This window comes from Mycobacterium tilburgii (assembly GCF_902168065.1).
Taxonomy (GTDB): Bacteria; Actinomycetota; Actinomycetes; order Mycobacteriales; family Mycobacteriaceae; genus Mycobacterium; species Mycobacterium tilburgii.
The window spans coordinates 1-50,684 of record NZ_LR655710.1; the positions used below are offsets into that span (position 1 = coordinate 1).

At 67.7% G+C, this 50,684-nt stretch carries 44 protein-coding genes, 1 other RNA gene and 11 pseudogenes; 25 read left to right on the plus strand and 31 right to left on the minus strand.

Annotation, left to right across the window (positions count from 1 at the left end; translation table 11 throughout):
• The 3 genes and pseudogenes from FQ389_RS09975 to ctaC all read right to left on the minus strand — a co-directional run.
• Positions 1-525: pseudogene (locus tag FQ389_RS09975) on the minus strand (MmpS family transport accessory protein); the annotation flags it as partial.
• Positions 526-705: 180 nt separating this feature from the next.
• Positions 706-1,125, minus strand: a complete 420-nt coding sequence (locus FQ389_RS09980) for a cytochrome c oxidase subunit 4 (RefSeq protein WP_144207216.1) — start codon at positions 1,123-1,125, stop codon at positions 706-708.
• A gap of 8 nt (positions 1,126-1,133) precedes the next feature.
• Positions 1,134-2,189: an aa3-type cytochrome oxidase subunit II gene (gene ctaC, locus FQ389_RS09985; protein WP_144207218.1), complete on the minus strand. Its 1,056-nt coding sequence runs from the start codon at positions 2,187-2,189 to the stop codon at positions 1,134-1,136.
• Between the two features lie 166 nt (positions 2,190-2,355).
• Here ctaC and asnB point away from each other — a divergent pair, with 166 nt between their 5' ends.
• Positions 2,356-4,350 carry an asparagine synthase (glutamine-hydrolyzing) gene (gene asnB / locus FQ389_RS09990; protein WP_260860649.1) on the plus strand — a complete coding sequence of 665 codons (1,995 nt, stop codon included), beginning with the start codon at positions 2,356-2,358 and terminating at the stop codon, positions 4,348-4,350.
• A gap of 109 nt (positions 4,351-4,459) precedes the next feature.
• Here the strand turns inward: asnB and FQ389_RS09995 are convergent, their stop codons facing one another.
• On the minus strand, positions 4,460-5,434 hold the full coding sequence (locus FQ389_RS09995) for a carbohydrate kinase family protein (RefSeq protein ID WP_144207294.1): 975 nt from the start codon (positions 5,432-5,434) through the stop codon (positions 4,460-4,462).
• Between the two features lie 200 nt (positions 5,435-5,634).
• On the opposite strand from FQ389_RS09995, the gene FQ389_RS10000 reads away from it, so the two are divergent.
• A complete protein-coding gene (locus FQ389_RS10000; RefSeq protein ID WP_144207222.1) occupies positions 5,635-6,294 on the plus strand; it encodes an Rv0361 family membrane protein in 660 nt (219 codons plus the stop codon).
• A gap of 18 nt (positions 6,295-6,312) precedes the next feature.
• Here the strand turns inward: FQ389_RS10000 and FQ389_RS10005 are convergent, their stop codons facing one another.
• Together FQ389_RS10005 and FQ389_RS10010 are read right to left on the minus strand one after the other, a co-directional pair.
• Positions 6,313-6,669, minus strand: coding sequence for an iron-sulfur cluster assembly accessory protein (locus FQ389_RS10005; RefSeq protein ID WP_061556061.1), 357 nt, complete (start codon positions 6,667-6,669; stop codon positions 6,313-6,315).
• 70 nt (positions 6,670-6,739) lie between these two features.
• Positions 6,740-7,816 (minus strand): glycerate kinase family protein, encoded by a 1,077-nt coding sequence (locus tag FQ389_RS10010; RefSeq protein ID WP_186296352.1) that lies wholly within the window; start codon positions 7,814-7,816, stop codon positions 6,740-6,742.
• A 241-nt stretch (positions 7,817-8,057) separates the two neighbouring features.
• Between FQ389_RS10010 and FQ389_RS10015 the strand changes: the two genes are divergently transcribed.
• The 5 genes and pseudogenes from FQ389_RS10015 to FQ389_RS22395 all read left to right on the plus strand — a co-directional run.
• Positions 8,058-8,693 carry a DUF3043 domain-containing protein gene (locus FQ389_RS10015; RefSeq protein WP_260860659.1) on the plus strand — a complete coding sequence of 212 codons (636 nt, stop codon included), beginning with the start codon at positions 8,058-8,060 and terminating at the stop codon, positions 8,691-8,693.
• Positions 8,683-9,258 (plus strand): annotated as a pseudogene (locus FQ389_RS10020) (bifunctional adenosylcobinamide kinase/adenosylcobinamide-phosphate guanylyltransferase). Before FQ389_RS10015 ends, FQ389_RS10020 begins: the two are co-directional and overlap by 11 nt.
• Positions 9,258-10,319: a nicotinate-nucleotide--dimethylbenzimidazole phosphoribosyltransferase gene (gene cobT / locus FQ389_RS10025; RefSeq protein ID WP_144207302.1), complete on the plus strand. Its 1,062-nt coding sequence runs from the start codon at positions 9,258-9,260 to the stop codon at positions 10,317-10,319. The pseudogene FQ389_RS10020 and the gene cobT overlap by 1 nt, the downstream one beginning before the upstream one ends.
• Complete coding sequence (locus tag FQ389_RS22390) at positions 10,316-10,672, plus strand: adenosylcobinamide-GDP ribazoletransferase (RefSeq protein WP_407662839.1); 357 nt, start codon at positions 10,316-10,318, stop codon at positions 10,670-10,672. Before cobT ends, FQ389_RS22390 begins: the two co-directional genes overlap by 4 nt.
• Positions 10,669-10,953, plus strand: a pseudogene (locus tag FQ389_RS22395) (hypothetical protein); the annotation flags it as partial. The gene FQ389_RS22390 and the pseudogene FQ389_RS22395, both read left to right, overlap by 4 nt.
• Before the next feature lie 117 nt (positions 10,954-11,070).
• Here FQ389_RS22395 and FQ389_RS10035 read toward each other — a convergent pair.
• Positions 11,071-12,177, minus strand: coding sequence for a branched-chain amino acid aminotransferase (locus tag FQ389_RS10035; protein ID WP_144207225.1), 1,107 nt, complete (start codon positions 12,175-12,177; stop codon positions 11,071-11,073).
• A 55-nt stretch (positions 12,178-12,232) separates the two neighbouring features.
• Positions 12,233-13,336, minus strand: coding sequence for a glycine cleavage system aminomethyltransferase GcvT (gene gcvT / locus FQ389_RS10040; RefSeq protein WP_144207228.1), 1,104 nt, complete (start codon positions 13,334-13,336; stop codon positions 12,233-12,235).
• A gap of 75 nt (positions 13,337-13,411) precedes the next feature.
• On the opposite strand from gcvT, the pseudogene FQ389_RS10045 reads away from it, so the two are divergent.
• Both FQ389_RS10045 and FQ389_RS10050 read left to right on the plus strand, forming a co-directional pair.
• Positions 13,412-14,481 (plus strand): annotated as a pseudogene (locus tag FQ389_RS10045) (adenylate/guanylate cyclase domain-containing protein).
• A gap of 30 nt (positions 14,482-14,511) precedes the next feature.
• Positions 14,512-16,068, plus strand: coding sequence for a leucyl aminopeptidase (locus tag FQ389_RS10050; protein ID WP_144207231.1), 1,557 nt, complete (start codon positions 14,512-14,514; stop codon positions 16,066-16,068).
• A 3-nt stretch (positions 16,069-16,071) separates the two neighbouring features.
• On the opposite strand, the pseudogene FQ389_RS22400 reads toward FQ389_RS10050, so the two are convergent.
• Positions 16,072-17,590, minus strand: a pseudogene (locus FQ389_RS22400) (phytoene desaturase family protein).
• On the opposite strand from FQ389_RS22400, the gene FQ389_RS22405 reads away from it, so the two are divergent.
• Entirely contained in the window at positions 17,546-17,704 is a 159-nt protein-coding gene (locus FQ389_RS22405) for a hypothetical protein (RefSeq protein ID WP_407662841.1), read from the plus strand. The pseudogene FQ389_RS22400 and the gene FQ389_RS22405 overlap by 45 nt on opposite strands.
• Here FQ389_RS22405 and FQ389_RS19790 read toward each other — a convergent pair.
• A pseudogene (locus tag FQ389_RS19790) lies at positions 17,660-18,010 on the minus strand (SRPBCC family protein); the annotation flags it as partial. The gene FQ389_RS22405 and the pseudogene FQ389_RS19790 sit on opposite strands and share 45 nt — an antisense overlap.
• Positions 18,011-18,094: 84 nt before the next feature.
• On the opposite strand from FQ389_RS19790, the gene FQ389_RS10065 reads away from it, so the two are divergent.
• Entirely contained in the window at positions 18,095-18,433 is a 339-nt protein-coding gene (locus FQ389_RS10065) for an aminopeptidase (RefSeq protein WP_144207234.1), read from the plus strand.
• A 6-nt stretch (positions 18,434-18,439) separates the two neighbouring features.
• Here the strand turns inward: FQ389_RS10065 and FQ389_RS10070 are convergent.
• Positions 18,440-19,914 (minus strand): annotated as a pseudogene (locus FQ389_RS10070) (SDR family NAD(P)-dependent oxidoreductase).
• A gap of 152 nt (positions 19,915-20,066) precedes the next feature.
• On the opposite strand from FQ389_RS10070, the gene sucB reads away from it, so the two are divergent.
• Both sucB and FQ389_RS10080 read left to right on the plus strand, forming a co-directional pair.
• Positions 20,067-21,731 (plus strand): 2-oxoglutarate dehydrogenase, E2 component, dihydrolipoamide succinyltransferase, encoded by a 1,665-nt coding sequence (gene sucB, locus FQ389_RS10075; protein ID WP_144207237.1) that lies wholly within the window; start codon positions 20,067-20,069, stop codon positions 21,729-21,731.
• Between the two features lie 14 nt (positions 21,732-21,745).
• Positions 21,746-22,657, plus strand: coding sequence for a TIGR01777 family oxidoreductase (locus tag FQ389_RS10080; protein WP_144207240.1), 912 nt, complete (start codon positions 21,746-21,748; stop codon positions 22,655-22,657).
• Between the two features lie 101 nt (positions 22,658-22,758).
• On the opposite strand, the pseudogene FQ389_RS10085 reads toward FQ389_RS10080, so the two are convergent.
• Positions 22,759-23,030, minus strand: a pseudogene (locus FQ389_RS10085) (HNH endonuclease signature motif containing protein); the annotation flags it as partial.
• Positions 23,031-23,095: 65 nt separating this feature from the next.
• On the opposite strand from FQ389_RS10085, the gene lipB reads away from it, so the two are divergent.
• Genes lipB through FQ389_RS10100 form a run of 3 tightly spaced genes read left to right on the plus strand, consistent with a single transcriptional unit; the run spans position 23,096 to position 25,532 of the window.
• Positions 23,096-23,803 (plus strand): lipoyl(octanoyl) transferase LipB, encoded by a 708-nt coding sequence (gene lipB, locus FQ389_RS10090; protein WP_144207243.1) that lies wholly within the window; start codon positions 23,096-23,098, stop codon positions 23,801-23,803.
• On the plus strand, positions 23,800-24,780 hold the full coding sequence (gene lipA / locus FQ389_RS10095) for a lipoyl synthase (RefSeq protein WP_260860651.1): 981 nt from the start codon (positions 23,800-23,802) through the stop codon (positions 24,778-24,780). The genes lipB and lipA overlap by 4 nt, the downstream gene beginning before the upstream one ends.
• A 2-nt stretch (positions 24,781-24,782) precedes the next feature.
• Positions 24,783-25,532, plus strand: a complete 750-nt coding sequence (locus FQ389_RS10100; protein ID WP_144207246.1) for a DUF4191 domain-containing protein — start codon at positions 24,783-24,785, stop codon at positions 25,530-25,532.
• 14 nt (positions 25,533-25,546) lie between these two features.
• Here the strand turns inward: FQ389_RS10100 and FQ389_RS10105 are convergent, their stop codons facing one another.
• Entirely contained in the window at positions 25,547-25,963 is a 417-nt protein-coding gene (locus tag FQ389_RS10105) for an RDD family protein (RefSeq protein WP_144207305.1), read from the minus strand.
• Positions 25,964-26,178: 215 nt separating this feature from the next.
• Between FQ389_RS10105 and glnA (FQ389_RS10110) the strand changes: the two genes are divergently transcribed.
• Both glnA (FQ389_RS10110) and FQ389_RS10115 read left to right on the plus strand, forming a co-directional pair.
• Positions 26,179-27,615, plus strand: a complete 1,437-nt coding sequence (gene glnA / locus FQ389_RS10110) for a type I glutamate--ammonia ligase (RefSeq protein ID WP_144207249.1) — start codon at positions 26,179-26,181, stop codon at positions 27,613-27,615.
• 365 nt (positions 27,616-27,980) lie between these two features.
• A complete protein-coding gene (locus FQ389_RS10115; protein WP_186296350.1) occupies positions 27,981-28,718 on the plus strand; it encodes a hypothetical protein in 738 nt (245 codons plus the stop codon).
• A gap of 230 nt (positions 28,719-28,948) precedes the next feature.
• Here the strand turns inward: FQ389_RS10115 and FQ389_RS17940 are convergent, their stop codons facing one another.
• From FQ389_RS17940 to FQ389_RS10145, 8 genes and pseudogenes are all read right to left on the minus strand, one after another.
• On the minus strand, positions 28,949-29,098 hold the full coding sequence (locus FQ389_RS17940) for a hypothetical protein (RefSeq protein WP_186296353.1): 150 nt from the start codon (positions 29,096-29,098) through the stop codon (positions 28,949-28,951).
• Positions 29,099-29,105: 7 nt separating this feature from the next.
• Positions 29,106-29,739: pseudogene (locus FQ389_RS10120) on the minus strand (PaaI family thioesterase); the annotation flags it as partial.
• Positions 29,736-32,720: a bifunctional [glutamine synthetase] adenylyltransferase/[glutamine synthetase]-adenylyl-L-tyrosine phosphorylase gene (locus FQ389_RS10125; protein WP_144207255.1), complete on the minus strand. Its 2,985-nt coding sequence runs from the start codon at positions 32,718-32,720 to the stop codon at positions 29,736-29,738. The gene FQ389_RS10125 and the pseudogene FQ389_RS10120, both read right to left, overlap by 4 nt.
• Positions 32,721-32,770: 50 nt before the next feature.
• The gene (gene glnA, locus FQ389_RS10130) at positions 32,771-34,111 is read right to left on the minus strand and encodes a type I glutamate--ammonia ligase (protein ID WP_144207258.1); all 1,341 of its coding nucleotides are present in this window, start codon (positions 34,109-34,111) and stop codon (positions 32,771-32,773) included.
• Between the two features lie 426 nt (positions 34,112-34,537).
• On the minus strand, positions 34,538-36,115 hold the full coding sequence (locus tag FQ389_RS10135; RefSeq protein WP_186296351.1) for an alpha/beta hydrolase: 1,578 nt from the start codon (positions 36,113-36,115) through the stop codon (positions 34,538-34,540).
• Between the two features lie 85 nt (positions 36,116-36,200).
• Positions 36,201-37,757 carry an alpha/beta hydrolase gene (locus FQ389_RS10140; protein ID WP_144207307.1) on the minus strand — a complete coding sequence of 519 codons (1,557 nt, stop codon included), beginning with the start codon at positions 37,755-37,757 and terminating at the stop codon, positions 36,201-36,203.
• Positions 37,758-37,815: 58 nt separating this feature from the next.
• The gene (locus FQ389_RS19795; protein WP_260860652.1) at positions 37,816-37,908 is read right to left on the minus strand and encodes a WSD1 family O-acyltransferase; all 93 of its coding nucleotides are present in this window, start codon (positions 37,906-37,908) and stop codon (positions 37,816-37,818) included.
• A gap of 104 nt (positions 37,909-38,012) precedes the next feature.
• Positions 38,013-38,621 carry a WS/DGAT domain-containing protein gene (locus FQ389_RS10145; RefSeq protein WP_260860653.1) on the minus strand — a complete coding sequence of 203 codons (609 nt, stop codon included), beginning with the start codon at positions 38,619-38,621 and terminating at the stop codon, positions 38,013-38,015.
• Between the two features lie 194 nt (positions 38,622-38,815).
• Between FQ389_RS10145 and panB the strand changes: the two genes are divergently transcribed.
• The gene (gene panB / locus FQ389_RS10150) at positions 38,816-39,667 is read left to right on the plus strand and encodes a 3-methyl-2-oxobutanoate hydroxymethyltransferase (RefSeq protein ID WP_144207264.1); all 852 of its coding nucleotides are present in this window, start codon (positions 38,816-38,818) and stop codon (positions 39,665-39,667) included.
• Position 39,668: 1 nt separating this feature from the next.
• Here panB and FQ389_RS10155 read toward each other — a convergent pair whose 3' ends face one another.
• Positions 39,669-40,013 carry a heme-binding protein gene (locus tag FQ389_RS10155; RefSeq protein ID WP_144207267.1) on the minus strand — a complete coding sequence of 115 codons (345 nt, stop codon included), beginning with the start codon at positions 40,011-40,013 and terminating at the stop codon, positions 39,669-39,671.
• 137 nt (positions 40,014-40,150) lie between these two features.
• Between FQ389_RS10155 and FQ389_RS10160 the strand changes: the two genes are divergently transcribed.
• On the plus strand, positions 40,151-40,462 hold the full coding sequence (locus tag FQ389_RS10160; protein WP_260860660.1) for a hypothetical protein: 312 nt from the start codon (positions 40,151-40,153) through the stop codon (positions 40,460-40,462).
• A gap of 11 nt (positions 40,463-40,473) precedes the next feature.
• The gene (locus FQ389_RS10165; protein ID WP_144207270.1) at positions 40,474-42,057 is read left to right on the plus strand and encodes a CYTH and CHAD domain-containing protein; all 1,584 of its coding nucleotides are present in this window, start codon (positions 40,474-40,476) and stop codon (positions 42,055-42,057) included.
• A gap of 9 nt (positions 42,058-42,066) precedes the next feature.
• On the opposite strand, the gene rnpB is transcribed toward FQ389_RS10165, so the two are convergent.
• An RNA gene (gene rnpB, locus FQ389_RS10170) (RNase P RNA component class A) lies at positions 42,067-42,477 on the minus strand.
• A gap of 301 nt (positions 42,478-42,778) precedes the next feature.
• Here rnpB and FQ389_RS19800 point away from each other — a divergent pair.
• Complete coding sequence (locus tag FQ389_RS19800; protein WP_260860654.1) at positions 42,779-42,892, plus strand: ferredoxin; 114 nt, start codon at positions 42,779-42,781, stop codon at positions 42,890-42,892.
• 69 nt (positions 42,893-42,961) lie between these two features.
• Here FQ389_RS19800 and FQ389_RS19805 read toward each other — a convergent pair whose 3' ends face one another.
• The 8 genes and pseudogenes from FQ389_RS19805 to FQ389_RS10205 form a co-directional block, all read right to left on the minus strand.
• On the minus strand, positions 42,962-43,108 hold the full coding sequence (locus FQ389_RS19805) for a hypothetical protein (RefSeq protein WP_260860655.1): 147 nt from the start codon (positions 43,106-43,108) through the stop codon (positions 42,962-42,964).
• A gap of 64 nt (positions 43,109-43,172) precedes the next feature.
• Entirely contained in the window at positions 43,173-43,361 is a 189-nt protein-coding gene (locus FQ389_RS19810; protein ID WP_260860656.1) for a hypothetical protein, read from the minus strand.
• A pseudogene (locus FQ389_RS21600) lies at positions 43,362-43,484 on the minus strand (hypothetical protein); the annotation flags it as partial.
• 36 nt (positions 43,485-43,520) lie between these two features.
• Positions 43,521-44,639, minus strand: coding sequence for a bifunctional RNase H/acid phosphatase (locus FQ389_RS10185; protein ID WP_144207273.1), 1,119 nt, complete (start codon positions 44,637-44,639; stop codon positions 43,521-43,523).
• Positions 44,636-45,373 carry a zinc ribbon domain-containing protein gene (locus tag FQ389_RS10190; protein WP_144207276.1) on the minus strand — a complete coding sequence of 246 codons (738 nt, stop codon included), beginning with the start codon at positions 45,371-45,373 and terminating at the stop codon, positions 44,636-44,638. The genes FQ389_RS10185 and FQ389_RS10190 overlap by 4 nt, the downstream gene beginning before the upstream one ends.
• A complete protein-coding gene (locus FQ389_RS10195; protein ID WP_144207279.1) occupies positions 45,370-46,518 on the minus strand; it encodes a Nif3-like dinuclear metal center hexameric protein in 1,149 nt (382 codons plus the stop codon). The genes FQ389_RS10190 and FQ389_RS10195 overlap by 4 nt, the downstream gene beginning before the upstream one ends.
• Positions 46,515-47,483, minus strand: a complete 969-nt coding sequence (cobC, locus tag FQ389_RS10200; protein ID WP_260860657.1) for an Rv2231c family pyridoxal phosphate-dependent protein CobC — start codon at positions 47,481-47,483, stop codon at positions 46,515-46,517. Before cobC ends, FQ389_RS10195 begins: the two co-directional genes overlap by 4 nt.
• Positions 47,393-48,433, minus strand: a complete 1,041-nt coding sequence (locus FQ389_RS10205; protein WP_260860658.1) for an esterase/lipase family protein — start codon at positions 48,431-48,433, stop codon at positions 47,393-47,395. Before FQ389_RS10205 ends, cobC begins: the two co-directional genes overlap by 91 nt.
• Before the next feature lie 163 nt (positions 48,434-48,596).
• On the opposite strand from FQ389_RS10205, the pseudogene FQ389_RS10210 reads away from it, so the two are divergent.
• The 3 genes and pseudogenes from FQ389_RS10210 to FQ389_RS10220 all read left to right on the plus strand — a co-directional run bounded on the left by FQ389_RS10210 (position 48,597) and on the right by FQ389_RS10220 (position 50,561).
• Positions 48,597-49,260 (plus strand): annotated as a pseudogene (locus FQ389_RS10210) (HAD hydrolase-like protein).
• Positions 49,253-49,750 carry a low molecular weight protein-tyrosine-phosphatase gene (locus FQ389_RS10215; RefSeq protein WP_144207285.1) on the plus strand — a complete coding sequence of 166 codons (498 nt, stop codon included), beginning with the start codon at positions 49,253-49,255 and terminating at the stop codon, positions 49,748-49,750. Before FQ389_RS10210 ends, FQ389_RS10215 begins: the two are co-directional and overlap by 8 nt.
• Positions 49,743-50,561: an SURF1 family cytochrome oxidase biogenesis protein gene (locus tag FQ389_RS10220; protein WP_144207288.1), complete on the plus strand. Its 819-nt coding sequence runs from the start codon at positions 49,743-49,745 to the stop codon at positions 50,559-50,561. Before FQ389_RS10215 ends, FQ389_RS10220 begins: the two co-directional genes overlap by 8 nt.
• Positions 50,562-50,684: the final 123 nt, after the last annotated feature.

Here is a 50,684-nt window from a genome sequence, read left to right on the forward strand (position 1 = left end):
CGTCACGGTCTGGGTCTCCGTAGCTGTCGGGGGCGGCGGTGGCGGTTCGGTCGTGGTGGTCGGCGGTGTGGTCGTGGTGATCTGGTCCTGCACCGGCGGTAAGGACGGGGTGGTGGTGGCGGGATTGGCGAGCTTTCTGGTGTCGGTGCGGGCGAACAGCAGTGACACCGACAACACCAGCGCGATCGCGGCGACGATGGCGGCCACGCCGACCACCCACGGCCAGCGCGGGGTGGCGTCCTCGTCGTCGGGCGGGTCCTCGAAGGTGTCGTAGTTGTAGAGCCTCAGGTCGGCGGACAGATACGGGCCGCTGACGAAATGCTCGGACTCGGGCGCGGAATAGGCACGCGAATAGTCGTCGGTCTCGGCGCTGTCGTCGAAGGGTTCCAGCTCGTCGCGGGACGGCAATTCACCGTCCGGCTCCAAATCGTCGCCGTGTCCGCCGCCGGAGCTCGATTCGTGCTTGCACTCAATGGCGGAATCGGATTCGTCGGGTTCCCATCCCGGAGGTTTCGGCCCGCTCATGTCTGCCTGCCCTGTCCAACTGCCTCACCTGCGCACGAGGCTCCGATGAGACCTCGTGTCGCGCGCTCGGGAGATTGTCATTGCCTGCGCAAACCCTACCGAACCAACCGGGACAACGAAGTCTGGGCAAACGAACGACAGCTCAACTGATGCCCGGATTGTTACCTTCGGAGACGCAATTCAGTGCTTCTCGGGGCCCACATAGTATTCGAAGACCAATCCGGCGGCGGACGCAAGGATGAACACCACGCCGGCCACGGTCAGCCAGGGCAACCACAACGCGATGCCGACCGCGGCCACCGAACCGGACAGCGCGACCAGCAGCGGCCACCAGCTGTGCGGCGCGAAGAAACCCAATTCGCCTGCACCGTCGCTGATTTCAGCACCTTCGTAGTCCTCGGGCCGGGTGCCGAGGCGACGGGCCACGAATCGGAAGAAGGTGGCGGTGATCAGCGCCAGACCACCCGTCAGCGCCAGAGCGGTGGTGCCCGCCCATTCTTCGCCGCCGGTGGCGAACAGGGCGGTCAGCACCCCGTAGAGCACCGCGCACAGGACGAAGAACGCGGCGATAAACTCGAACAGCCTCGCTTCGATATGCATTGCGTGTCCTAACCGACCGATGGGATCTGTTCGCCGCGGCGGGTCTCGAACGGATGCGTCGTCACCGCCACCGGGGACTGGGCAATCGCCTGCAACGCCTGGGCATTGGTCTTGCCGTCGATGCGCTGCTGCAGGTAGGCCTTGAAGTCGTTGGGCTGCACCACCCGAACCTCGAAGTTCATCATCGAGTGGTAGGTGCCGCACATCTCTGCGCAGTGGCCGACAAACGCGCCCGTCTTGGTGATCTCCTCCACCTGGAAGACGTTGACGGAGTTGTTCTGCTTCGGCCACGCCATGACGTCGCGCTTGAAGAGGAATTCCGGCACCCAGAAGGAGTGGATGACGTCGGCGGAGTTCAGTTGGAATTCGATGCGCTTCCCGGCAGGCAGCACCAGCACCGGGATCTCGGTCTGGGTGCCCAGCGTCTCGATCTTGTCGAAGTTCAGGTAGGTGCGGTCCTCGGTGTTGAGCCCGCGCAACGGCCCGACACGTTCCTCGCCGTCCTCGTCCTTACCCTCGGGCTTGGACACCATCGCCTTCTTGCGGGCCTCGTCGGCGCCGTCATAGATGAGCGTGCCGTCCTTGAAGTTTACCTTCTGGTAGCCGAACTTCCAGTTCCACTGGAAGGCCGTGACATCGATCACCACCTCGGGGTCCTTGTCCAGGTGCAGCATTTTCTCCTGCACCACGACCGTGAAGTAGAACAGCACCGAGATGATCAGAAACGGTGTGACGGTGAGCACCAGCTCCAGCGGCATGTTGTAGCCGAACTGACAAGGCAGTTCGGTGTCGGAGGCCTTCTTGCGGTGAAACGCCGAGGTCCAGAAGATCAGGCCCCACACGATGACGCCGACGACCAGCGACGCGATCACCGAACCGATCCACAGCTCGCGGTTCACGTGGGCCTGCGGGGTGATGCCCTCGGGCCATCCCAGGGCAAACACCGACTGCCAGCCGCATCCGCTTAGGGTGACCGCCAATACGCCCAGCATCGCAGGCAGCGCCAGCGGTCGAATTCTGCGCTGCGACAAACGTTGCGAACGGACCTGCCCGCCGGGTGTCACGTTGGCGCCCTCCTGCTCGAATCTCGAATACTACGCAGCGTAGACCACGCTTCCGAGGCCTACGACAAAACCCCGACCCGCCGGTCCCCCGCGCCTACCCCGCACGGTCGTGACCCGTCCGATGGGCTGCCCCCAAGCGTCGCCGAAGTATGGCATATTGAGGGCCGTGTGCGGACTGCTGGCGTTCGTAGCGGACCCGACCAGCCTGGACGACGAGGCAGGTGGGGGCGTAGCTGCGAGTGCAGCCGTCACCGCGGCGCATGCCGCGCGGGCCGACGGCGCCATCACCCGGGCCTCGCAGCTGATGCGCCATCGCGGCCCCGACGAGCCGGGCACCTGGTCGGACCCCGGCGCCGACGGGTCGGTGGTGTTCGGCTTCAACCGATTGTCGATCATCGACCTGGCGCACTCGCACCAGCCGCTGCGCTGGGGTCCGCCGGACGCCCCCGACCGCTACGTGCTGGTGTTCAACGGCGAGATCTACAACTATCTCGAGCTGCGCGACGAGTTGACCGCCCGGCACGGTGTGGCGTTTGCCACCGACGGCGACGGCGAGGCCATCGTCGCGGGCTACCACCACTGGGGCACCGGCGTGCTCACCCGGCTGCGGGGCATGTTCGCGTTCGCGCTGTGGGACACCGTGACGCGCGAATTATTCTGCGCCCGTGACTCTTTCGGCATCAAGCCGCTGTTCATGGCGACCGGCCCCGGCGGCACCGCGGTGGCCAGCGAAAAGAAGTGTCTGCTGGATCTGGTCGAACTGATCGGGTTCGACTCGGGGATCGACACCCGTGCGGTGCAGCACTACACCGTCTTTCAGTACGTTCCGGAGCCCGAGACGCTGCACCGCGGCGTGCGCCGCCTCGAATCGGGCTGCTACACCCGGATCCGGCCCGGGGTGGCGCCGGAGACCACCCGCTACTTCATGCCGCGGTTCGCCGCGGTGCCGATCACCCGCGACACTGAGCAGACCCGCTACGACGAGATCACCGCGGCGCTCGAGGATTCCGTGGCCAAGCACATGCGCGCCGACGTCACCGTCGGGGCGTTTTTGTCCGGCGGGATCGACTCCACCGCAATCGCGGCGCTAGCGATCCGGCACAACCCCCGGCTGATCACCTTCACCACCGGGTTCGAGTGGGAGGGATTCTCCGAAATCGACGTCGCGGTGGCGTCGGCCGAGGCCATCGGCGCCCGCCACATCGCCAAGGTGGTAAGCCCCGGCGAGTTCGTCGCCGCACTGCCCGAAATCGTCTGGTATCTCGACGAACCGGTCGCCGACCCGGCGCTGGTCCCGTTGTTCTTCGTCGCGCGAGAGGCCCGCAAGCACGTCAAAGTGGTGCTGTCCGGCGAGGGCGCCGACGAGTTGTTCGGCGGCTACACCATCTATCGAGAACCGTTGTCGCTGAAGTTTTTTGACTATCTACCGGGACCGCTTCGGTGGTCCATGGGCCGGATAAGCCGGCCGCTGCCCCAGGGCATGCGGGGCAAGAGCCTGCTGCATCGCGGTTCGCTGACGCTCGAGCAGCGTTACTACGGCAATGCCCGCAGTTTCTCTGCTGCGCAACTGCGCGACGTGTTGCCCGGCTTCCGCGACGACTGGACGCACACCGACGTGACGGCGCGGGTGTACGCCGAATCGGCGGGCTGGGACCCGGTGGCCCGGATGCAACACGTCGACCTGTTCACCTGGCTGCGCGGCGACATCCTGGTCAAGGCCGACAAAATGACGATGGCCAACTCGCTAGAGCTGCGGGTGCCGTTCCTGGATCCCGAGGTGTTCGCCGTGGCGTCGCGACTGCCGGCCGAGGCGAAGATCACCCGCACCACCACCAAGTACGCCCTGCGGCGCGCGCTGGAGCCGATCGTGCCGGCACACGTGTTGCACCGGCCGAAGCTCGGCTTCCCGGTGCCGATCCGGCACTGGTTGCGCGCCGGTGAACTGCTGGAATGGGCCTACGCGACGGTCGAGGCGTCACAGGCAGGGCATCTGGTCGACGTCGCCGCCGTCCGCCGCATGCTCGACGAGCACCACGCCGCCGGTAGCGACCACAGCCGCCGGCTGTGGACCGTGCTGATCTTCATGCTTTGGCACGCGATCTTCGTCGAGCACAGGGTGGTGCCCCAGATCAGCGAACCACACTACCCGGTGCAGCTGTAAGGCCCGCGCGTCCGGTATGAAGCCGTGGGCGCCCCGTCCACGGCGTGTCGCCGCCAGCGCACACTCGACGCCGTCGAGACGCGAACGGATGCGGCGCCGGCCGGGCCGGTTAGGCCAGCACCGCGGAGATCTCGGCGGCGGCCTCATCGCCGTAGGCATCCGCCAGCCGGGTCTCGGCCACCGCCGGGTCCCAGGTCCACTCCTGGGTGCCCGTCGATTCCAGCACCAGCACGGCCACCAGCGAGCCCAGTTGCGCCGAGCGCTCCAGACCCAACCCGGCGGTGCGGCCGGTCAAGAAGCCCGCCCGGAACGCGTCGCCGACACCGGTCGGGTCCGTCTGGCTGGTCTCCGGCACCACGCCGACATGGGTGGTGGTGCCGTCGCGCTCCACGATGTCGACACCCTTGGCACCGAGCGTGGTCACCCGCAGGTCGACCTTGCCCTGGACGTCGGCCTCCGACCAACCGGTCTTTTTGAGCAGCAGCTCCCACTCGTAATCGTTGGTGAACAGGTAGGCCGCGCCGTCGATCAGCGTGCTGATCTCGTCGCAGGACAGGCGGGGCAACTGCTGGGAGGGGTCGGCGGCGAAGGCCAGGCCGAGCTTGCGGCAATCCTCGGTGTGCACCACCATCGCGTCGGGATCGTTGGCGCCGATGATGACCAGGTCGAGCTTACCGATCGACGACACCACGTCGGCGAGCTTGATGTTGCGGGCCTCCGACATCGCGCCCGGGTAGAACGACGCGATCTGCGCCATGTCCTCGTCGGTGGTGCAGGTGAACCGCGCGGTGTGGGCGGTCTTGGAGATCAGCACGTTCTCGCAGTTGACGCCGTGCCGCTCCAGCCATTCGCGGTATTCGCCGAAGTCGTCACCCGCCGCGCCGACCAATGCGACGTCGCCCCCCAGCACGCCTATGGCGAACGCGATGTTGCCCGCCACACCACCCCGGTTAATCACCAGGTCGTCGACCAGGAAGCTGAGCGAAACCTTCTGCAGATGCTCGGCCAGCAAGTGCTCGGAAAATCGGCCGGGGAAACGCATCAAGTTGTCGGTCGCAATTGAGCCGGTCACCGCGATCGTCACGAAATCTCCACCCTTCATCGTTAAGCGGGTCTAGCCTACCCACGGGTGGACGCGCGCGACCGACCCCGTTGAGTGCGCGGCCGGCGACACGGTGTGCGCTAGCCTGCCTAGGGAACTTACAAAAGTCGCCGGCACTGAATTCGCGGGCGGTAGCTGCTCGCTCGTGGTCTTGGTCCCGTCTCGCATCGGAGGAGAATCACATGGGCGGTCCGAACTCGCCCAATCCGACTGTCGGCGGAGAAACACCCGGATACAGCGAGCAGCCGGTCGACTTCCCGCGCGACCAGCCACCCGCCGACATGGCTTTTCCGCCGCACCCCCGCAACGAACCGCCCTACCCCGTCCCGACGCCGCCGCCCGGCTACCCGAGGCGGCAGTCGGCCCGGCGGCTGGTCATCGGCACCCTGGCCGCGGTGGCGCTGGTCGCCGCTTTGACCGCGGCGATCGTGTACGGGGCCCGGACCAACGGCGCCAATACCGGCGCGTCGTTCTCCGAGGCGGCGGCCAAGACGGCCATCCAGAACTACCTGGACGCCCTCGAGAGCCGCAACACCGAGGAGATCTCCCGCAACGCGCTGTGCGGCATGTACGACGGAGTGCGCGACAGGCGCTCCGACCAGGCGCTGGCCAAGTTGAGTAGCGACGCGATCCGCAAGCAGTTTTCGCAGGTCCAGTTGACCTCGATCGACAAGATCGTGTACCTGTCGCAGTACCAGGCCCAGGCGCTGTTCACCATACAGGTGGCGCCAGCCTCCGGCGGCCCGCTGCGCGGCCAGGTCCAAGGCGTCGCACAGCTGCTGTTCCAGCGCGGCCAGATCTTGGTGTGCTCGTACGTGCTGCGGACCGGGGGCTCGTACTAACGGCTCCCGGCTACCAGATCAGTTGAACGAGTCGCCGCAGGCGCAGGAGCCGGTGGCATTCGGGTTGTCGATGGTGAAGCCCTGCTTCTCGATGGTGTCCACGAAGTCGATCGAGGCGCCCTCCACGTAGGGGGCGCTCATCCGGTCCACCGTCAACGTCACCCCGCCGAATTCGGCGGTCAGGTCACCGTCCAGGGACCGGTCGTCGAAGAACAGGTTGTAGCGCAGCCCGGCGCACCCGCCCGGCTGCACCGCGATACGCAGCGCCAGGTCGTCGCGTCCCTCCTGGTCCAGCAGCGCTTTCGCCTTGGTGGCGGCGGCCTCGGTCAGGATCACGCCGTGGGTCTTGGCGGTCGACTCGTTTTGCACCGTCATTGCTTCTCCTACATGCCTGTCGTTGGGTAGGTGCCCGGGCACCCGAACCTCTCGGGGTGAACCCACTGCCTCAACGGTACCTCGCAGGACCGCTATTCCCGAGTCGCGCCGCCACCTGTGACGCTAATCCCATCAGCTGGTTTGCCGCGTCAGCCAGCGCCAATCCGACCGAGCCGGCGTACTCGGCCATGGACAGCGCCGACATGATGCCCGCGGTGCGCACCGCCGTCTTGTCCAGTCCGACCTGTCCGGCGAGCACGATCACCGGGATCCCTAGCGGGCCCGCGGCCGCCGCGAGCGACCCGACGACTTTGCCGTGCAACGACTGCTCGTCGAATTTGCCTTCCCCTGTGATGATCAGCTCGGCAATCTCGAGGTCGTCGGCCAGGTGCGTGTACTCGGCGACGATCGCCGCACCCGATTCACACCGGCCGCCCAGCGCGAGCAGCCCGGCGCCGATACCGCCGGCCGCGGCAGCCCCGGGCTCGGAGCTGACGTCGCGGCCCGCCGCCGCCTCCAGATGCAGCGCCCACGCCTCCAACCGGACGTCCAGCGCCGCGACCGTGGGGGTGTCGGCGCCCTTCTGCGGCCCGAACACCCGGGCCGCACTCCACGGGCCCACCAGCGGATATTCGGTGTCCGACGCGGCGACCAGCTCTACGTTCGCCAGCTGCCGGCGCGCGGCTTCCAGCCCGCCCAGCTCGGCGATCATGCCCTGCCCGCCTTCGGTGCAGGCGCTCCCGCCCAGCCCGACCACGATGCGCTTGGCCCCGCTGTGCAGCGCTTCGGTGATCAGCTGGCCGACTCCCCTGCTGTGCGCCGCCAGCGCGGTCTCGGGGTCGGGCGGCCGCCCGAGCAGTTTGAGGCCGCATGCCTGCGCGCACTCCAGGTAGGCGGTCGCCGACTCCGGATCCCACACCCATTCCGCGTCGACCGTCCCGTCCAGGGGCCCGGCCACCCGGATGCTGCGCTTCTCCCCCAGACGATTGGCCAGCACGTCGATGAAACCGGGGCCGCCGTCGGACTGTGGGGCGACGATGAACTGGTCACCGGGACGCGATCGCGTCCAGCCGGTCGCTATGGCAGCGGCGGCTTCCACCGCCGAGAGACTGTCGCCGTAGCAATCCGGGGCGACCAACACGCGCATGGCCGGTAACTGCAGACGCCCCGGGGAGAGGCCAACGGCACCTTCGTCCGAGGCCATCGAGCTGTCGTCCATCACCCGTAGCCGTCCATCATGGTCAAGGGTAAGTCGAAGTATCGCCACAGCGCAGAGCAATAGTGTTGCTGGCGGGGCGTTCAAAGAATCGACCCCGCTGCGAAGTAACCTGGCCATTGTGAAGTTGTTGGGCCGTAAGAAAACCCAGGCGGACGCCCCGGAGGGCGAACTGGTGACGCCGATCACCTCCGACGCTACCCCGGCTGCCGGGTCTCGCGCATCGCGCCGGACCGACCCCAAGGGCCGGCCGACACCCAAGCGTGACGAGGCCCGCCGCAACGCGAAGAAGGGCCCGGTGGCGCCGGCGCCAATGACCGCCGCCGAAGCGCGGGCCCGTCGCAAGCAGCTGGCCGGCCCCAAACTCAGCCGCGAGGAGCGCAAGGCCGAACGCCTCGCCAGCCGGGCCCGGATGACGGATCGACGGGAACGGATGCTGGCCGGGGACGAGGCCTACCTGCCGCCCCGCGACCAGGGGCCGATCCGCCGCTACGTGCGCGACGTTGTGGACGCCCGCCGTAACCTGCTCGGCCTGTTCATGCCGGCCACCCTGTCGCTGTTGTTCGTCATGTTCGCCCTTCCCCAGCTGCAGCTCTACATCTCCCCGGCGATGCTGGTGATCACAGCGGTGATGGCGGTCGACAGCCTGATCCTGGACCGCAAGGTCAGCCGGATGGTGGACGCGAAGTTCCCGAACAACACCGAAAGCCACTGGAAATTGGGCCTTTACGCCGCCGGCCGAGCATCCCAGATGCGCCGTATGCGGGCGCCGCGGCCGCAAGTCAAGCGCGGCGGCAATGTCGATTAGCCGTCCGTTTAGCCCGTCCGCCGAAAGCGCGCTGACCCCGGTGCTCGGCGGGATCCGATCCGGCAAGTCCGAGTGGGCCGAGGACGCCATCGCCTGTGCGCTGCCGTCCGGTCAGCCGGTTCGCTACCTGGCGCCCGGGACCCGCGGCGGGGCGGATCCGGACTGGGAGCGCCGAGTCGTGCAACACCGCGACTGTCGGCCGAAGCACTGGACGACGGTCGAAACCCGGTATGTGGCAACCGAATTGCGGCGATCACCGGATACTACGACCCTGATCGACGACCTGGGCACCTGGTTGACCGGGAAGCTGGATCAGCACCAGGCTTAGGAGAATGGGTCGGTGGCGGATCCCGTCGCGGAGCTGCTCGACGCGGTTCGCGTATTTGCGTCGACGCCGATGCTGGTCAGTACCGAGGTCGGCCTGACCGTGGTGCCCGCTACTGCGTCCGGGCGCCGCTTCGCCGACGAGCTGGGCACGCTGAACCAGCGTGTCGCTGCGCTGTGCGACCGGGTGGTGCTGGTGGTCGCGGGCCAGCCGGTGTCGATCAAAGCGCCGGAGGCGTGATGGAGTTTCCGCCGATCACACCGCCCGACGCGGCCGCCGCCGCGGCCGCCCGCTCCCGCCAGGACACCCTGACCAAGCCGCGCGGCGCGCTGGGCCGCCTGGAGGACCTGTCCGTGTGGGTCGCGTCGTGTCAGGGTCAGTGCCCGCCACGCCAGTTCGAGCGTGCCCGGGTGGTGGTGTTCGCCGGCGACCACGGCGTCGCGCGCTCGGGGGTCTCGGCGTACCCGCCGGAGGTGACCGCGCAGATGGTGGCCAACATCGACGCCGGTGGCGCCGCGATCAATGCACTGGCCGCGATCGCCGATGCGACGGTGCGCGTCGCCGACCTGGCGGTGGACGCCGAGCCACGATCCGAGCGGATCGGAGCTTATAAGGTGCGCCGCGGCAGCGGCGACATCGCGGTGCGGGACGCGCTGACTGACGACGAGACCACAGCGGCGATCGTCGCGGGGCGCAGCATCGCCGACGAAGAGGTCGACGCGGGCGCCGACCTGTTGATCGCCGGTGACATGGGCATCGGCAACACCACCCCGGCCTCGGTGCTGGTGGCGGCGCTGACCAACGCCGAGCCGGTCGCGATGGTCGGCTTCGGCTCGGGGATCGACGACGCCGGTTGGGGCCGCAAGACGGCCGCGGTCCGCGATGCGTTGTTCCGGACGAAGCCGGTGCTGCCCGACCCGGTCGCTTTGTTACGCAGTTGCGGCGGTGCGGATTTGGCGGCGCTGGCCGGCTTCTGCGCCCAGGCCGCGGTACGGCGCACCCCGCTGCTGCTCGACGGCATGGCGGTGACGGCCGCCGCGCTGGTCGCCGAGCGCCTGGCCCCCGGTGCGCACCAGTGGTGGCAGGCGGGCCACCGGTCCACCGAACCCGGGCACGCGCTGGCGCTGGCCGCGCTGGAGTTGGAGCCTCTGCTCGATCTGCAGATGCGGCTCGGCGAGGGCAGCGGCGCGGCGCTGGCGCTGCCGATGCTGCGCGCCGCGGTGGCCACGTTGGCCTCGATGGCGACGTTCGTCGAAGCCGGTGTCGCCACCAACGCTGGCCCACCGGCCACCCCATCGTGATTCGTTCACTGGCAACAGCTTTCGCGTTCGGCACGGTGCTGCCCGGGCCGGCGTCACGCGGCGCGGCAATGGGTCGCGGCGCGATGACCGCACTACCGGTCGTCGGCGCGGCCCTGGGTGTGCTGGCCGCCGAGGTGACTTGGGGCGGCGCGCCGGCATTCGGCACGTCCAGCCCGCTGCCCGGGTTCCTCGCGGTGACAACGGTTTTGCTGGTCACCCGCAGCTTGCATATCGACGGTGTCGCCGATAACGGCCGACGGGTTGGGCTGCTACGGGCCGCCGCCGCGCGCGCTGGCCGTGATGCGCGACGGCTCGACGGGGCCCGTTCGGGGTGGCGGCCGTCGTGCTCGTGATCGCGTTGCAGGGGCTGGCGTTTTCGGCGCTGGCCGCGACCAGGCGGCAAGGGCTGGCCCGCGATCGTGGTGGCCGTCGCGGCCGGCCGGGTGACCGCCGTACGGGCCTGCCGGCGGTCGGTGCCAGCGGCCGACGGCAGCACGCTGGGCGCCCAGGTCGCCGGAACGCAGCCCATTGCCGTGGCGGCGGCCTAGATCGCGGTGCTACTCGGGGTTTCGCTGGCGGTGGGTCCGCGACCGTGGCAGGGCCGGCCGCGATACTGTTGGCACTGTGCTGCGGGGCGGCACTGGTCGCGCATTGCGTGCGTCGGTTCGGGGGCATCAATGGCGACGTGTTGGGCGGTCGCGATCGAACTGACCACGACGGTCGCCGCGATGGCGTTGGCGGAGTGGGCCCGCTAGCCCAGCCGCGACATCCAGCCGTGGGTGTCTGCGAACGTGCCCCGCTGGATGCCGGTCAACGTGTCGCGCAGCGCCATCGTCACTTCACCGGGTTGGCCGTCGGCGACGGTGAACTCGGTGTCGGCGTATTTGACCCGCGCAACCGGCGTGATGACGGCGGCGGTGCCGCAGGCGAACACCTCGGTGATCTCCCCTTCGGCGGCCTTCTTCTGCCACTCGTCGATGTCGATCTTGCGCTCCTCGACACCGAAGCCCGCGTCAGTGGCCAACTGCAGCAACGAATCCCGCGTGATGCCGGGCAGCAGCGAGCCGGACAGTTCCGGAGTGACCAGCCGTGACGTGCCGCCGCTGCCGAACACAAAGAACAGGTTCATGCCGCCCATCTCTTCGACGTAGCGGCGCTCGACGGCATCGAGCCAAACCACTTGATCGCAGCCGTTTTCCGCGGCTTCGGCCTGCGCCAGCAGCGACGCTGCGTAGTTGCCGCCGAACTTGGCCGCGCCGGTCCCGCCAGGGCTGGCCCGCACGTATTCCGTTGACACCCAGACATCGACGGGGTTGATGCCGTTGCGGAAGTACGCCCCGGCCGGTGACCCGATCAGCAGGTAGCGGTACCGCTTGGCCAGCCGCACGCCCAGGCCGGGCTCGGTGGCGATGATGAACGGCCGCAGATACAGCGACTCCTCGCCGCCGGCCTGGGGCACCCAGTCGTTGTCGACGGCGATGAGCTGGCGCAGCGATTCGAGGAAAACCTCGTCGGGCAACTCCGGGATCGCGAGCCGGCGCGCCGAGGACCGCATCCGCGCGGCGTTGGCGTCGGGGCGAAACGACACGATCGAGCCATCGGCCCAGCGGTAGGCCTTGAGGCCCTCGAACACTTCCTGCGCGTAGTGCAGCACGATCGCCGACGGATCCAGCTGGATCGGGCCGTACGGGGTGACACGTGCGTTGTGCCAGCCCTGGCCCTCGTCGTAGTCGACCGAGACCATGTGATCGGTGAAGAATTTGCCGAAGCCGGGTTCGGCCAAGATTGATTCCCGCTCAGCGCCACTGGTGGGATTAGACGCGCGCTGAACGGTGAACTCGAGAAGGCCGCTCGTCATGCGCCGATTCTATATGCGCGTACCAATGGGTTTTTCCGGTGTGACGCCGGGGCTGCTACCGGGTTTTCAACTCGACGAACGGCGGGCGCACCACCTCGCACTCGGCCGCCCGGCCGCGCACGTCGACGGTGATCTGCTGACCGTCCTCGATCCCCGCGTCGGTGTCGATCAGCGCCAACGCGATGCCGGCCTGCAGCGTCGGCGAAAAGGTTCCCGACGTGGTGATCCCTACGGGTTTGTCGGCGGCCGAGACCGTCAGCCCGGGCCGCAGCACCCCGCGTCCCAGCATCCGCAGACCGCGCAGCAATCGCCGCGGCCCGGCTTCCTTCTCGGCCAGCAACGCGTCGCGGCCGAAGAAAGCGTCCTTATTCCACCCGATCGCCCAGCCGCAGCGGGCCTGCAGCGGCGAGATGTCCAGCGAGAGCTCGTGACCGTGCAGCGGATAACCCATCTCGGTGCGCAGCGTGTCGCGTGCGCCGAGGCCGGCCGGCTCGCCGCCCACGTTGGACACAGCCGTCACCAGCGCGTCGAACAGCACGCCCGCGGAGTCCCAGGGCGGCAGCAGTTCGTAGCCGTGCTCGCCGGTGTATCCGGTGCGGCAGACCCGCACCGGAACCCCGGCATACGACGCGTCGGCGTAGGCCGTGTACTCCATCTCGGTCGGCAGGCCGAGCTCGCCGAGCACGGCCGCAGACCGCGGCCCCTGCACCGCCAGCACCGCGTACGAGCGATGCTCGTTGGTGATCGTCACCCCGTCCGGCGCCGAGGATTTCAGCGCCTCGACGACCGCCGCGGTGTTGGCCGCGTTGGGCACCAAAAAGATTTCGTCGTCGGCGACGTAGTAGGCGATCAGGTCGTCGATGACGCCACCGGATTCGGTACAGCACAGCGTGTACTGCGCCTTGCCCGGCCCGATCCGGCCCAGGTCATTGGTCAGCGCCGAGTTGATGAACTCCGCGGCGCCCGGTCCGCGGACCAGCGCCTTGCCCAGGTGGCTGACATCGAACAGCCCCATTGCATTTCGCGTCGCGTTGTGCTCGCTTACGGTGCCCGCATACGACACCGGCATGAGCCAGCCACCAAACTCGGCGAAGCTGGCGCCCAACTCCCGATGACGGTCTTCCAGCGGTCCCTTGATCGGCTCCGGTACGTCGCTCACGACGCCACCCTACGCTCACGACGCCACCTTAAAATAGCGGGCGCGCCTGGCAGACTGGGGTAGGTACCCGATTCGCTGGACTTCGATGGGCTGGAGGCCAGCCGGGGTGACCAACGCGCACGCGCGGGCCGATCTGATCAAGTATCTGGATGACCTCGGCTTTTCGGCCGAGAAGATGGTCGAAGCGGAGCAACGCGGCCGGCTGTTCGGCCTGGCCAGTGACGTGCTGTCCTGGTCGGGGCGGGCCGACCTTCACGTTTGGGACCGCGGCCGAGCAGCTCGGCGTGACCGCGGAGGAGGTCGCCCGCGCCTGGGCGTTGCTCGGCTTGACCGCCGCCGGTCCCGATGCCCCCGTGCTGAGCCAGGCCGACGTCGACGCCCTGCAGACCTGGCTGGCGATCAAGGCGGTGGTCGGCGAAGGCGGCGCCCACGGCCTGCTGCGCGTGCTCGGTGTCACGATGGCCCGGCTCGCCTAGGCCGAGTCGACGATGATCAGCGCCGGGACGCCGGACATCCAGATGACCCACACCCACGACGAGCTGGCGACCGCGCAGGTCTACCACGCGATCGCAGAGTTTCGTCCCCCGCCTTGGTGCGCTGATCGACGTCGTGCACCGGCATCATCTGATCAGCGCTCGAACGCACTCCGAGGCGTGCTCCGCGACATCTCGGCGTCGGTGGTGTGCGGGGTCGGCTTCGCGGATCTGTCCGGCTTCACCGCGTTGACCAGGCGCTGACCCCCGCGGAGCTGTCGTATCTGCTCAACGAGTTCGCCGGCACGGTCTCCGATGTGGTGCACGTCGACGGCGGCCGGGTGGTGAAGTTCATCGGCGACGAGGTGATGTGGGTGAGTTCGACCCCGCAACGGCTGCTGCAGGCGGCGATCGACTCGTCGAACATCCCCGAGCCCGCCATGAAGGGCTGCAGGTCCGCGCGGGCCTGGCCTACGTCGCGGTCAACGGCGATATTTCGGGAACCCGGTCAACCTGGTGGCCGCGGCGTCACCGGAGCAGATCCTGGCCCCCGCCGACCTGCGGGACACCTTGCCGGACCACGCTACCGTCGCAGCGGGCCCGTTGACGCTCAAGGGGGTTGACGACCCGGTCACCACGTTCGACCTGCGCGCCGGGACGCTGCCGAGCTAGCCGGGTGTCCGATGACTAGGGTGAGGACGCGTGAGCACCCAACCCGGATACCAGGCCCCTACCGTCACCGTCGCCACGTCACTGCCCAAGCGCGGTGCGGATTCGTCGGTGTTGCTCGTGCCCGTCGTCTCCACCGGAGACGACGACCGGCCGGGCGCAAGCGTCGTCGCCGCCGAGCCGTTCGTCTCCGCCTATGCGGTCGCCGAGATCGAGGCCGGGCTGTGCGCGCTGGAAGCCACCGGCGGCAGCGAACAGGTGCACCGGCTGGTGATCGGGTCGCTTCCGGTGGCCAGCGTGCTCACCATCGGGTTGGGCAAGCCGCAAGACGCGTGGCCGGCGGACACCATCCGTCGCGCCGCCGGTGTGGCCGCGCGATCGCTCGGCAAGAGCGGATCGGTGCTCACCACGCTGGGTGAGCTGCCCGGCGAGGGCATCACGTCGGCCGCCGTCGAGGGATTGATCCTGGGCAGCTACCGGTTCAGCAAATTCCGCAGCGAGAAGACCGCGCCGAAAGACGAAGGGCTGCGCGAGATCACCGTACTGTCCTCGGACGGGGCGGCCAAGGAGGCCAAAAAGCAGAGCGCGCACGGGGCTGCCGTCGCGGCCGCGGTGGTCACCGCCCGGGACTTGGTCAACACCCCGCCCAACGCGCTGTTTCCCGCCGAATTCGCCCAGCGTGCAAGGGCTTTGAGCGAGTCGGTCGGCCTCGAGGTGGAGGAGCTCGACGACAAGGCGCTGCAGAAGGCCGGCTACGGAGGGATCATCGGCGTCGGACAGGGCTCGTCGCGTCCGCCTCGGCTGGTGCGGCTGACCCACCACGGGTCGAAGCTGGCCAAGAAGCGCAAGCATGCCAAGAAGGTCGCACTGGTCGGTAAGGGTGTCACGTTCGACACCGGCGGCATCTCGATCAAGCCGGCGGAGGGCATGCACCACATGACCTCGGACATGGGTGGTGGCGCCGCAGTGATCGCGACCGTCGCCTTGGCCGCGCAGCTGGAGCTTCCGATCGACGTGATCGCGACCGTGCCGATGGTGGAGAACATGCCCTCGGCATCGGCCCAGCGTCCCGGCGACGTGGTGACCCACTACGGCGGCATCACGGTCGAGGTGCAGAACACCGACGCGGAGGGCCGGCTCATCCTGGCCGACGCCATCGTCCGGGCCTGCGAGGACAAACCGGACTACCTGATCGAGACGTCCACCCTGACCGGCGCGCAGACCGTGGCTCTGGGTACGCGCATCCCCGGAGTGATGGGCAGCGACGAGTTCCGCGACCGGGTCGCGGCGATCTCGCAGGCTGTGGGCGAGAACGGCTGGCCGATGCCGTTGCCCGACGACCTCAAGGACGACCTGAAGTCCACGGTGGCCGACCTGTCGAACATCAGCGGCCAGCGTTTCGCCGGCATGCTGGTGGCCGGGGTTTTCCTGCGCGAGTTCGTCGCCGACGGGGTGAGCTGGGCGCACATCGACGTGGCCGGGCCGGCCTACAACACCGGCAGCCCGTGGGGGTACTCGCCGAAGGGCTCGACCGGAGTGCCTACACGCACCATGTTCGCCGTACTGGAGGACATCGCCGAAAACGGCTAGCGCTCAACGGTTGCCGATCAGCAGCGAGAACACGGTGCGTCGCAGGTTTCGGCGTGGCCAGCCGGTGACACCGTCGGCGGCCAACGCGGCTTTGGCGGCGTTGCGTCCGCACGCGCCGTGCACCGAGCCGCCCGGTGTCGCCGACGCGCTGGCCAGATAGAGCCGTTCGACCGTGTTTCGGCGCGGCCCATACCGGTCGCCGGGCGAAAGATCAGCAGCTGCTGCAGTTGCGCGGTCCCGCCGTTGAGCGTGCCGTGGTGCAGATTGGCGTCGTGCGCCTGCAGATCGGAGGGGCGTTGCAGGAACCGTCCGACAACGTGCGAGTCGAAGCCCGGTGCATGTTGTTCGATGACGCGATCCATCGATCCCCCCAGCTGCTCGGCCAAAACGTCGTCGTGCACGTCGCGCGGTAAATGCGTGTAGGCCCACACACTTTCGGTGCCGGCAGGCGATCGGGTCGAGTCCGCGGTGGTGGTCTGAGCCGAGCAGCATGAAGGGCTGCGCCGGCACGGTGCGGGTGTTCACGTCGGCCATCCAGCGAATGAGGCCGGGACCGTAAGCGCCCAGATGGACGGTGCCCACGTCGCGTAACACCTTGGCGTGCCACGGGATCGGGGAGTCCAGCGCATAGTTGATCTTCACCACCGGCGGATCCCAGCCGAAGTGGGTGAGGTCGCGCCACAGTCCGGCCGGGACCGCGTCTAGGGGCAGCATGTCGCAGAACAGTCGCGTCGGCCAGCACCGCACGGCGGACCGTCACCGTCCGGCCGTCTGTGGTGCTGACCCCGGTCGCGCGCCCGTCGCGTACGTGGACGCGAGACACGTTCTGGTTGCATTCGATCCGCGCCCCCGCCGCTTGGACACGACGCACCAGCGCGGCGGACAACTGTCCCGACCCACCGACCGGGGCCGGCCAACCCTGGTCCTGGGCGACAAGCGTCATCAACAAGCCCAGCACGCCGCTGCCCAGTGCGTCCAATGGAATGTTGGCATGTAATGCGTTGCCCAGCAGTAGCATTAGCGGCGCCTCGCCGTCGAACAGCTGCTCCGCCATGGCGGTAGCCGGCAGTGTCAACAGGTTCGCCAGCTGTAGCTCCTCAGCCGTCCCGAGCCTGTGCAGCAGCGCCAGCAGCGGGCGCACCGGGGAAACGGCGCCAGGAACGCTTCCAGCAGCGGCCTTTTCACCCTGTCCCACAAATCAACGACGCGCAGCCAGTTGTGGCCATCACCGGCGGCACGGCGCTCGAACTCCGCCGCGGTACGCGCCGGGTCGGGATAGACGACGGGCGGGTCGTCGTCGGCCGGGCCGCGCGGGTGACCGACCACGACCGGCGCACGCGACCAGCGCAGCCCGTGGTCCTCCAGCCGCAGCGCCGCCATCGCCGGTGACGCCACCGTCATCGGGTAGAACGCGCTGAACAGGTCGGTGACGTAACCGGGCGTCAGCTGCGCACTGCGCACCGCACCACCCGTTCGGTTGAGCCTCGAGCACCAGCACGTCCCAGCCGGCATCGGCGAGCATCGCCGCCGCGACCAGCCCGTGGTGACCGGCACCGACGACGACCGCGTCGACCGTCTCCCCAGCCACGGGTTAGGTGACCTCGCTCGGCTCGAGGCATTCGGCCAGCGCCGCTAGCCGTAACAGACATTCCCGGTTGCGCGGGTAGACGGCAGCCAGCGCCAGCCGATCCGAGCCGATCTTATCGGCCCCTCCACCGGGACCTCGATCATGTCGATTCGGCAACCTTCCGGAATATCATTAATCTGCAACGTGATTCGAGCCACCCCGAGGGGCCCGACATGAGCGCGGATAACCAGCTCTGCACCGGAAGTGCAGCTTTCGACCACGGTTTTGTCGTTGATCACCAACGGCCACACCCCCACCGAGTGCCGGGATCGCGGATCCGGGCTGCGGCCAGTGCGAGTCGACCGCGCGGGTTTGGACCGATGCGGGCAAATTCACCGTTTAGCGACGTGTTCGGCTGGCTAATCTCCCCTTCGATCAGAACTCGACAGGAAGCGAATCATGACGGTGCGACGGTTGATACTCGGCCTGGCCGCCGTGCTTTTACTAGTCGGCGTGATTGGGCTGTTGGTGCCAGTGAAGGTGTCCGACGGCAACGGCAATTCGGTTTCCTGCGGCAACGGCGCCGTCTCGGACCTGACCGCGGCGCGCAACGCCAACGACAAGAGCGTGGCAAACATCCCAATCGTCAATCAGATCGTTCCGCACACGGACTATGTGGCGCAGTGCGAATCATCGCTCGGCAGTCGGCGCGCATGGACGATTCCGTTGGCGCTCGTCGGGCTGGTCGGCATCGCGGGAACACTGTTGCTGCGACGGGATCGCGCGCCGGCGCCCTGAGTCGGGCTAGATCAACCGGAACCGCGCAGTGCTGCGCAGCGCCTGCGGCAACAGCAGCGAAACCCCGTACAGCGCATAGGCTTCCGGCGTCACCGGGCGAATCGGCTTGTTCTTCTGCACCGACGACAGGATGGTGGCGGAGACCTTCTCCGGCCCTTAATGGCGCAGCGTGAACATCGTGCGCAGTTGACCGCGCCAGTCGTCGACGTGCGTGTTGCCCTGGCTGGGCGCGTAGAATTAGGTAGTGTTGATGATGTTCATGTCGATCAGCCCGGGGCAGGTGGTGGTCAGCCCCACGTCGGCGGCGTCGAGTTCGGCGCGTAGGCAGTCGGAGAACATGTAGGTCGCCGCCTTGGTGCAGTAGGCACTCAGCGACTGCAGAGGGGCGTACGCCGCCATCGACGAGACGTTGACGATGTGTCCGCCGGTGCCGCGCTCGACCAAGCGCCGCCCGAACGCCCGGCACCCGTTGACCACGCCACCGAGGTTGGCGTCCAGTACCCGGTCGAACTGCTCGGCCGTGGTGTGTAGGAACGCCCCGGCCTGCCCGATGCCGGCGTTGTTGACCACGATGTCGGGCACGCCATGCTCGCCGCTGACCCGCGCGGCGATCTCGGCGGCGGTCTGCTTGACGGCGGCTTCGTCGATATCGCTGACGACCAGCTCGGCTCCTGCGGCGGCGAACGCAAGCGCGGTGGCCCGGCCGATGCCGCTGCCGGCCCCGGTCACCGACACCAGTGTCGCCGAACTGCACCGCGGGGGCAGCCCACCTGCGCGCGCAACAACGCCCGACTGGGCGGTTTGCCGTCGGCCAGGTCGGCGGGATAGGTTTTTACCGATTGAGCCACATCCTGGCGATGTCGGCGGAGTGGTGGATCCGCTCCTCGGGGATGTTGTCGACGATATTGCGCCGCACCGCCGGCACCGCGAATGCAGATCCGCAGCAGCACCGGCGCTAGCACCGGAATGGAGAAGAACACCATGTACGTCAGTCGCAGGGCCTGCCTGACCGAGCGGGCGAATCTGCGCGGGAGCCAGGGTTGACGCAGGCCGCTGAAGATGTAGTCGACCAGTTGCTCCTGGCTGGGGCCGGACACCGAGGTGAAGCTGGCGACTCGGTCGGCGGCACCCAGTCGTTTCAGGTATTCCCAGACGCCCACCGACCCCCAGTCGTGGGCCAGCACGTGCACCGGCTCGCGGGGCTGAGTTCGCCCGTCACGGCATCGAAGTCGTCGGTGAATCGGGCCATCGTGTACGCGGACACCGGTTTGGGTGCTCCGGAGCGGCCCACCCGCGGTTGTCGTATCGGATGACGCGGAATCGCTCGGTCAGCAGCGGGACGACGCCGTCCCACAGCACGTGGGAATCGGGGAAGCCGTGCACCACGACGGTGGGACCTTCGGAATGGCCCTCTTCGTAGACCGCGATACAGACCCGTCCGCGCTGACGACGAATTGCTGGAGTGCTCGTGTTGGCGGCATCGAAGCTCACGCTAGCAAGGCGGGTCAGCCCTGGCTGCGTGCCGACGCGGCGGCAATGACAGGATAGTTTTGACGTCAACTTCCAGTACATCGCGGTGTGGTAGGTCAGCTGTCGACCTGCGCCGATTCACGAGTATTCGAGGAGTCACAGAATGGCCTTCTCCGTCCAGATGCCGGCACTCGGTGAGAGCGTGACCGAGGGGACGGTGACCCGCTGGCTCAAGCAGGAAGGCGACACGGTCGAACTCGACGAACCGCTGGTCGAGGTGTCCACCGACAAGGTCGACACCGAAATTCCGGCGCCAGCCGCGGGCATGCTGACCAAGATCATCGCCCAGGAGGACGACATCGTCGAGGTCGGCGGCGAGCTGGCCATCATCGGCGACGCCGCGCCGGCCCCCGCGCCCGAGCCGGCGCCGCAGAGCACCGGCGGCGCCTCGAGATCCGATGCGACTCCGGTGCCGATGCCGGAACTCGGCGAGTCCGTCACCGAGGGCACCGTCACCCGCTGGTTGAAGAAGGTCGGCGACGCGGTTCAGGTCGACGAGGCGCTGGTGGAGGTGTCGACCGACAAGGTGGACACCGAAATTCCGTCACCGGTGGCCGGGGTGCTGCTCAGCATCACCGCCGAAGAGGACGCCATCGTGCCGGTCGGCGGGGAGCTGGCCCGGATCGGCAGCGGTTCCGCCCTCCCGGCGCCGTCCGCTCCAGCGCCCACCCCGACGCCCGCACCCAAGCCCGAGCCGGCTCCGCAGCCCAAGCCCGAACCCGCGCCGCAACCGAAGGCCCAGCCCGAGCCCCCGGCCCCGCCGAAACCCGCACCGGCGCAGCCCGCGGCAGCGGTGCAGGGTGACGGCACCCCGTACGTGACCCCGCTGGTGCGGAAACTCGCCAGCGAGCACAACGTCGACCTGGCGGAGGTGAAGGGCACCGGTGTCGGTGGCCGCATCCGCAAGCAGGACGTGCTGGCCGCCGCAAAGCAGAAGCAACAAGCCCGGCAGGCGCCCGCCGCTCCGGCCGCCGCAGCCGCACCCGCGGCACCGGCGGACAAGGCTCCCGCGGCCGCGCCGACTCCGACCCCCGCCCTGGCCCACCTGCGCGGCACCACGCAGAAGGCAAGCCGGATCCGCCAACTCACCGCCAAGAAAACGCGCGAGTCCTTACAGGCCACGGCGCAGCTGACCCAGACGCATGAGGTCGACATGACCCGCATCGTGGGACTGCGGGCCCGGGCCAAGGCGTCGTTCGCCGAGCGTGAGGGGGTGAACCTGACGTACCTGCCGTTCATCACCAAGGCCGTGATCGACGCGTTGAAGATTCACCCGAACGTCAACGCCAGCTACAACGAGGACTCTAAGGATATCACCTACTACGATGCCGAGCACCTCGGCTTCGCCGTCGACACCAAGCAGGGCCTGCTCTCCCCCGTGATCCATAATGCCGGCGACCTGTCGATGGGCGAGCTGACCCGCGCGATCGCCGACATCGCCGAGCGTGCCCGGTCGGGCGATCTCAAGCCCGACGAGTTGTCCGGTGGCACGTTCACCATCACCAACATCGGCAGCCAGGGCGCGCTCTTCGACACCCCAATCCTGGTTCCGCCACAGGCGGCGATGCTGGGTGCCGGCGCAATCGTGAAGCGGCTGCGGGTCATCGTCGACGAGTTCGGCAACGAATCGATCGGTGTCCGCTCGGTGTGCTATTTACCCCTGACCTACGACCATCGGCTGATCGACGGGGCCGATGCCGGACGATTCCTCACCACCATCAAGCACCGGCTTGAAGAGGGAGCGTTCGAAGCCGATTTGGGTCTCTAGAAGGGCTTGGTGAATTGGCCAAGCCGGTCATCGCGATCGCGGGTTCGTCCGGCCTGATTGGTTCGGCGTTGGCTGCGGCGCTGCGTGCCGCGGACCACCGGGTGCTACGCATCGTGCGCCGCACACCCGCGAATCCCGATGAACTGCACTGGAATCCGGAGAGCGGCGACTTCGATCCCGACGCGCTGGCCGAAGTCGACGCGGTGGTCAACCTGTGCAGCGTCAATGTCGGGCAGCGCCGGTGGTCGGGTGCTTTCAAGCAGAGCCTGCGGGACAGCCGCATCACGCCTACCGAGGTGCTGGCGACGGCGGTCACTGATGCCGGTGTTGAGACGCTGGTCAATGCCAGCGCGGTCGGTTTCTACGGCGACACCAAGAACCGTGTGGTCGACGAAAACCACCCCGCCGGAACGGGTTTCCTGGCTCGGCTGTGCGAGGACTGGGAGGCGGCGACGTTGCCGGCGCAGGACAGCGGTGTCCGCGTGGTGCTGGCCCGCACCGGCCTAGTGCTGGCCGCGGCGGGCGGTGCCCTGCGCCGTATGCGCCCGCTGTTCTCGGTGGGACTGGGCGCCCGGCTGGGCAGTGGCCGTCAGTACATGTCCTGGATCAGCCTGGAAGACGAGGTGCGGGCGTTGCTGTTCGCCATCACCCACCCGTCGCTGTCCGGCCCGGTGAACTTGACCGGACCGGCACCCGTCACCAACGCGGAGTTCACCACCGCCTTAGGCAGCGCGGTCAATCGCCCGACGCCGCTGGTGTTGCCCGCCTTCGCCGTTCGCGCTGTGCTCGGTGAGTTCGCCGACGAGGGGCTGCTGACCGGTCAGCGCGCCATCCCGTCCGCGCTGGAGCGGGCCGGTTTCCAGTTCCACCACAACACCATTGGCGAGGCGCTGGCATACGCGACAGCCCGTCGCGTTCACGACTGATTGTTGGGCGGCGAAGGTTTCGGTGCCTGCTTTCCGCACGGGTCGCGATTGTTGAGTTTGCCCATTACAGTGCCCGCAGCCCGGCGCTGGCCGCCTGACGACTACTCCTGTCCTCGTGGGTGGAGTTGTTGTTCAGGGTGGTGGGTGGTGTTGGTGCGGGGTTGGCCTCGGTCGAGGTGGGGTCGGGGATCTATGCGGTGGTGCCGTTGGTGTGGCGTTGGGTGGTCCAGCCTTGGGGGCTGAGCATGCGGTGGTGCGGTCCGCAGGCCAGGGTGAGGTTGTCGATGCCGGTGGTGTGGCAGGTGGCGTAGTCGGTGATGTGGTGGACCTCGCACCAATACCCGCCCACATCGCAGCCGGGGGCGGTGCAGCCGCAGTGTGCAACCACAGCGATCTGCACCCACACCCCGAGGAAACACCGGGAGTACTCTCACGGCCATGAGTTCAATCCGGGCGCAGACCGGCCCGATCGACGTGCGCCAGCTGGCGACGGTCGACTATCGCACCGCCTGGCAGCTGCAGCGCGATTTGGTCGACGTCCGGGCCGATGGCGAACCCGACACCCTGCTGCTACTCGAGCACCCACCCGTCTACACGGCCGGACGTCGCACCGAGCAACGCGAACGTCCAGCCGACGGAACCCCCGTCGTCGACACCGATCGAGGCGGCAAGATCACCTGGCACGGCCCCGGGCAGTTGGTCGGCTACCCGATCATCGTGCTGGCCAAACCGCTCGATGTGGTGAATTACATTCGGCGCCTTGAGGAATCGTTGATCAAGGTGTGCTGTGACCTCGGCTTGGACACTGGCCGGGTCGACGGCCGTTCCGGAGTGTGGGTGCCCGGACGGCCCCCACGCAAGATCGCCACCATCGGCGTGCGGGTGTCGCGGGCAACGACGCTGCACGGGTTCGCGATCAACTGCGACTGCGACCTGGGCGCATTCACCCCCATCGTGCCCTGCGGCATTAGCGACGCCGGGGTGACGTCGCTGACCGCCGAACTCGGTCACACCGTCACCGTCGACGAGATCCGCGGCGCCGTCGCCCAGGCCGTGTGCGATGCGCTCGACGGCGTCTTACCGGTAGAAGCCCACGACTTACCCGTGGGAGCCGACGAGGCCGCCCGCGTAGCATCGACCCCGTGACTGTTGCTCCGGAAGACCGCAAACTGTTGCGGCTGGAAGTGCGCAACGCGCAGACCCCGATCGAACGCAAGCCACCGTGGATCAAGACCCGGGCCCGAATGGGGCCGGAGTACACCGAGCTCAAAAGTCTGGTGCGGCGCGAGGGCCTGCACACCGTCTGCGAAGAGGCCGGCTGCCCTAACATCTTCGAATGCTGGGATGACCGGGAAGCAACCTTCCTAATAGGCGGCGATCAGTGCACCCGCCGCTGCGACTTCTGCCAGATCGACACCGGCAAGCCCGCCGACTTGGACCGCGACGAGCCGTGCCGGGTCGCCGAAAGCGTGCAGACGATGGGACTGCGCTACGCCACCGTCACCGGCGTCGCCCGTGACGACCTGCCCGACGGCGGCGCATGGCTGTACGCCGAGACGGTGCGGGCCATCAAGGAGCTCAACCCGTCGACGGACGTGGAGCTGTTGGTGCCCGACTTCAACGGCGAACCCGCGCGCCTGACCGAAGTCTTCGAGTCGCGCCCGGAAGTGTTGGCGCACAATGTCGAAACGGTGCCGCGCATCTTCAAGCGGATCCGGCCCGCGTTCAGCTACCAACGCAGCCTCGGCGTGCTCACCGCGGCGCGGCGGGTCGGACTGGTCACCAAGAGCAACCTGATCCTCGGGCTCGGCGAAACCCCCGACGAGGTGTGCACCGCGCTGGCCGACCTGCACGACGCCGGTTGCGACATCGTCACGATCACCCAGTACCTGCGGCCGTCGGCGCGGCATCATCCGGTGCAGCGCTGGGTCAAGCCCGAGGAGTTCGACGACTTCGCGCGGTACGCCGAAGGGCTGGGGTTCGCGGGCGTGCTCGCCGGACCCCTGGTCCGCTCGTCGTACCAGGCCGGCCGGCTGTACGCGCAGGCCATGAGCAGCCCGCTCCCCGGACGCCCAGGGGTGACTCGCAGCCGTCGCTCACCGGCGGCTACGTATCCTTGGTGATTATGGCTAAACTCCGTACCGCCGAGAACAAGGCCGCCCGTGCCGAAGCGGCCGCCGCCCGCAAGGCCGCGGCCAAGGAGCGCCGCGCCCAGTTTTGGCAGGCGTTCAACGTCCAGCGCAAGCAGGACAAGCGCTTGCTTCCCTACATGATCGGCGCGTTCGTCGTGATCGTCGCTATCTCGACGACGGTCGGCGTACTGGCCGGCGGGTTCACGATGTTCACCCTGATCCCGCTCGGGGTGGTGCTGGGCCTGTTGGTGGCGTTCATCATCTTCGGGCGCCGGGCCCAGAAGTCGATCTACCGGCAGGCCGAAGGTCAGACCGGCGCGGCGGCCTGGGTGCTAGACAACCTGCGCGGCAAGTGGCGGGTCACCCCCGGTGTGGCGGCCACCGGACACTTCGACGCCGTGCACCGGGTGATCGGCCGGCCGGGCGTCATCCTGGTCGGCGAGGGATCGTCGGGTCGGGTCAAACCGCTTCTGGCACAAGAGAAGAAGCACACCGCACGACTGGTCGGCGACGTACCCATCTACGACGTCGTGGTGGGCAACGACGCGGGTGAGGTGCCGCTGGCCAAGCTGGAGCGACACCTGACCAAGCTTCCCGCCAACATCAGCGTCAAGGCGATGGACGTCCTGGAGTCGCGGCTGGCCGCGCTGGGGTCGCGGGCCGGGGCAGCCATAATGCCGAAGGGGCCGCTGCCCAACGCCGGCAAGATACGTGGTGTGCAGCGCACCGTGCACCGCAGGTAACCTGCAAGCAAGAATTACCGCCGCACCACGGCAGTATTGGTGATCCGTTCCTGGATACCGCGCCCACCCCAGTCGGTGAACAGCGCCGGGATCACCAGGGCGACCAGCAAACCCCGCACTATCACCCGCCCCAGGCCCAGCCGTTCGTCCAGCGCGACCACCCGAAGCCCGAGCGCCAGCTGGCCGGGCGTGAAGCCGAACAGCCGCAGCGCCACCACGCCGAGCAAGAACCAGATCACCAGCACCGCCCTCGACAACGTCCACTCGGAGAAAATGCCGGCCGCCAGGCCCAGCGCGGCGGGCCCGTAGGCGATCAGCCAGTCGATCATCAGCGCCGCCAGCCGGCGGCTCATCGGCGCCAGCGAACCCAGCCCGGTTTTCGGCAGGCCAAGCGTGTCCCCCGGGTACGCCGGGCTCGCCTCCGGCATCAGGTGACCTCGCCCGAAAGGCGGGACTGGCTGGTGCGTACGCGGAGCAGACCGGATACGATCTTGCGATCCCATGGGCCTCACAATAGAACCCGCCGGTGCCCCGCTCTGTCTGCGAGACGCGTGGTCACGTAACCTCCGCGCAACACGGGGTTGACGGGCGGGCAACATCATCCCCATAGCTTCAGGCAGCGGATTACACAGCAAAGGGGCATTCAGTGACGGAAAAGACGCCCGACGACGTCTTCAAGCTCGCCAAGGAAGAGGTCGTCGAATTTGTCGACGTGCGGTTCTGTGACCTGCCCGGAATCATGCAGCACTTCACGATTCCGATCTCGTTCTTCGACCAGAGCATTTTCAAAGACGGGTTGGCCTTTGATGGTTCGTCTATTCGCGGATTCCAGTCCATCCAGGAGTCGGACATGCTGCTCCTGCCGGACCCTGCGACCGCGCAGATCGACCTTTTCCGTGAAGCCAAGACGCTGAACCTCAACTTCTTCGTGCACGACCCCTTCACCCTGGAGGCGTACTCGCGCGACCCGCGCAACGTCGCACGCAAGGCCGAGAACTACCTGATCAGCACCGGCGTCGCCGACACCGCGTACTTCGGCGCCGAGGCGGAGTTCTACATCTTCGACTCGGTGACTTTCGAGTCGCGCACCAACGGCTCGTTCTACGAGGTGGACGCGATCTCCGGTTGGTGGAACACCGGCGAGCCCACCGAGGACGACGGCACCCGCAACCGTGGCTACAAGGTCCGCCCCAAGGGTGGCTACTTCCCGGTTGCCCCGGTCGACCACTACGTCGACCTGCGCGACAAAATGCTGTCCAACCTGATCAAGGCCGGTTTCACCCTGGAGAAGGGCCACCACGAGGTGGGCACCGGCGGCCAGGCCGAGATCAACTACAAGTTCAACACCCTGTTGCACGCGGCCGACGACATGCAGCTGTACAAGTACATCGTCAAGAACACCGCGTGGCAGCACGGCAAGACCGTCACCTTCATGCCCAAGCCGCTGTTCGGTGACAACGGTTCCGGCATGCACACCCACCAGTCGCTGTGGAAGGACGGCAGCCCGCTGATGTACGACGAGACCGGCTACGCCGGGTTGTCGGACACCGCTCGCCACTACATCGGTGGCCTGTTGCACCACGCGCCGTCGCTGCTGGCGTTCACCAACCCGACGGTGAACTCCTACAAGCGTCTGGTTCCCGGGTACGAGGCCCCGATCAACCTGGTCTACAGCCAGCGCAACCGGTCGGCCTGTGTGCGTATCCCGATCACCGGCAGCAACCCGAAGGCCAAGCGGCTCGAGTTCCGTTGCCCCGACTCGTCGGGCAACCCGTACCTGGCGTTCGCGGCCATGCTGATGGCCGGCCTGGACGGCATCAAGAACAAGATCGAGCCGCAGGCGCCGGTCGACAAGGACCTCTACGAGCTCCCGCCGGAAGAGGCCGCCAACATCCCGCAGGCACCCACCCAGTTGTCCGCGGTGATCGACCGTCTCGAGGAAGACCACGAATACCTCACGGAGGGCGGCGTTTTCACGCCCGATCTGATCGAGACGTGGATCAGCTTCAAGCGCGAGAACGAAATTTTGCCGGTGCAGATCCGTCCACACCCGTACGAGTTCGCCCTCTACTACGACGTCTAGAGACGGCCTTAACTGGAAGATTGACTTAAATGACCCCGGGGATCGTCCCTGGGCCATTTCTTCTGCCGACGCGCTACCCTCCGATTTCCCCGATCGCGTGGCGTTGCGCGCTCACCCCAGAGCCATGTTGTGTCAGACAGCGTGGCGGGTGGGCAGCAGCCTCGACGAGGTCGTCTTCGAGGAGCTGCGAACACTGTGCACCACACCCGCAAGCCTGATCTCACTCGCCGCAGGACGTGCCGGGGCCATGTTGTCACTGACGATGGTCAACCACCGCAACGAATCTGCGCGACTGGCCACCAAGCAAATAGCCTTCTTTGATTCGGCCGATGATCAGATGAGCACTCGTGGTCATGTCGGCAGCGATGTTCGCCAAACTGTATGCCGGAGAGGTACGCGAGGCTTTCCGGGTCGCGCAGGCCGTTACCAACTTGCTGGCCGACGACGGCTCCGAGGGCAACATCGCGGAGTGGGGACTGGGGTCGCCACTGGCCGTCACGCTGTTTTACCGCGCCCAAGCGCAGGCGTGCCTTGGCGATAATGTCTGGCGCGCCGATCTGAAGCGGGCCATCGCGATTCAGCGCGAGCTGGCTGACGCAGCCATCGTGATAGTGATCACCTATGGTTACTCGCTGTCAATCACCAACGGGCTCCTCCTGCCGGATGCCGCCGCGCTGGCCGAGACGGACGAGGTCCTTCGCTACGCCGAAACGTCAGGTGACGCAGTGGCATTGGCGCTCACCCAAGTGGCACACGGACTGGTGCTGACACGGTCGGGGGCTCACAACGAGGGCGTGGAGTTGATGACGCGAGGCCGCGAGGCGCAACTCGTGCAGCGCAACCTCCTCGGGGTTTCGATTGCCGACATCCATAACCCGCTGTTGCGGGCTGAAGCGGGGGATCTCGACGGCGCGATCACCCTCGGGCGAGCGACCGCCGACGACCTGATCGCGTCCGGCGAGATGGTCATACGCGGCGCGGCGATCGCCGCGCTCGTGGACGCCTTGCTGGCACACGGCGGTCGCGCCGACGTTGACGAAGCGGAGGCTCTTACCGATCGCCTGGCGAGCGTGCCGACCGAGCTAAAGTTTATTATATCATAAAGGACATCTGGCTAGTGCGGCTACGCGCCCTGCTGGCACGGGCCCGCCGCGACGACACTTTCTATCACGAGTATCGAAGCCGCTACCGCGCGATGGCGACAAAGTTTGGTTCGAGGAGCACATGGTGTGGGCCGAAGCCATGCCGTACTAGCCGGGGTGTGCCGATTGGCGGGCGACCATTTTCGCTGAGAGCAGGGCTACTCGGCGTGCCGCGACCGCAGCCAGGCACCTCATGGTCGGACGACCAACACGCCGCGCGAGGCGCTGGCAGGCTGGTCCTCGGCCATCTCGACCAGCTCGAGCCAGCTGCCCGGAGCGATGCAGTGGATCTCGACGATCTCCGTGCTGTTCAGAAACGCACTGCTGATGTAGAATTTCATTGGATACCCGTGCCCAGGCCGGCTCGATGAAGACGCCTTCGGCCTCCGCGGTCACCCCTTTCGCATCCGAAATGGTGCCCTTCGCAAACACTTTCACACCTGCGGTGCGGTCGATCCCAGGCGTCACAGCGAAGCGGTCTTAGTGGCGTGCCGCGCAGATACTTCACGCTGATGGTGCCGGTGAACCGCGCCTTGCACAGTCCCTCGCTGGCCGCCTCACCAAGCATGTGGTCGAGCACCAGCGCGCTGACCCCGCCGTGCACCAGACCGGGCGGCCCTTCGTAGGCCTGGCCGAGGACGAACTCACTCCAGCAGCGGCCGCCGTCGCCGTGCCGAACGGCGAGCGGTGGCGCGATCGGATTGCACGGGCCCACAACGGCATTGCCCAGCGGCAGCGGCCGGTCGTTGACCCGGAAGGTCACTCCGGCCGGCCTGGCCCGCTGGCGCAGCAGTTTGGTGACGTCTTCGATCGCGCCGCGCGTGGCCGTGACGACGTCGTCGTCGGCCTCGGTCCGGATGGTGGCGTCGATCAGCGCGCGGACCGCTTGGGCCAACGGCGCGTAACGGGCCATCACCCGATCGGCCTCACCGGCGTCGAGCACTTCGAACAGCGCCTCGAACGCGCTCGCCTCCCGACTCAAGTCCCGAACACCTTGCGTACCACCGCTTTTGCCCGACGCGTCACGCGCAGATAGTTATCCAAGAACTCACTTCCATCGTCGTTGTGCCAGTCCGCCGCGACCGCGACCGCGTTGAGCTGACGCCCCGGCCCGGGCAGCTGATCGCTCGGTTTACCCCTGACCAGCACCAGTGCGTTGCGGGCCCGCGTGGCCGTTAGCCAGGCCTGGCGCAGCAGGTCCACCTCGTCGGCGGGGATCAGCCCGGTCTCGGCGATCACGTCCAGCGACTCCAGCATCGAGGTGTTGTGCAGACCCGGGATGTCGTGCGCGTGCTGCAGCTGCAATAGCTGCACCGTCCACTCCACGTCGGCCAGTCCCCCGCGACCCAACTTGGTGTGCGTGTTGGGATCGGCACCGCGCGGCAGGCGTTCGGATTCGACGCGGGCCTTCATCCGCCGAATCTCGTGCACCGCCTCGGCGGACACTCCGTTGGCGGGGTAGCGCGTCTTGTCGGCCATCAGCAAGAACCGCTGACCCAACTCCTGGTCCCCGGCCACCGCGTGGGCGCGCAGCAGCGCCTGGATCTCCCATGGTTGCGCCCATTGCTCGTAGTACGCGGCGTAGGACCCTAAGGTGCGCACCAGCGGTCCGCTGCGGCCCTCCGGTCGCAGGTTGGCATCGATCTCCAGGGGCGGATCGACGCTGGGCGTCCCCAGCAGTGTGCGCAACTGCTCGGCGATCGACGTCGCCCACTTGACCGCGACCGCTTCGTCGACACCGTGCACCGGTTCGCAGACGAACATCACGTCGGCGTCGGACCCGTAGCCCAGTTCGTTGCCGCCCAACCTGCCCATGCCGATCACCGCGATCGTCGCCGGCACCTTGCCGTCCTCGGACAGGTTGGCCCGAATCAACGCGTCCAGCGCGGCCTGCAGCACCGCGACCCACACCGACGTCAACGCCTTGCACACGTCCCGGACTTCGAGCATGCCGAGCAGGTCCGCCGATGCGATGCGGGCCAGTTCCCGGCGGCGCAGCGTGCGGGCGCCGGCGATGGCCCGCACCGGGTCGGGATGACGGGCCGCCGAGGCGATCAGCGCGCGGGCCACCACCTCGGGCTCGGCCTCGAGCAGTTTCGGGCCGGCCGGCCCGTCGCCGTAATCCTGGATCACCCGCGGCGCGCGCATCAGCAGATCCGGCACATACGCCGAGGTCCCCAGCACGTGCATCAGCCGCCGAGCCACCGCCGGCTTGTCGCGCAGCGTGGACAGGTACCAACTCTCCGTCGCCAGCGACTCGGACAGCCGGCGATAAGCCAGCAATCCGGCATCGGGGTCCGGGGTGTAGGACATCCAGTTCAGCAGTCGAGTCAGCAGCACCGACTGCACGCGGCCGCGCCGGCCGCTGAAGTTGACCAGCGCCGACATGTGCTTGAGCGCGGTCTGCGGCCCCTCGTAACCCAGTGCGGCCAGCTGACGTTCGGCGGATTCGATCGTCATGCCATGCGCGATCTCAAGCCCGGGCGGGCCGATCGATTCCAGCAGCGGCTGGTAGAAGAGCTTGGCGTGCAGCTGGGACACGCGCACGTTCTGGTGCTTAAGCTCCTCGCGCAACACGCCGGCCGCGTCGTGCCGGCCGTCCGGGCGAATGTGGGCCGCCCTCGCCAGCCAGCGCACCGCCTCCTCGTCGTCGGCTTCGGGCAGCAGGTGGGTGCGCTTGAGGCGTTGCAGCTGCAGCCGGTGTTCGAGCAGCCGCAGAAACTCATACGACGCCTTCAGGTTCGCGGCGTCCTCGCGCCCGACGTAACCGCCCGCCCCCAGCGCGGCCAGGGCATCGACCGTGGACGCCACGTGCAGCGAGGTGTCACTGCGGCCGTGCACGAGTTGGAGCAGCTGCACCGCGAACTCCACGTCGCGCAGTCCGCCACTGCCGAGCTTCAGTTCGCGATCGCGGACCTCTGACGGCACCAGCTGCTTGACCCGTCGCCGCATGGCCTGCACCTCGGCCACGAAGTCCTCACGCTCGCAGGCGGTCCAGACCATCGGCATCAACTCGTCCAGGTACCGCTTGGCCAGCTCGGCATCACCGGCGACGGCCCGGGCCTTCATCAGCGCCTGGAATTCCCAGGTTTTCGCCCAGCGCTTATAGTAGGCGACGTGCGACTCGACCGTGCGGACCAGTTCGCCGCTGCGCCCCTCCGGGCGCAACCCGGCGTCCACCTGGAAGCAGGCCGTCGAGGCCACCCGCATCATCTCGGTGGCCAACCGGGTGGACAGCGCGTCGGCCTGCTCGGCGACGAAGATGATATCGACGTCGCTGACGTAGTTCAATTCGCGGGCACCGCATTTGCCCAGCGCGATGACCGCCAGCCGCGGTGGGGTGCGATCGCCGCACACGGTCGCTTCGGCCGCCCGCAGCGCGGCGGCCAGCACCGCGTCGGCAGTGTCCGCCAGCTGGACGCCGACCAACGGGAACGGCAGCACCGGTTCGTCCTCGACCGTCGCGGCCAGGTCGAGTGCGGCGAGCACCAGCAGGTGGTCGCGGTACAGGGTGGCCAGCGCGGGCACCACCGAGTTCGGCTCGGCTAACGCGTCGTCGACGCACCGGGTGAATGCCTGGTGCAGCTGGTCGCGGGTGGGCAGTTTGACGTTGCCCCGCAGCAGTTTCCAGGACTCCGGGTTGGCGACCAGATGATCCCCCAGCGTCAGCGACGACCCCAGCACCGAGAACAAACGCCCGCGTAACGGGCGCTCGGTGAGCAGGGCAGTGGCGAGTTCGTCCCAGTCGGCGTTTGGGCTCTCGGAGAGCCGAACCAGGGCCCGGAGTGCGGCGTCTGGGTCGGGCGCGCGCGACAACGCCCACAGCAGGTCGACGTGCGCCTTGTCATCGTGGGTTGTCCAGCCCAACTGCCGCAGCCGGTCGGAGGCGCGCGGATCAACCAAACCAAGTCGGCCGACGCTGGGCAGCCGCGGGCGCTCGGTGGTGGGTTTGGTCACGTCCAAACGTTAGCGCAAGCCGCCGGACGCCCGGGTCAAGCGGCTGCTCGGATGAGCTAGAGCGACAGGTAGGTGCTCAGCTCGAACGGCGTGACGTGGCTACGGTAATTCGCCCACTCGGTGCGCTTGTTACGCAAGAAGAAGTCAAAAACGTGCTCCCCCAACGTTTCCGCGACCAGCTCCGAGGCCTCCATGGCGTGCAGCGCGCTGCCCAGGCTGGTGGGCAGCTCACGGTAACCCATGGTGCGGCGCTCTTCGGGGGTGAGGTCCCAGACGTTGTCCTCGGCCTGCGGCCCCAGCACGTAGCCCTTCTCCACCCCGCGCAGCCCGGCGGCCAGCAGCACGGCGAACGCCAGGTACGGGTTGCACGCCGAGTCAGGGCTGCGCACCTCGATCCGCCGCGAGGACGTCTTGTGCGGCGTGTACATTGGCACTCGCACCAGAGCGGACCGGTTGGCCGCGCCCCACGACGCGGCGGTCGGCGCCTCGCCACCGTGCACCAGGCGCTTGTAGGAGTTGACCCACTGATTGGTGACCGCGCTGATCTCCGAGGCGTGCTCAAGGATTCCGGCGATGAAGGACTTGCCGACGTCCGAGAGCTGCAGCGGATCGTCGGGGCTGTGGAAGGCGTTGACGTCACCCTCGAACAGGCTCATGTGGGTGTGCATGGCCGAGCCCGGGTGCTCGCCGAACGGCTTGGGCATGAAGGACGCGCGCGCACCGTTTTCGATCGCGACTTCCTTGATGACGTAGCGGAACGTCATCACGTTGTCGGCCATGGACAGCGCGTCGGCGAAGCGCAGGTCGATTTCCTGCTGGCCAGGCGCACCCTCGTGGTGGCTGAACTCCACCGAGATGCCCATGAATTCGAGCGCCTCGATGGCGTGCCGGCGGAAGTTCGACGCGGAGTCGTGGATCGCCTGGTCGAAGTAGCCGGCGTTGTCCACGGGCTCGGGCGCTGTTCCGTCGTTGGGGCCAGGTTTGAGCAGAAAGAACTCGATTTCCGGGTGGACGTAGCACGAGAAGCCGAGGTCGTTGGCCTTCTGCAGCTGACGGCGCAGCACGTGCCGCGGGTCGGCCCACGAGTGTGAGCCGTCGGGCATGGTAATGTCGCAGAACATCCGTGCCGAATGGTGGTAGCCGCTGGGTGTGGCCCACGGCAGCACCTGGAAGGTGGACGGGTCGGGGTTGGCGACCGTGTCGGATTCCGAGACGCGGGAGAAGCCCTCGATGGAGGACCCGTCGAAGCCGATGCCTTCCTCAAACGCACCCTCGAGTTCGGCCGGGGCAATGGCGACCGACTTCAGGTAACCGAGCACGTCCGTAAACCAGAGCCGGACGAAGCGAATGTCCCGTTCCTCCAGCGTGCGGAGGACGAATTCCTTCTGTCGATCCATACTGCGAACCCTAGGCAATAACTGTTAATTCTGTGTTACCCAGGTGCTTACTAACGACACCGCGGTTACATCCACCAGCGCAAACGGCTCCCCGGGCGCCCGCGCGCCGCGGTGGGTTATGGTATCCTTCCGAGCCGCATTGTGACGAATCGAGCAATCACCGCTACACCCCGCAATACGTAACTGGCTAAGACGGTTACACTAGGCACGTCGTAGCCGTGCAGGAGGGACCAGAAGTGATCGCCAAGTTGTTAGCCGTTTCAACGATTGGTCTCGGTGTCGCCCTTGGCGAGGGCACGGTCAGTGCCGCACCGGCCGTCGCCGATCCCGCGTTCAACGACCTGTCGTGCAGCTGCTAGACGCCGCCCGGTCAGACCTCGCAAGACCGCATCAACCAGGGCCTGTACGACGCGTTCACCCGCTGAGTCAGGCGCCGCACTGTAGCCCGGCCGGTGGCACGGTCTCCGCGACCAGATACCGGACGACCGCGCCGTCGACGCACTGGTTCCCGCCCAGCACGGCCGTATGCTGTGTCCCGTCGGAGGTGATCAACGGCGCACCGAGCTGGCGGGCCAGGCTCACCCCCGATTGGTACGGTGTCGCCGGGTCGTGCGTCGTCGAGACGACGACCACCTTGCCCGGCGACACCGGCGCTGTGGCGTGCGGGGCGGTCGTCGCCGGCACCGGCCACAGGGCGCACAAGTCACGCGGGGCGTGGCCGGTGAACTGCCCGTAGCTCAAGAACGGCGCGGCCTGGCGGATTTTCTGATCGGCAGAAATCCACACCGACGGATCCGACGGCGCCGGCGCGTCCACACAACGCACTGCGTTGAACGCGTCCTGGTCGTTGTCATAATGCCCCTGCTTGTCCCGGCCCTGGTAGTCGTCGGCCAGCAGCAGCAGGTCGCCGGCGTCGGTGCCGCGCTGCAGGCCGAGCAGCCCACTGGTCAGGTACTTCCAGTGCTGCGGGGTGTACAGCGCGTTGATGGTGCCGGTCGTCGCGTCGGCGTAGCTCAGACCCCGCGGGTCCGACGTGTGGCCGGGTTTGGTGACCAGCGGGTCGACCAGGGCGTGGTAGCGGTTGACGAACTGGGCCGGGTCGGTCCCCAGCGGGCAGGCCGGCGAGCGGCCGCAGTTCATCGCGTAGTCGTTGAAAGCCGTTTGGAATCCCGCGGTTTGGCTGATGTTCTCCTGGACCGGATCGACGGTCGGGTCGATGGCCCCGTCGAACACCATGGTCCGCACGTGATCGGCGAACTTCTCCAGGTAGGCGGTTCCCAACTCGGTGCCATAGCTGAAGCCGAGGTAGTTGATTTGGTCCTCCCCCAGCGCCTGGCGCACCATGTCCATGTCGCGCGCGACCGAGGCGGTGCCGGCGTTGGCCAGAAACTCCTTGCCCATCCGGCTGACGCATTCCTGAGCCAACTGCCGGTAGATCTGCTCGATGTGCGACACCCCCGCGGGGCTGTAGTCGACCATCGGCTCGGTGCGGTAGGCGTCGAACTCCGCGTCGGTGCGGCAGCGCAGCGGCGGGGTGGAGTGGCCCACCCCCCGCGGATCGAAGCCGACGAGGTCGAAGTGCCGGCCGATGTCGCTGTTCTGCAAGGTTGGCGCGATCCCGGCCACCATGTCGACGGCCGAGCCGCCCGGACCGCCCGGATTGACCAGCAGCGACCCGATCCGCTGGCCGGAAGCCGGCACCCGGATCACCGCCAACTTCGCTTGCGCCCCAGTGGGATTGTTGTAATCCACCGGCACGGACACCGTGGTGCACTGGGCGGTGGGAAGGCCGCTGGTGCCGCTCAGGATCTGGCCGCAACCGCCCCACGTCTGCCGCGCCGCCGCGGCGGCCGGCGGCGCCGGGCTCGCGGTCTGACCCACACCGGGTTCGGGAGTCGCACCGGCCGCTGGCAGAGCATCCGGCAGGGCCTGTTGCCCCGCAGCCAGCAGTCCTAACGACAGCAGCGCCGAGCTCAACGATCTCAGGCGCGACATGGCTGTCAATGCTCGCAGCTCCGCATACCCGTGACGGCGCGAATCAGTCACGCCTTGGTTTCGGCGGCGGCGCCGGGTCAGCCGTCGGCGCCGGCTAGCACTTCGCGCCGTGCGGCGGCGTGGTCCCGCCAATCAGATACGCCGTCACGTAGTCGTCGATGCAACTGTCGCCCTGGAACACCACGGTGTGCTGGGTGCCGTCGAAGGTCAGCAGCGAGCCGCGGAGTTGATCGGCCAGGTCCACGCCCGCCTTGTACGGCGTCGCCGGATCGTGCGTGGTCGATACCACCACGGTCGGCGCCAGGCCGGGTGCGGAAACGGTGTGCGGCTTGCTGGTCGGCGGGACCGGCCAGAACGCACAGGTGCCCCGCGGCGCGTTGCCGGTGAACTGGCCGTAGCTCATGAACGGGGCGATCTCGCGGGAACGACGGTCCTCGTCAATCACCTTGGCGCGGTCGGTAATTGGTGGCTGATCGACACAGTTAATCGCGACCCGCGCGTCGGTGGCGTCGGAGTAGTGGCCCTTCGAATCCCGGCGCATGTACATGTCGGCCAAAGCCAGCAGGGTGTCGCCGCGGTGTCCGATCAGCTCGGTGAGGCCGTCGGTGAGGTGGTGCCACAGCGTCGGCGAGTACAGCGCCATGATCGTGCCGATGACGGCGTCGCTGTAGCTCAGGCCGCGCGGATCCTTGGTGGACACCGGCCTGCCGATCAACAGATTGTTCGGGTCGACCATCGGGTCGATCAGGCTGTGGTAGACGTCGACGGCCTTGCTCGGATCGGTGCCCAGCGGACAGCTCGGCTGCTTGGCACAGTCGGCGGCATAGTCGTTGAACGCGTCCTGAAAACCCTTGGCCTGGCGCAGGTCGGCTTCGATCGGGTCGGCGTTGGGATCGACGGCGCCGTCGAGGATCATCGCCCGCATCCGCTGCGGGAAAGCCTCCGCGTATGCCGCCCCGATCCGGGTGCCGTAGGAGTAGCCGAGGTAGGTCAGCTTGTCGTCGCCCAGCGCCGCCCGGATGGCATCCAGGTCCTTGGCGACGTTGACGGTCCCGACGTTGGCGAGGAAGTTCTTGCCCATCTTGTCCACGCAGCGGGCGACGAATTGCTTAGTCTCGTCCTCGATGTGGGCCACACCGGCTGGGCTGTAGTCGACGTTCGGCTCGGTACGCAGCCGGTCGTTGTCGGCGTCGGAGTTGCACCAGATCGCCGGCCGCGACGACCCCACCCCGCGAGGATCGAAGCCGACCAGGTCGAACCGCTCGCGGACTCGCTTGGGCAGCGTCTGCAGCACACTGAGCGCGGCGTCGATGCCGGACTCGCCGGGCCCGCCCGGGTTGATCACCAGCGAGCCGAGCTTGTCGCCGGTTGCCGGGAACCGGATCATCGCCAGCGTGGCCACGTCACCGCCGGGCTGGTCGTAGTCGACGGGCACCGCGAGCTTCCCACACAAGGCGCCGCCGGGCAGCTTCACCGAGCCGCTGACAACCCGGCACGGCGTCCACTCCACCGGTTGCCCGATCTTGGGTCCCGCCATCAGCGGATGTCCACCGACGACGTATGTGCAGCCACCCACCAACATCTCGACGGCGGCGATCGCCGTTGAGACCAGCAACACGCGCGCGGCCTTGCCGCGGCAACTCAGACCCATGCCAACATATGCTGCCAAAGAAATCCTGAGACTTTCGTGAGCGGGCACAGCGTGCCCGCTATCGAGTGGCCATCAGCAGTTCTTCGAGCTCGACCACGAAGTCGTCGGCCATCTCCCACAGGTCGGGCAACAGCTCCGGGCAGGAGATCAACCTGACATTGAGCGTCCGTGCAATGACATCACAGTGATGTTGAGGCCCGAGCGGTGAAAGATCGGCCCCAGCGGGAACATCGCCCTCACCTCGCAACCCAGCAGTTACAGCGGAACCTGTGGGCCAGGCACGTTGAACACCACCAGGTTGTGCACCGGCATGGTCTCGGTCAACCGCGAGCTGGCATACAGTCGCATCGCGATCCCGAACACGGCGGGCGCGGCAAACTGCGTCCAGTCCTGCAGCGGCGAGGTGTCGATCGCCGAAATGTGTTGCCTGGCCACCGAATTCGCGTCGGCGATGGCTTTCAGACGTTGTAGCGGGTCGTCAAAGTCGGTGCGCAGGGTGGCGAACATGCCCGACACCTTGTTGCGCCCCGGCCGATCCGACCTGCCGTGCACCGACACCGGCACCATGGCCACCAACGACGAGTCGGACAGGATGTTGCGTTCGGCCAGGCCACAGATCTCCGACAGTTCGGCGCGCCCACCCGGCGCCGGCAGCGTGATGCGATGTAGGTGGTCACGTCGAAGTTGTTGTCGTCCACCCAAACCGGATGATCGAGGTTCAGTGTTCAGTGGACTGTCGGCAAGTTTCTCCTGGAATTCGGGCATGGCCGCCAGACGCCGCTCCAGGGCGTCGCACAGCCGGTCGAAGGTGTAGCCGCCGGGCATCGTCGAGATGTCCAACTCGAGGATCGAGCACACATGCATCGGCTGCGACGGCGTCTCTAGATATCAGGAAACTCGCGTCCACCCCGGTGAGCCGCTGCATGCGCAGAATGGTATGTCTCACACCGTTGCACCTGTGCAACCACGCTGTCGGGATGGCAAAATGATTTGGGTCAGACAAACCCGGGGACCTAATCCGGCCACGAGGGTCGAACCCACCACCAGTAGGGACAATGATGTCTGAGCAGAACGTTTACGGTGCAAACGCGGCCTCCCACACGGCTTCAGCGCCGCGCACCAAGATCCGCACTCACCACCTTCAGAAGATGAAGGCCGAAGGCCACAAGTGGGCCATGCTCACGGCCTACGACTATTCGACCGCCCGCGTGTTCGATGAGGCGGGTATCCCGGTACTGCTGGTCGGTGACTCGGCCGCCAACGTGGTCTACGGCTACGACACCACGGTGCCGGTCTCCATCGACGAGCTGATCCCGCTGGTGCGTGGCGTGGTGCGCGGCGCCCCGCACGCGCTCGTCGTGGCCGACCTCCCGTTCGGCAGCTACGAAGCCGGCCCCGCCGCCACGTTGGCCGCCGCCACCCGGTTCATGAAGGAGGCCGGCGCGCACGCCGTCAAGCTGGAGGGCGGCGAGCGGGTGACCGAGCAGATCGCCTGCCTGACCGTCGCCGGTATCCCGGTGATGGCGCACATCGGTTTCACCCCCCAGAGCGTGAACAGCCTGGGCGGTTTCCGGGTGCAGGGCCGCGGCGACGCCGCCGAGCAGACCATCCACGACGCGATCGCGGTCGCCGAGGCCGGTGCATTCTCGGTCGTGATGGAGATGGTGCCCGCCGAATTGGCTACCCAGATCACCGGCAAGCTGACCATCCCGACCATCGGGATCGGTGCGGGGCCGAACTGCGACGCGCAGGTGCTGGTGTGGCAGGACATGGCGGGCCTGAGTGCGGGCAAGGTGGCACGATTCGTCAAGCGCTTCGCGCACATCGGCGACGAATTGCGCCGCGCGGCTACCCAATACGCCGAGGAAGTGGCCGGCGGAGTTTTCCCCGCAGAGGAACACAGCTTCTGAGCTACTGCGTTCCGCAGCGAGACTCGAAGTCGGTCAGCGGCTGGCGAATCGCCTCCAGATCGGCGTGCATCTGCGGGTTGGCGTCCATGTACTGCTTGATCTGATCGCCGATCTCGTTGCGCGGTTGGCTTTTCAGGCTGGTGAAGTAGGCGTTGACGTCCAGGTGACTGAACAGATACACCGACGTAGCCGCCGCGACGCCCGACGAGACCTGGGCCAGGTCCGCAACCGTCAATTCGGCGGCGGCAGTAATTCCGCCGACGAACGCGCGCGACGTGGCGAGTGCGAAAGACACCATTGCTGGCTCCTCCATCAGGTAGACGAAACTTCCCGGCATGCAAACCATTAAGCGTTTTCGGCGTAGCTCACGGACGGATGCTGATCCTGGCGCAAATGCGCCAAACACGACCGGCGCAGCAACCACGCTCGATATATTCGCGCCCTGAGTAGGCACCGCTGGACCACAACGCTGTTGGCATGGTGATGACCCCGATTCCGGCCCTTGCCACGGTGAGCTCACTGGGCTCGGCGGGTGACCCCGAGGCCACCGTCTGTGTGGGCGCCGGCCGCCGAGTATCGGTCAGCGGTTGCGCCAACATCGGGGACGCCATCCAGCGGCGCTATGTGCCGCCGCCCGCGGACTACGCGCCGATGCCGGAAGACACCACGCCGCCTCCACCACCCCCTAGCCGCCGCATGGTGGCGGGCCCGCTGCCGTTCATCGCGATGTGGCAGGCTATGGAAACTCACCGACGAGCGTCGGTCACCCGCGAGTCGGCGTCGACACGCCTCTAACGGAGTCACGCATGCCAGAAACGTCGCGCCACCTGGAGGTGGAGCGCAAGTTCGACGTCCTCGAATCCACGGTCACACCGTCGTTCGAGGGCATTGCGGCGGTGGCCCGTGTGGAGAAGTTGCCGACGCAGTCGCTGGACGCGGTGTACTTCGACACGCAGACGCAAGACCTGGCGCGCAACAAGATCACGCTGTGCCGCCGTACCGGTGGCCACGACGCCGGTTGGCATTTGAAGCTGCCGGCCGGTCCGGACGCCCGCACCGAGGTCTGCACCCCGCTGTGGTCCGCCGACGACGACACCGTCCCCGCCGAGTTACTGGACGTGGTGCTGGCCATCGTCCGCGACCGCCTGCTCAAGCCGGTCGCCCGGACCACCACCGAGAGGGAGAGCCAGGTGCTGTACGGCGTCGACGCCCCGTTCGCGGAGTTCAGCAACGATCATGTGCGCGCCTGGTCAGCGGGTGCGGCCGACGGCCTAGCCTCGGGGCCCGTCGAGCAGGAGTGGCGTGAGTGGGAGCTGGAGCTCGACGAGTCCAGCACGACAACCGATGCCGGGCTGATGCAGCGGCTGTGTAACCGCCTCCTGGATGCCGGTGCCGAGTTGGCCGGTCACGGGTCCAAGCTCGCGCGGGTGCTGGGGACCACGGTGCCGTCCGGCCCGGCCGAGCCGACGGACGATCCGGTGCGGCGCGCGGTCGCCGAGCAGGTCGCGGAGTTGTTGGTGTGGGATCGCGCAGTGCGCGCCGACGTCTTCGACTCCGTACACCAGATGCGGGTCACCACCCGCAAGATCCGCAGCCTGCTCAAGGATGCTCAAGCGGGGCTAGGTGTTTCCGACGACTGGTCCTACGCGTGGGTGCTCAACGAGCTACGTGAGCTCGCCGGCCTGTTGGGGGTGGCCCGCGACGCCGAGGTGCTCGCGCAGCGCTACGAGCAGGAGCTGGACCGCTTGGCGCCGGAGCTGGTGCGAGGGCCGGTGCGGGACCGCCTCGTGGAGGGCGCCAAACGCCGCTACCAGTCCTGGTTGAGGCGCTCGTTGATCGCGATGCGCTCGCAGCGCTACTTCCGGATGCTCGACGCGCTCGATGAAATCGTGGCCGAGGGCTTCACGACAGCAACCGGCGAGGCGCCGACGGTCACCATCGAGGCGGCCTACAAGAAGGTCCGCAAGGCCGCCAAGGCGGCCGTGAAACTGGAGGGGGCTCACAGCTACGATTACGAAGACACGGGCCCTGCCGCCGATCCCGACGCCGACGAACACATCGAAGAAGACGACTACGAGCACCATCACGACGAGGCGCTGCACGCAATCCGCAAGCGCGCCAAGCGACTTCGCTACACCGCGGCGGCCACCGGCGCCGACGACGTGTCCAAACAGGCCAAGGCGATCCAGACATTGCTCGGCGATCATCAGGACAGCGTGGTCAGCCGCGAACACCTGACCCAGCAGGCCGACGCCGCCTATGCCGCCGGCGAAGACACGTTCACCTACGGGCTGCTCTACCAGCAGGAGGCCGACCTGGCCGAGCGTTGCCGTCAGCAGCTCGACAAGGTGCTGCACAAGCTGGACAAGGCGGTGAAGAAGACGCGCTGACGTACGGGGCGGACGAGTTGGCCTGTAAGCCGGATTCTGTGCCCGCCGCCGCGGCAGAACCAACGGCGGCGCGGTGGCGACCATCCATCTGGACACACCGTCGCCGGGTGCCTCAAGCAGTCTACCCGCAGGCTCGGGCGAGCAACCCTCAATCGCCTGCGCGAACCGCACCTTTCGGTGCGGCCTTCTTGACCTTGCTTCGGGTGGGGTTTGCCAAGCCACCCCGGTCACCCGGGATGCTGGTGCGCTCTTACCGCACCGTTTCACCCTTACCACCGCGAGGGTGGCGGTCTATTTTCTGTGGCACTTTCCCGCGAGTCACCTCGGATTGCCGTTAGCAATCACCCTGCTCTGTGAAGTCCGGACTTTCCTCGACTCGTCGCCCCAGGGAGCGCGAGCCGCGGCCGCCCGGCCAACTCCTCCGCACGAATACGGTACTCGCTGGCGAATCTCCTGGCCAGCGGCCTGTAAGCGGCGGCCCGACTATTACCTAATTTTGTCCATCGTTGCTTAAATAAGCAGTCGGTGCGACGCTGACCGCATGACAGAAGCCCAAGGATTCGTGATCAGACGGTGACGGGTCTCGCGGAGACGCAACCCATGTACAAGGCGTTGCGCGAGACGAGCCTGGAGATCAAACCGGGTTCGCAGCTGACGTACACGGCCGCGCTGCGGTCGGTGTGGAGTCGCTGCCGCTGGTGTTCGCGGCGTCATGACGCGGGTGGAGGTCGATCTGGACCTGTGCACCGGTCACGGACGCTACACTCTGGCGCCCGACGTGTTCGACGCCGACGAGCTCGGCCACTCGGTGGTGCGTCGAGAACGTCTTGGGTGACCTCGAAACCCAGGCCATCACCGACGAACGAAACTGCCCGAAGCAGGCGATCACGCTGCGCCGCGTCAACTAGCCGGTGCGGCGGGCAAGGACGTGCCAGGCCAGGTCGGCGACGGCCGCCCAATAGTCGTCGTCGATCGGTGCATCCGAGTACAGCGTGCTGACCCCGTCGCGTATTTCACCGCGGGCCTGCGCCCGGTCGATGATGGTGCGCACCTACCGCAAAACCGCGCCCGCCAGAGCATCATTCGGGTCTCGTCGTCGTGCGGTCCACACTGGCTCATCGCCAACGCCCGCAGCAGGGTGCGGCCGACCTCGGTGTTGAGCAGGCCACGTCGCGGGCCAGTGCGTGCAGGTCGGTGCGCAGCGACCCGGTATCCGCTCCCGTGCCCCAGGCCTCGAGATCGGCCAGCGCCGCGTCGACGATCAGCCCCTGCCGGTCGCCCCAGTAGCGATAAATCGTCGCCACGTCCAGGCGGACCCGCTCCGCCAGCGTCTCGACGCTGAACCGCTCGATCCCCAGCGGGCCAACTCGTCGAGCACCGCCGGTCTCACCAGCGCCCGCAAGTCCGCGGGAACCGAGTTCCCCGATGGGTCAGCTGGCCGTGGCATGTGTGGCTCCTTTGCGCTAGAGATAGCCCGTCTGATTGACGAGTCGCACCGATGACGCCCCGTCCGCGTAGAACTCGGCAATGCTCAACGATGCCAGGTCGAGGTGCAGCCGGTACAGGATTCCGGGCCCGGCGTCCAATGCCATCCGCAGCAACATCTTGATCGGCGTCACGTCTGAGACAACGAGCACCGTGGAGCCGGGATGGTCGGTGGTGATGCGGTCTCGTGCGCGGCGCACCCGCTCGAGTGCGGCATCGAAGCTTTCCCCGCCGGGCGGCTCCGTGCTGGTATCGCGCAGCCAGCGGGTGTGCAGTTCGGGATCGCGTTCGGCGGCCTCGAAGAACGTCAACCCCTCCCAGGCGCCGAAATCGGTCTCGATCAGGTCGTCGTCGACGGTGACGTCCAGGCCCAGCGCCTTGGCAGCGACCGTCGCAGTGTCATACGCGCGTTGCAGGGGCGAGGAGATCACCACAGCGATTCCGCCGCGCGCGGCCAGATAACGCGCCGCCGCCTGCGCCTGCCGGCGTCCCACCTCGGTCAGCTCCGGGTTGCCCCGCCCCGAGTACCGGCGCTGCACCGACAGCTCGGTCTGTCCGTTTCGCAGCAAAAACAGCCGGGCCTGGTGGCCACGTGTCCAGGTCCATCCCTGCGATGACAATGATTGCGGTGCAACATCTTTCATCTCGGTCACGGGTTCGGCGGCCGCAAGTTCGGGGGTCTTGATGTCCAGATCGGCGGCGGCGTCCATCGCCTCGTTGGCCAGCCGGTCGGCATGCTTGTTGCGTTCACGCGGGATCCAGGTGTAGGTGATCCGGTCGAATCGTGCCGCCAGCCGTCGCGCCTGGGCGTGTAGCTCGGCGAGATCGGGGTGCTTGACTTTCCAGCGCCCGGACATCTGCTCGACCACCAGCTTGGAGTCCATAAACACGTCCACCTCGCTAGCGCCCATCCGCGCGGCGTCTTCCAAACCCGCGATCAGGCCCCGGTATTCGGCGACATTGTTGGTCGCCCGGCCGATGGCCTCCATACTTTCCGCCAGCGCGGTCCCGCGGTCGGCGCTGTGCACCACCGCGCCGTAGCCGGCCGGACCGGGGTTGCCGCGCGACCCACCGTCGGCTTCGACGATGACCTTCACCGCCCGGCCACCTTGACCCGCAACAGGATCGCGCCGCATTCCGGGCAGCGCACCACGTCGTCGTCGGCGGCCGCGGTGATGCGCGCCATTTCACCGCGATCGATCTCGATGCGGCAGGCGCCGCACCGGTGTCCGAGTAACGGTCCCGCACCCGGGCCTCCCCCGGCGCGCTGACGTTCGTAGAGGGCGCGCAGCGCGGGATCCAGTTCCGCAGCCAGCAGGTCCCGCCGGGCCGCGAGCTCGGTGCGGCTCTCCTCGATTTCGGCGAGCGCCGCGTCGAGTGCCTGCTGCGCGCTGGCCAAACCCGCTTGCAGCGTTTCGATCACACCTTGCTCGGTGTCCAGTTGCGCCTGCAGCTCCTCGCGGCGCTCCATGACCTCCAGTAGCGAATCCTCCAGGCTGGCCTGGCGGCGGGTCAGGGTCTCCAGTTCGTGCTGCAGGTTGGCCAGCTGCTTGGCGTCGGTGGCACCCGAGGCGAGCAACGCCCGGTCGCGGTCTTCGCGCTGGCGCACCGAGGCGATTTCGACCTCGTACCGGGACACCTGCGCGTCCAGATCCTCCACCGCGATTCGCAGCGCACCCACCCGGTCATTGGTGGCGTCAAGTTCGCCGCGCATCCGCTCGATGTCGTCGCGCTGCGGCAACCGGGTGACCCGGTGCGTGACCCGGGTCAGCTCGGAGTCGAGTTCGGACAACTCCAGCAACGAACGTTGTTGCACTACTTCGGCTTTCATGACGGATCTCCAGACAGTTCGTGTCCGGGGTGCCCAAGATTCCACGGGTCGGTGCGGGTGGTGGACACGCGCACCTCGAGGGCTGCCCCGAAGTGGGACCTCAGCACGTCGGCGGCTTGTGCGCACCACGGGAATTCGCTGGCCCAGTGCGCCACGTCGATCAGCGCCACCGCACAGGCCCGGCGATGTTCGTCGGCGGGATGGTGTCGCAGATCGGCGGTGACGTAGACCTGCACGTCGGCGCGGGCCACGACATCGAGCAGCGAATCCCCGGCCCCGCCGCAGACCGCGACGCGGGACACCACTTGGTCGGGGTCGCCCGCGGCGCGCACCCCCCAGGAGGTTCGCTGCAGCGCGGCGTTGACGCGGGCGACGAAGGCCCGCAACGGTTCCGGTTGTCCCAGCCTGCCGATGCGGCCCAGGCCGGTGTCGCCGGGCGGCGGCACCAGGGCGAAGATGTCGAACGCGGGCTCCTCGTAAGGGTGGGCGGCGCGCATCGCCGCTAGCACCGTGGCCCGGGCCCGTGCGGGAGCGACGACCTCGAAGCGGTCCTCCTCGACCTGCTCGACGGCGCCGACGCTGCCGATCGCCGGGTTGGCGCCGTCGTGCGGCAGGAACTGCCCGATGCCGCCGACGCTCCAGCTGCAGTGCGAGTAGTCGCCGATGTGGCCGGCGCCGGCGTCGAACACGGCGGCCTGCACCGCCGCGGCGTTTTCCCGCGGCACGTAGATTACCCACTTGTCGAGATCGACCAGCACGGACGCCGGTTCCAGCGGGGCCTCCACGGTCAGGCCCAAAGCCTGTGCCAGCGCATCGGAGACACCCGGGTTCGCCGAGTCGGCGTTGGTGTGTGCGGTGAACAGCGACCGCCCGGTCCGGATCAGCCTGTGCACCAGCGCGCCCTTGGGGGTGCTGGCCGCCACCTTGTCCACGCCGCGCAGCAGCAGCGGATGATGCGTCAGCAGCAGGCCTCCGTCGGGCACTTCGTCCACCACCGCCGCGGTGGCGTCGACGGCGATCGTGACCGAGTCCAGCATGTCGCCGGGGTCGCCGCACACCAGCCCGACCGAATCCCACGATCGGGCCAGCCGCGGCGGGTAGGCCTCGTCGAGCACCGCGATGACGTCGCATAAACGCACGCTCACCGGCGCCTCCCGTTCGACACCGGTACACACTCCGCGATGGCTCCGGCCAGCAGCGGCCATTCCGGCCGGATCTCGGCTCGCGAATACCGCTCGTCCAGGCCGACGAAGGTGTCGCAACGGCACACCGCAATCCCCTTGTCCTGCAGTTTTTTTCGTATCCGAACGGCGTCGGGGCTGCGAAACAGCAGGAATGGCGCCGCACCGTCGAGTACCTCGACACCTACCGCCGTCAGGCCGGCCGCCATCTCGGCGCGCAGCGCCACCAGCCGCGCCGCGTCGGCCGTACAACACGCCGCGATCGCCGTCAGCTGCAGCGTGCCCACCGGCCAGTGCGCGCGGCGGGCGGTCAACCGCGCCAACAACTCTGGCGCGCCCAGAGCGTAGCCCACGCGCAGGCCGGCCAGCGCCCACGTCTTGGTCAGGCTGCGCAGCTCCAGCACGTCGGACAGCGGGTCGGCGGCCAGTGATTCCGGCTCGCCCGGAATCGAATCGGCGAACGCCTCGTCGACCACCAGGATCCGTCCCGGCCGGCGCAAGGCCAGCAGCTGCTCGCGGCGGTGCAGCACCGAGGTGGAGTTGGTCGGGTTGCCGACCACGAGATCGGCGTCCCGCGGCACCGCCTCGAGCACGACGTGATGCACGGGCACGCCGGCCGCCCCCAGCGCCACGGCCGGCCCGGTGAACGCAGGCGCGATGATCGCCGCTCGGGCCGGGCGCAGGTTGGGCAGCAACGCGAACACCTCCGCCACCCCGGCCAGCGGCAGCACCTCGGCAGGCGTGCGGCCATGCCGCACGGCGGCGGCCTGCGCACGGTGCACGTCCTCGGCGTCCGGGTAGCGGGCCAGGTCCGGCAGCTGCGCCGCCAGCCGCTCGATCAGCCACTGCGGCGGGTGCGCGTGACGCATGTTGACCGCAAAGTCCAGCATCCCCGGCGTGGCGGCCTGATCGCCGTGATAGCGCCCCATCGCAAGCAGGCTCGGGTCCGGACTCGCCATCCGTGAGACACTAGTGCGCGCTCGCGGGGCGGCTCACCCGGCCGCTGACTGCGGGGGCCGATCAGGCGAAGCGCTGAACAAACCTCACGGCGACGTCGGCGGCTTCTTTCCATCCGTTGTCGATCACCAGCGAGTGCCCCCGGCCGGGGATCCGCTCGATCTCCGTCACGCCCGGGTTGTGCTTGGACTGGCGTTTGAAGGTGGCCTCGGTGACCGCCAACGGAGTGATGTGGTCGTACGCGTCCGCGACGATCAGCAGCGGGCCACGGTCGGGATTCTTGACCTCCACCCGGGATCTGGCTGAGCGGATTGAAATTCGCCACCGCCACCTGGAACAGCAGCAGCCCCGGCGCCGGGACGTGGTAGGTGTCGTAGAGCTCCCTGGCCTCGGCGTCGGCTAGGTTGTTGGCCCACCCGTACTTGAATTGATCGAACGTCAAAGCAACAGCCTTGCCGTAGTTCGCGGGATTGCTCAGCACCGGGAAGGACGATCGGAGCGCCGAGATCGGCAGCGGCAGAATTTCTCTGAACGGCGCGTTGTCGATGTCGATCGACACCGTCACCAGCGATGCCCCGGCGCCGGCGATTTTCTGCGCGATCAGTCCGCCGAACGAGTGACCGACGACCACCGGTTTCTTCGACAGCCGATCGATGGCCTCCAGGTAATGATCGGTGACGTCTTGAACCTTTTTGCGCGCGAACACTTCCGGACGCTCGAACGCCTCGCCGACGCTGCCCGGATCGTCGGGCCAGCCGGGGGCCACCGTCGTGTAACCGTTGGCCTCGAACAGGTCCCTCCACCGTTGCCAGCTGCTGGACAGCAGCCGCAAACCGTGGATGAACACCACCGGGGTGAGCCCGCTGGCGTTGGCGCGTTCGATTTCCGCTTCCTCCCAGGCCGTGACGGTGCTGATGGTCATGGTACGTCCTTCCGCTGTGCCGGGGCGCCAACCGGCGCAGCAAATTAGAGTAGCCGCCGAAACCTCTTGCTAGCAGCGTAAGAATCCCCACGAAGCACACCGCTCAACGCCGGGGTGCCCGACCCTCGATGCCAGCCGGCCCGCCATCGACGAGAATGGGGACGTGACAGGAGCAGTTTCGGCGCACGGGCAGGCGTCTCAGCTGGTGATCTTCGACCTCGACGGCACCCTGACCGATTCCGCCGAGGGTATCGTCGCAAGCTTCCTGCGTGCGCTCGGCCAGATCGGCGCCCCGATCCCGGAGGGCGATCTGGCCGCCCAGATCGTCGGGCCGCCGATGGATGAGACATTTCACTCGATGGATCTGGGCGAGGACGCCGACGGGCGTTCACGGCATTCCGCGCCGAGTACGGCGCCCGGGGCTGGGCGCCATCAACACCCTGTTCGACGGGATCGAGACCCTGCGGGCCGCCGGTGTGCGGCTGGCCGTAGCCACGTCCAAGCTGGAGCCGACGGCGCAGCGCATCCTCGCCCATTCCGAACTCGACCAGTATTTCGAGGTGATCGCCGGTACCTGCCCGGACAGCAACCGCCGGAGCAAAGAGGAAGTGCTGGCGCACACGCTGGCCCAGCTGCAGCCGCTGCCCGAGCGGGTGCTGATGGTCTGCGACCGCAGCCACGACGTCGACGGGGTAGCCGCGCACGGCATCGACACCGTCGTGGTCGGCTGGGGCTACGGCCAGGCCGATTTCGCCAACCGCGTCGCCACCACCGGCGTCACGCACGCCGCCACCGTCGCCGAGCTGCGGAGGGCGCTGGGTGTCTGAGCCTTTGCACGTGACGTTCATCTGCACCGGCAACATCTGCCGCTCGCCGATGGCCGAGAAGATGTTCGCCCACCAGCTGCGGCAGCGTGGTCTGGGTGACGCCGTGCGGGTGACCAGCGCCGGCACCGGCAACTGGCATGTCGGCAGCTGCGCCGACGAACGCGCCGCCCGGGTGCTGCGGGCGCACGGCTACTCGACCGGCCACCGCGCCGTGCAGGTCGACGACGATCATCTCAACGCCGATCTGGTGGTGGCGTTGGGCCGCAACCATCTCCGAATCTTGCAGCAGCTGGGTGTCGACGCCGACCGGGTCCGGATGCTGCGCTCCTTCGACCCGCGTTCGGGGGCCTACGCCCCCGACGTCGAGGATCCGTACTACGGCGATCCGGCTGACTTCGAGGCAGTGCTGGCGGTCATCGAGGCCGCTTTGCCGGGGCTGCACGCCTGGGTCGACGAGCGGCTGGCGGCGAACGGGCACGGTGATGCCTGAACGCCGGGCGCGGCTGGCCTTTTTGCTCCGGCCGGGTTGGATAGCGCTGATCCTGGTGGTCATCGCATTCACCTACCTGTGCTTCATGGTGTTGGCGCCGTGGCAGCTGGGCAAGAACACCCGCACGTCGCGGGAGAACCATCAGATCGAGACCTCGCTGAACACCGCCCCAGTGCCGCTGAAAACCCTGTTGCCGCAGCAGGATTCATCGGCGCCGGCCGAGCAGTGGCGTCGGGTCACCGCGACGGGGCATTATCTGCCCGACCTGCAGGTAGTAGCCCGGCTGCGCGCGATCGAGGGCGACCAAGCCTTCGAGGTGCTGGCGCCGTTCGTAGTCGACGATGGCCCGACGGTGCTCGTCGACCGTGGTTATGTGCTCCCCGAGCCGGTGTCGCACGTCCCGCCGATCGCCCCCCCGCCGCAAGACACCGTGACCATCACGGCCCGGCTGCGCGACTCCGAGCCGCTCGTGCACGACAAGGAGCCGTTTACCCGGGACGGCTTCCAGCAGGTGTATTCGATCAACACCCAACAGGTCTCGGTGCTGACCAAGGTTCCGCTGGCCGGGTCGTATCTGCAACTGGTGGAAAACCAGCCGGGCGGCCTCGGCGTCATCGGCGTACCGCACCTCGACGCGGGGCCGTTCCTGTCCTACGGCATCCAATGGATCTCGTTCGGCATCCTGGCTCCGATCGGCCTGGGCTACTTCGCCTACTCGGAGATCCGCGCCCGCCACCAAGCCAAGGAGCAGACCGAGGCCCAGATGACGGTCGAGGAAAAGCTCGCCGACCGCTACGGCCGGCAGCGGTAGCGCCTGTCGCAAAACAGGTGCATGGCAGCGACGCTCAGGACGGCCGCCAGCTGCACCCAGCCGCGACAGCACGACGGCCCGGCGCAGATCATCCGCGCTGGGCGGGCGCCCGTCGCCGAGGGT

What these genes read in the sequence shown, in the direction of transcription:
- FQ389_RS10010 (WP_186296352.1), bottom strand. Translation starts at nt 7,816, where the DNA reads ATGCGCGTGTTGGTCGCCCCGGATTGCTACGGCGACAGTCTCTCGGCG.
- glnA (WP_144207258.1), bottom strand. Translation starts at nt 34,111, where the DNA reads ATGGATCGACAGAAGGAATTCGTCCTCCGCACGCTGGAGGAACGGGAC.
- FQ389_RS10165 (WP_144207270.1), top strand. Translation starts at nt 40,474, where the DNA reads ATGCCAGAAACGTCGCGCCACCTGGAGGTGGAGCGCAAGTTCGACGTC.
- FQ389_RS10005 (WP_061556061.1), bottom strand. Translation starts at nt 6,669, where the DNA reads ATGACGGTGCAAAACGAGTCGACCGCCAAGACCCACGGCGTGATCCTG.
- panB (WP_144207264.1), top strand. Translation starts at nt 38,816, where the DNA reads ATGTCTGAGCAGAACGTTTACGGTGCAAACGCGGCCTCCCACACGGCT.
- FQ389_RS10220 (WP_144207288.1), top strand. Translation starts at nt 49,743, where the DNA reads ATGCCTGAACGCCGGGCGCGGCTGGCCTTTTTGCTCCGGCCGGGTTGG.
- FQ389_RS10140 (WP_144207307.1), bottom strand. Translation starts at nt 37,757, where the DNA reads ATGGGTCTGAGTTGCCGCGGCAAGGCCGCGCGCGTGTTGCTGGTCTCA.
- FQ389_RS09980 (WP_144207216.1), bottom strand. Translation starts at nt 1,125, where the DNA reads ATGCATATCGAAGCGAGGCTGTTCGAGTTTATCGCCGCGTTCTTCGTC.
- FQ389_RS10065 (WP_144207234.1), top strand. Translation starts at nt 18,095, where the DNA reads ATGACGGTGCGACGGTTGATACTCGGCCTGGCCGCCGTGCTTTTACTA.
- FQ389_RS17940 (WP_186296353.1), bottom strand. Translation starts at nt 29,098, where the DNA reads ATGAAATTCTACATCAGCAGTGCGTTTCTGAACAGCACGGAGATCGTC.
- FQ389_RS10115 (WP_186296350.1), top strand. Translation starts at nt 27,981, where the DNA reads ATGTTCGCCAAACTGTATGCCGGAGAGGTACGCGAGGCTTTCCGGGTC.
- FQ389_RS10205 (WP_260860658.1), bottom strand. Translation starts at nt 48,433, where the DNA reads ATGACCATCAGCACCGTCACGGCCTGGGAGGAAGCGGAAATCGAACGC.
- FQ389_RS10035 (WP_144207225.1), bottom strand. Translation starts at nt 12,177, where the DNA reads ATGACGAGCGGCCTTCTCGAGTTCACCGTTCAGCGCGCGTCTAATCCC.
- FQ389_RS10100 (WP_144207246.1), top strand. Translation starts at nt 24,783, where the DNA reads ATGGCTAAACTCCGTACCGCCGAGAACAAGGCCGCCCGTGCCGAAGCG.
- cobC (WP_260860657.1), bottom strand. Translation starts at nt 47,483, where the DNA reads ATGGGGCGCTATCACGGCGATCAGGCCGCCACGCCGGGGATGCTGGAC.
- sucB (WP_144207237.1), top strand. Translation starts at nt 20,067, where the DNA reads ATGGCCTTCTCCGTCCAGATGCCGGCACTCGGTGAGAGCGTGACCGAG.
- cobT (WP_144207302.1), top strand. Translation starts at nt 9,258, where the DNA reads ATGGAGTTTCCGCCGATCACACCGCCCGACGCGGCCGCCGCCGCGGCC.
- FQ389_RS10145 (WP_260860653.1), bottom strand. Translation starts at nt 38,621, where the DNA reads ATGCATGTGTGCTCGATCCTCGAGTTGGACATCTCGACGATGCCCGGC.
- FQ389_RS10155 (WP_144207267.1), bottom strand. Translation starts at nt 40,013, where the DNA reads ATGGTTTGCATGCCGGGAAGTTTCGTCTACCTGATGGAGGAGCCAGCA.
- FQ389_RS10190 (WP_144207276.1), bottom strand. Translation starts at nt 45,373, where the DNA reads ATGAAAGCCGAAGTAGTGCAACAACGTTCGTTGCTGGAGTTGTCCGAA.
- FQ389_RS10000 (WP_144207222.1), top strand. Translation starts at nt 5,635, where the DNA reads ATGGGCGGTCCGAACTCGCCCAATCCGACTGTCGGCGGAGAAACACCC.
- FQ389_RS10160 (WP_260860660.1), top strand. Translation starts at nt 40,151, where the DNA reads ATGACCCCGATTCCGGCCCTTGCCACGGTGAGCTCACTGGGCTCGGCG.
- lipB (WP_144207243.1), top strand. Translation starts at nt 23,096, where the DNA reads ATGAGTTCAATCCGGGCGCAGACCGGCCCGATCGACGTGCGCCAGCTG.